The sequence below is a fragment of the Brachybacterium sp. J153 genome (assembly GCF_036311905.1).
Classification (GTDB): Bacteria; Actinomycetota; Actinomycetes; order Actinomycetales; family Dermabacteraceae; genus Brachybacterium.
The window spans coordinates 57,672-112,723 of record NZ_JAZDCH010000001.1 but is presented as its reverse complement, the minus strand read 5'-3'; the positions used below and the strand labels follow the sequence as shown (position 1 = coordinate 112,723).

General features: G+C 73.1%; 46 protein-coding genes (1 of these 46 only partly in view). 21 read left to right on the top strand and 25 right to left on the bottom strand.

Annotated features, from left to right (window positions below; all coding sequences use genetic code 11):
- Positions 1-1,039, top strand: a 1,039-nt coding sequence (cofE, locus tag V1258_RS00455; RefSeq protein ID WP_329747850.1) for a coenzyme F420-0:L-glutamate ligase, incomplete at its 5' end; no start/stop codon positions are given.
- On the top strand, positions 1,036-1,716 hold the full coding sequence (locus V1258_RS00450) for a TIGR03089 family protein (RefSeq protein ID WP_329747849.1): 681 nt from the start codon (positions 1,036-1,038) through the stop codon (positions 1,714-1,716). The genes cofE and V1258_RS00450, both read left to right, overlap by 4 nt.
- 32 nt (positions 1,717-1,748) lie before the next feature.
- Here the strand turns inward: V1258_RS00450 and V1258_RS00445 are convergent, their stop codons facing one another.
- The 6 genes from V1258_RS00445 to V1258_RS00420 form a co-directional block, all read right to left on the bottom strand.
- Positions 1,749-2,519, bottom strand: a complete 771-nt coding sequence (locus V1258_RS00445; RefSeq protein WP_329745154.1) for an ABC transporter ATP-binding protein — start codon at positions 2,517-2,519, stop codon at positions 1,749-1,751.
- A 13-nt stretch (positions 2,520-2,532) separates the two neighbouring features.
- Positions 2,533-3,459 carry an ABC transporter permease gene (locus V1258_RS00440; protein WP_329747848.1) on the bottom strand — a complete coding sequence of 309 codons (927 nt, stop codon included), beginning with the start codon at positions 3,457-3,459 and terminating at the stop codon, positions 2,533-2,535.
- Positions 3,456-5,567, bottom strand: a complete 2,112-nt coding sequence (locus tag V1258_RS00435; protein ID WP_329747847.1) for a glycosyltransferase — start codon at positions 5,565-5,567, stop codon at positions 3,456-3,458. Before V1258_RS00435 ends, V1258_RS00440 begins: the two co-directional genes overlap by 4 nt.
- Positions 5,568-5,620: 53 nt before the next feature.
- Positions 5,621-6,778: a UDP-galactopyranose mutase gene (gene glf / locus V1258_RS00430; protein WP_329747846.1), complete on the bottom strand. Its 1,158-nt coding sequence runs from the start codon at positions 6,776-6,778 to the stop codon at positions 5,621-5,623.
- Positions 6,779-6,897: 119 nt separating this feature from the next.
- Positions 6,898-7,734 (bottom strand): glycosyltransferase, encoded by an 837-nt coding sequence (locus tag V1258_RS00425; protein WP_329747845.1) that lies wholly within the window; start codon positions 7,732-7,734, stop codon positions 6,898-6,900.
- Positions 7,734-8,798 carry a glycosyltransferase gene (locus V1258_RS00420; RefSeq protein WP_329747844.1) on the bottom strand — a complete coding sequence of 355 codons (1,065 nt, stop codon included), beginning with the start codon at positions 8,796-8,798 and terminating at the stop codon, positions 7,734-7,736. The genes V1258_RS00425 and V1258_RS00420 overlap by 1 nt, the downstream gene beginning before the upstream one ends.
- Positions 8,799-9,046: 248 nt before the next feature.
- On the opposite strand from V1258_RS00420, the gene V1258_RS00415 reads away from it, so the two are divergent.
- Together V1258_RS00415 and V1258_RS00410 are read left to right on the top strand one after the other, a co-directional pair.
- Positions 9,047-10,288, top strand: a complete 1,242-nt coding sequence (locus V1258_RS00415) for an LCP family protein (protein ID WP_329747843.1) — start codon at positions 9,047-9,049, stop codon at positions 10,286-10,288.
- A 176-nt stretch (positions 10,289-10,464) separates the two neighbouring features.
- Positions 10,465-11,961: an ankyrin repeat domain-containing protein gene (locus tag V1258_RS00410; protein ID WP_329747842.1), complete on the top strand. Its 1,497-nt coding sequence runs from the start codon at positions 10,465-10,467 to the stop codon at positions 11,959-11,961.
- 22 nt (positions 11,962-11,983) lie between these two features.
- Here the strand turns inward: V1258_RS00410 and V1258_RS00405 are convergent, their stop codons facing one another.
- A complete protein-coding gene (locus V1258_RS00405) occupies positions 11,984-12,622 on the bottom strand; it encodes a glycosyltransferase family 2 protein (RefSeq protein WP_329747852.1) in 639 nt (212 codons plus the stop codon).
- A 246-nt stretch (positions 12,623-12,868) separates the two neighbouring features.
- On the opposite strand from V1258_RS00405, the gene V1258_RS00400 reads away from it, so the two are divergent.
- From V1258_RS00400 to V1258_RS00385, 4 genes are read left to right on the top strand one after another with little or no spacing between them, the layout of a single operon-like run.
- Positions 12,869-14,194 carry a nucleotide sugar dehydrogenase gene (locus tag V1258_RS00400; protein ID WP_329747841.1) on the top strand — a complete coding sequence of 442 codons (1,326 nt, stop codon included), beginning with the start codon at positions 12,869-12,871 and terminating at the stop codon, positions 14,192-14,194.
- 4 nt (positions 14,195-14,198) lie between these two features.
- On the top strand, positions 14,199-14,627 hold the full coding sequence (locus V1258_RS00395; protein WP_329747840.1) for a DUF2304 domain-containing protein: 429 nt from the start codon (positions 14,199-14,201) through the stop codon (positions 14,625-14,627).
- Positions 14,624-16,582, top strand: a complete 1,959-nt coding sequence (locus V1258_RS00390; protein ID WP_329747839.1) for a DUF6541 family protein — start codon at positions 14,624-14,626, stop codon at positions 16,580-16,582. The genes V1258_RS00395 and V1258_RS00390 overlap by 4 nt, the downstream gene beginning before the upstream one ends.
- Complete coding sequence (locus V1258_RS00385; RefSeq protein ID WP_329747837.1) at positions 16,579-17,703, top strand: acyltransferase; 1,125 nt, start codon at positions 16,579-16,581, stop codon at positions 17,701-17,703. The genes V1258_RS00390 and V1258_RS00385 overlap by 4 nt, the downstream gene beginning before the upstream one ends.
- Before the next feature lie 46 nt (positions 17,704-17,749).
- Here the strand turns inward: V1258_RS00385 and V1258_RS00380 are convergent, their stop codons facing one another.
- Positions 17,750-18,922 (bottom strand): glycosyltransferase family 4 protein, encoded by a 1,173-nt coding sequence (locus V1258_RS00380; protein WP_329747836.1) that lies wholly within the window; start codon positions 18,920-18,922, stop codon positions 17,750-17,752.
- A complete protein-coding gene (wecB, locus tag V1258_RS00375) occupies positions 18,922-19,986 on the bottom strand; it encodes a non-hydrolyzing UDP-N-acetylglucosamine 2-epimerase (protein ID WP_329747835.1) in 1,065 nt (354 codons plus the stop codon). Before wecB ends, V1258_RS00380 begins: the two co-directional genes overlap by 1 nt.
- Positions 19,987-20,115: 129 nt before the next feature.
- Here wecB and V1258_RS00370 point away from each other — a divergent pair, with 129 nt between their 5' ends.
- From V1258_RS00370 to V1258_RS00360, 3 genes are read left to right on the top strand one after another with little or no spacing between them, the layout of a single operon-like run.
- On the top strand, positions 20,116-21,492 hold the full coding sequence (locus V1258_RS00370; protein WP_329747834.1) for a glycosyltransferase: 1,377 nt from the start codon (positions 20,116-20,118) through the stop codon (positions 21,490-21,492).
- Positions 21,489-22,589, top strand: coding sequence for a glycosyltransferase (locus V1258_RS00365; protein ID WP_329747833.1), 1,101 nt, complete (start codon positions 21,489-21,491; stop codon positions 22,587-22,589). The genes V1258_RS00370 and V1258_RS00365 overlap by 4 nt, the downstream gene beginning before the upstream one ends.
- The gene (locus V1258_RS00360) at positions 22,586-23,677 is read left to right on the top strand and encodes a glycosyltransferase family 2 protein (protein ID WP_329747832.1); all 1,092 of its coding nucleotides are present in this window, start codon (positions 22,586-22,588) and stop codon (positions 23,675-23,677) included. Before V1258_RS00365 ends, V1258_RS00360 begins: the two co-directional genes overlap by 4 nt.
- 123 nt (positions 23,678-23,800) lie before the next feature.
- Here V1258_RS00360 and V1258_RS00355 read toward each other — a convergent pair whose 3' ends face one another.
- The 13 genes from V1258_RS00355 to V1258_RS00295 all read right to left on the bottom strand — a co-directional run bounded on the left by V1258_RS00355 (position 23,801) and on the right by V1258_RS00295 (position 39,363).
- Positions 23,801-24,928, bottom strand: a complete 1,128-nt coding sequence (locus V1258_RS00355) for a glycosyltransferase family 1 protein (RefSeq protein ID WP_329747831.1) — start codon at positions 24,926-24,928, stop codon at positions 23,801-23,803.
- Positions 24,925-26,808 (bottom strand): ABC transporter ATP-binding protein, encoded by a 1,884-nt coding sequence (locus tag V1258_RS00350; RefSeq protein WP_329747830.1) that lies wholly within the window; start codon positions 26,806-26,808, stop codon positions 24,925-24,927. The genes V1258_RS00355 and V1258_RS00350 overlap by 4 nt, the downstream gene beginning before the upstream one ends.
- A gap of 79 nt (positions 26,809-26,887) precedes the next feature.
- Positions 26,888-28,891, bottom strand: a complete 2,004-nt coding sequence (locus V1258_RS00345; protein WP_329747829.1) for a DUF6541 family protein — start codon at positions 28,889-28,891, stop codon at positions 26,888-26,890.
- Positions 28,888-30,381: a glycosyltransferase family 4 protein gene (locus V1258_RS00340; protein ID WP_329747828.1), complete on the bottom strand. Its 1,494-nt coding sequence runs from the start codon at positions 30,379-30,381 to the stop codon at positions 28,888-28,890. Before V1258_RS00340 ends, V1258_RS00345 begins: the two co-directional genes overlap by 4 nt.
- A complete protein-coding gene (locus V1258_RS00335; protein WP_329747827.1) occupies positions 30,378-31,394 on the bottom strand; it encodes a Gfo/Idh/MocA family protein in 1,017 nt (338 codons plus the stop codon). The genes V1258_RS00340 and V1258_RS00335 overlap by 4 nt, the downstream gene beginning before the upstream one ends.
- 2 nt (positions 31,395-31,396) lie before the next feature.
- Entirely contained in the window at positions 31,397-32,506 is a 1,110-nt protein-coding gene (locus V1258_RS00330; RefSeq protein WP_329747826.1) for a DegT/DnrJ/EryC1/StrS family aminotransferase, read from the bottom strand.
- The gene (locus V1258_RS00325; RefSeq protein ID WP_329747825.1) at positions 32,503-33,210 is read right to left on the bottom strand and encodes an acyltransferase; all 708 of its coding nucleotides are present in this window, start codon (positions 33,208-33,210) and stop codon (positions 32,503-32,505) included. Before V1258_RS00325 ends, V1258_RS00330 begins: the two co-directional genes overlap by 4 nt.
- A 151-nt stretch (positions 33,211-33,361) precedes the next feature.
- Entirely contained in the window at positions 33,362-33,883 is a 522-nt protein-coding gene (gene purE, locus V1258_RS00320) for a 5-(carboxyamino)imidazole ribonucleotide mutase (protein ID WP_329747824.1), read from the bottom strand.
- Positions 33,880-34,974 (bottom strand): 5-(carboxyamino)imidazole ribonucleotide synthase, encoded by a 1,095-nt coding sequence (locus V1258_RS00315; protein WP_329747851.1) that lies wholly within the window; start codon positions 34,972-34,974, stop codon positions 33,880-33,882. The genes purE and V1258_RS00315 overlap by 4 nt, the downstream gene beginning before the upstream one ends.
- 82 nt (positions 34,975-35,056) lie before the next feature.
- Entirely contained in the window at positions 35,057-36,436 is a 1,380-nt protein-coding gene (locus V1258_RS00310) for an ATP-binding protein (protein WP_329747823.1), read from the bottom strand.
- Positions 36,437-36,439: 3 nt separating this feature from the next.
- The gene (locus V1258_RS00305) at positions 36,440-37,135 is read right to left on the bottom strand and encodes a response regulator transcription factor (protein WP_329745123.1); all 696 of its coding nucleotides are present in this window, start codon (positions 37,133-37,135) and stop codon (positions 36,440-36,442) included.
- Positions 37,136-37,183: 48 nt separating this feature from the next.
- On the bottom strand, positions 37,184-38,350 hold the full coding sequence (locus tag V1258_RS00300; protein WP_329747822.1) for an adenylate/guanylate cyclase domain-containing protein: 1,167 nt from the start codon (positions 38,348-38,350) through the stop codon (positions 37,184-37,186).
- Positions 38,347-39,363, bottom strand: coding sequence for a biotin--[acetyl-CoA-carboxylase] ligase (locus V1258_RS00295; RefSeq protein ID WP_329747821.1), 1,017 nt, complete (start codon positions 39,361-39,363; stop codon positions 38,347-38,349). The genes V1258_RS00300 and V1258_RS00295 overlap by 4 nt, the downstream gene beginning before the upstream one ends.
- A 148-nt stretch (positions 39,364-39,511) precedes the next feature.
- Here V1258_RS00295 and V1258_RS00290 point away from each other — a divergent pair, with 148 nt between their 5' ends.
- Genes V1258_RS00290 through V1258_RS00270 form a run of 5 tightly spaced genes read left to right on the top strand, consistent with a single transcriptional unit; the run spans position 39,512 to position 45,758 of the window.
- Complete coding sequence (locus tag V1258_RS00290; RefSeq protein WP_329747820.1) at positions 39,512-41,101, top strand: acyl-CoA carboxylase subunit beta; 1,590 nt, start codon at positions 39,512-39,514, stop codon at positions 41,099-41,101.
- A complete protein-coding gene (locus V1258_RS00285; protein ID WP_329747819.1) occupies positions 41,098-41,409 on the top strand; it encodes an acyl-CoA carboxylase epsilon subunit in 312 nt (103 codons plus the stop codon). Before V1258_RS00290 ends, V1258_RS00285 begins: the two co-directional genes overlap by 4 nt.
- A 53-nt stretch (positions 41,410-41,462) precedes the next feature.
- A complete protein-coding gene (locus tag V1258_RS00280) occupies positions 41,463-43,163 on the top strand; it encodes a DUF885 domain-containing protein (protein ID WP_329747818.1) in 1,701 nt (566 codons plus the stop codon).
- A complete protein-coding gene (locus V1258_RS00275; RefSeq protein ID WP_329747817.1) occupies positions 43,160-43,924 on the top strand; it encodes a Maf family protein in 765 nt (254 codons plus the stop codon). Before V1258_RS00280 ends, V1258_RS00275 begins: the two co-directional genes overlap by 4 nt.
- A gap of 55 nt (positions 43,925-43,979) precedes the next feature.
- Positions 43,980-45,758, top strand: coding sequence for an acetyl/propionyl/methylcrotonyl-CoA carboxylase subunit alpha (locus tag V1258_RS00270; RefSeq protein ID WP_329747816.1), 1,779 nt, complete (start codon positions 43,980-43,982; stop codon positions 45,756-45,758).
- A 73-nt stretch (positions 45,759-45,831) separates the two neighbouring features.
- Here V1258_RS00270 and V1258_RS00265 read toward each other — a convergent pair whose 3' ends face one another.
- The gene (locus tag V1258_RS00265) at positions 45,832-47,310 is read right to left on the bottom strand and encodes an NAD(P)H-quinone dehydrogenase (RefSeq protein WP_329747815.1); all 1,479 of its coding nucleotides are present in this window, start codon (positions 47,308-47,310) and stop codon (positions 45,832-45,834) included.
- A gap of 67 nt (positions 47,311-47,377) precedes the next feature.
- Between V1258_RS00265 and V1258_RS00260 the strand changes: the two genes are divergently transcribed.
- Positions 47,378-48,217 carry a purine-nucleoside phosphorylase gene (locus tag V1258_RS00260; protein WP_329747814.1) on the top strand — a complete coding sequence of 280 codons (840 nt, stop codon included), beginning with the start codon at positions 47,378-47,380 and terminating at the stop codon, positions 48,215-48,217.
- A gap of 5 nt (positions 48,218-48,222) precedes the next feature.
- Positions 48,223-49,974 carry a phospho-sugar mutase gene (locus tag V1258_RS00255; protein WP_442878547.1) on the top strand — a complete coding sequence of 584 codons (1,752 nt, stop codon included), beginning with the start codon at positions 48,223-48,225 and terminating at the stop codon, positions 49,972-49,974.
- Here V1258_RS00255 and V1258_RS00250 read toward each other — a convergent pair.
- Together V1258_RS00250 and deoC are read right to left on the bottom strand one after the other, a co-directional pair.
- Positions 49,961-51,130: a DUF2330 domain-containing protein gene (locus V1258_RS00250; protein WP_329747812.1), complete on the bottom strand. Its 1,170-nt coding sequence runs from the start codon at positions 51,128-51,130 to the stop codon at positions 49,961-49,963. The genes V1258_RS00255 and V1258_RS00250 overlap by 14 nt on opposite strands.
- 100 nt (positions 51,131-51,230) lie before the next feature.
- Positions 51,231-51,896 carry a deoxyribose-phosphate aldolase gene (gene deoC / locus V1258_RS00245; protein ID WP_329747811.1) on the bottom strand — a complete coding sequence of 222 codons (666 nt, stop codon included), beginning with the start codon at positions 51,894-51,896 and terminating at the stop codon, positions 51,231-51,233.
- Between the two features lie 131 nt (positions 51,897-52,027).
- On the opposite strand from deoC, the gene V1258_RS00240 reads away from it, so the two are divergent.
- The 3 genes in view from V1258_RS00240 to V1258_RS00230 are tightly spaced (at most 52 nt apart) and all read left to right on the top strand, a layout consistent with a single transcriptional unit that may run on beyond the window.
- Complete coding sequence (locus tag V1258_RS00240; protein WP_329747810.1) at positions 52,028-53,473, top strand: Nramp family divalent metal transporter; 1,446 nt, start codon at positions 52,028-52,030, stop codon at positions 53,471-53,473.
- Between the two features lie 52 nt (positions 53,474-53,525).
- Positions 53,526-54,341: a FadR/GntR family transcriptional regulator gene (locus V1258_RS00235; protein ID WP_329747809.1), complete on the top strand. Its 816-nt coding sequence runs from the start codon at positions 53,526-53,528 to the stop codon at positions 54,339-54,341.
- Positions 54,342-54,352: 11 nt separating this feature from the next.
- A protein-coding gene (locus V1258_RS00230; protein WP_329747808.1) for an L-idonate 5-dehydrogenase crosses the window boundary here: on the top strand, positions 54,353-55,052 show its 5' portion. 308 nt of this gene lie beyond the right edge of the window; the window shows 700 of its 1,008 coding nt (coding positions 1-700); it begins with the start codon at positions 54,353-54,355; its stop codon lies beyond the right edge, outside the window.

Genomic DNA, 55,052 nt, shown 5'->3' with positions numbered 1-55,052 from the left:
AGTAAAGGTGATCCCGGTGACCGGGGTAGGAGAGGTCCAAGAGGGCGAGAACCTCGCCGCCCTCCTCGCCGCCGCCCTCGAGCCCCTCGCGCCCCGCGAGGGGGACGTGCTGTGCGTCTCGACCAAGATCGTCTCGAAGGCGCGCGGGCTGCGGATCGATCCCGCCCGGCGCGACGAGGCGATCCGCGCGGCCGCCGTCCGCACCGTCGCCCGCCGTCGCCACACCCGCGTGGTCACCTCGGTGGTGCAGATCCCCTCCGGTCCGGTGATGGCCGCCGCCGGCGTCGACGGCTCCAACGCCCCCGACGGCCCGCTGCTGCTGCCGGAGGATCCCGATGCGGAGGCGCGCGCACTCCACGAGGGCCTGCGCGCGCGGCTGGGGCTCCGCCTCGGGGTGGTGCTCACGGACACCTCCTCCCGGGTGTGGCGGGTGGGCGTCACCGACATCGCGCTCGGCGCCGCCGGGATCAGCGCCCTGCAGGACCTCCGCGGCGGGACCGACGCCGACGGCCGCCCCCTCACCGTCACCGTGCGGAACCTCGCCGATGAGCTCGCGGCCGCCGCGGACCTCGTCAAGGGCAAGGCGAGCGGAGTGCCCGCCGCCCTGGTGCGTGGCGTCGCCGGGGCCGACGCGTCCGACGTCCCCGCCCGGGAGCTGTCCCGCACCGGCGCGGACGACTGGTTCCGTCGGCCCAGCCTGGAGTCGGTGTGGGTCGCCCTCGGGCTCACCGAGGAGCAGGAGCCGATCGCGCGGATGTCGCCCGAGCCGGACGAGGAGCGGATCGAGAGGGCGCTCCACGTGGCCCGGATCCCCCGCCGTGGGGACGAGGGGGCGGCCGACGCCGCGCACCCGTCCGTGCGGCGGGAGCCCGGAGCGCTGCACGTCGTCCCCGCGGGCGATGATCCGGCATCCTGGATCGCGGCGGGAGGACTCGCTGAACGGATCCGCACCGCGCTCGGCGCCGAGTCCCTCGCCGCCCCGCTGCCCCCGCTCGCCGTCCTGATCGACCGCCCCGCCCCCGAGGAGCCCCGCCGATGACCCCGACCACCGCCGCCTCCGGACGCGCCCTGCTCGAGGCCCTCGAGCGCAGCGGCCCGCGCCCCGCCCTCGCCTGGTACGGCGAGGCCGCGCGCATCGAGCTGTCCGGGCACGTGCTCGCGAACTGGGTGATCAAGGCGATCGGGCACCTGCACGACGAGGTCGGGCTCGAGGAGGGCGACCTCGTGGTCCTGGACCTCCCCCCGCACTGGAAGCGCCTGGTGCTCGCGCTGGCCGCCTGGTCCCTGGGCGCCGAGGTGGTCGTGCCGCCCCGGGGTCCCGCGGAGGCCGAGGACCCGCGGGTGGTGGTCACCGACCGTCCCGACAGCGACCTCGCCGCCCGGGCCGACGAAGTGCTCGCCCTCCGGCCCGTCTCCCTCGCGCCCCGCTTCGATGGGGAGCTGCCGGCCCTGGTGCGGGACTGGGTGCTCGAGGTGCGCGGGAGCTCCGATCGGCTTGCCGTGACGCTGCCCGCCTGGAGCGGCCCGGCACCCGCGGCGAGCACGGCGAACACTGAGGACTTTGCGGAGACGCCGCGACTGCTGGTCGAAGGGGACGGGCTCGAGGCCGTGCCGGCCCTGCTCCATGCCTGGTCGGCCGGGGGCGGGATCGTCGCCCCCGCCGCCTCCGTGTCGGACCGTCAGGCCGCCGACGAGAGCGTCACCGGCCGCGGCTGACCCTCACATCTCCCGCCGGTCACGTCACGGGATCAGCCCTCGCGGAGGGTGCGCACCGCCTCGACGGGGTCGCCGTCGAAGACGATCTTTCCCGAGCGCAGCACCACGATGCGGGTGCAGAGCCGCTCGAGCATCTCCAGCTCGTGGGAGACGACGACCATGGTGCGCCCCGCCTCCTGCAGCTCGCGGATGCGGGCCAGGCACTTGCGCTGGAAGGGCTCGTCGCCGACGGAGAGGATCTCGTCGACGAGGAAGATGTCCGGTTCGGTGTGCACGGCGACGGAGAAGGCCAGCCGCAGGAACATGCCCGAGCTGTAGTACTTCACGTCCGTGTCGATGAAGTCTTCGATCTCGCTGAACGCGACGATCTCGTCGAACTTGGCGTCGATCTGCTCGCGGCTCATCCCCAGGATCGCGCCGTTGAGGTAGACGTTCTCGCGGCCCGAGAGATCCGGGTGGAAGCCCGCGCCGACCTCGATCAGTCCCGCGACCCGGCCGCGCAGCAGCACTCGGCCCTCGTCGGGGAAGAGCACCCCCGAGATGGTCTTGAGCAGCGTCGACTTGCCGGAGCCGTTGAAGCCGATCAGGCCCACGGTCTCCCCCGCGTGCACGGTGAGGTCCACGTCGTCCAGGGCGCGGAAGGTGTCGGCGAGCTTCTTCCGCTGCAGCGCCGAGAACACCAGTTCCTTCAGGGAGTGGTCGTGGCGTCGCGAGAACTGCTTGGTCACGTGCTCGACGCGGACCATCTCGCGCTCCGTGGGCACGGCGGCGGAGGCGGGGACGTCCTGCAGGTTCGGGCTCATCGCGGGACTCCTCTCACAGTTCCTGGGCGAAGCGCCGCTTCGAGCGTTCGAAGACGACGGTTCCGATCACGAAGGTCACGACCGCGATGAGCAGGCCGGCCCACCACAGGCCGAAGGGCTCCCCCGGGCTGGAGAGCGTCGGATCGCCGGGCACCGCCTCGGCGACCGGCCCCGCATACCGCCAGAACGCGGTGTGGAAGAGCTGCACCACGATCGTCAGCGGGTTCAGCTGGTAGAGCCACCACAGGATGGTTCCGCCGATCGCCTCCTCCACCATGGTGATCCGGTAGAGCACCGGCGAGAGCCAGGTCGCGACCATCACGATGAGGTCCACGAAGTTCTCGACGTCGCGGAAGGCCGCGTTGAGGGCGGCGGTCAGCATGCCGAGGCCCATGGTGAAGACGAGCAGGATCACCATCCCCAGGAGGAAGGCGACGAGCGAGGTCAGGGAGGGCAGCCAGCCGAAGAGCAGTGCGCCCACGACCAGCACCAGCAGCTGCGGCACGAAGTGGACCAGGGCCACGATCATGCTCGACCAGGGGAACAGCTGGCTGGGCAGGTAGATCTTCGAGACCAGCGGGGCGTTGCCCGAGATCGACCGGGTCGCGTTGCCGAACACCTCGCCGAAGAGGTTCACCACCACGATGCCGCTGAAGAGGTACACCGCGTAGGCGGGGGTGCCCTTCGAGAGCTGCAGGAAGACGCCGAGCGCGATGTAGAAGACGATGAACTGCACCGCGGGCTTGACGTAGCTCCACAGCATCCCCAGCGCGCTGCCGCGGTAGCGCACCCGCAGCTCCTTGCGCACCAGCAGCGCGAGCAGGAAGCGCTCGCGGATCGGGTTCAGCCATCCGGCGTCCTGCCCCGGGGCGCGCCAGCCCTCCTGCTGCTCGGCGCGGCTCGGGGCGAAGGCGGCACGCCGGGATCCGGGCTCGCTCACGCGGCCGGGCTCCCGCCCGTCGTCGCGCCGTCCGCGGCAGCGTCGGCAGAGGCGGCCGACGGCGCCCCGGAGGGCTTGTCGGCCTCGCGCACCGGCGCCGGGTTCGCGGCGAAGGTCCGCTCCCAGGCCTCGAAGGAGGTGATCCGACCCGCCGCCTCCCGGTACTGCGCCTGCAGCTCGGGCCAGCGACGGTGCAGGTCGAGGTGGGCGCGGATCGCGGAGGCGAGCATCTCCCGCACCTGCTGGGGGTCCCGCTTGTACCAGGCGATCTGGGTGCCCTCCGCATTGGAGACCAGTGCGCTGTCATAGGCGGAGAGCCGCCACCACTTCGCGTCCAGGTGCGGGATCGTCGCCTGCGGGTTCTCCTCGGCGCGGGGCTTCGGAGGCAACGCGACCTGCTTGACCAGGGTCTTCGCGGTCCACAGGGGGAGCATCAGGCGGTGCGGCTGGGTGAAGGGGCGCCCCTTGCGCGGGGGCTTGTCGACGTGGACCGCCGGGAAGTGGTCCTGGTCCTTCTTCGTGACCGCGTCGGCGAAGGCCTTCGCCATGCCGCGGATCTCGGGGAGCTTGGTCCCGATCGAGGGGTGGAGCGCCTCGGGGCCCTCGAGCACGTCCTTCTGCGCCATGAGGCGCCCGGCCTCGGTGTAGTACTGCATGGAGATCAGGTGCTTGACATCCATGAACTGCGACTCCTTGACGACGCGGCCGCCGCGCGCGTACGGGGAGTGCAGGAGCGCGGTGATGATGCGGTTGCGCTCGTGGAAGTAGGCCTGCCAGCCGACGAGGTCGTCCTTGTCCACCCAGCTCATGTGCCACACGCCCGCACCGGGCAGGGAGACGGTCGGGTAGCCGGCCTTCTTCGCGCGCAGGCCGTACTCGGCGTCGTCCCACTTGATGAACACGGGGAGGCTGAGGCCGATCGCGCGCACCGTCTCGGTGGGGATCAGGCAGCCCCACCAGCCGTTGTAGTCGACGTCGGCGCGGCGGTGCAGCCACGGGGTCGAGCGCAGCGGGTCCTGGGCGAAGTCGTGGCCCATCTCGGCCTCGGCGTTCGCGAGCGCGGGCTGGATCCGCCACGGGTCGACGACCTCGCCGAAGGTGTGCAGCACCGAGCGGTTGTTGAGGTCGAACATGTGGGCGCCGACGATGGTGGGCCGGGTGGCGAAGTCCGCGAAGGTCACCATGCGCAGCAGCGACTCGGTCTCCATCACGATGTCGTCGTCGCAGTTGATGACGTAGGTGGAAGCTCCTGCCGTCGCGGCCTCGTACATGCCGCGGGAGAACCCGCCGGAGCCGCCGATGTTGCCCTGCTCGATGATGCGCAGCTGCTCGCCGAGCTCCGCCTGCAGCGGGGCGAGCTCCTCGGGGTGGTCGCTCAGGCGGTCCGAGCCCTGGTCGACGATGTACATCACGTCCAGCAGCTCGCGCAGCACGGGCTCGGCGGCGAGGGTGCGGATGTTGTCGAGCACGTACTCGACCTTGTTCATCGTGGTCATCGCGATGGAGAAGGTGCCCTCGGTGCGGGCCGCGGAGGCGTCGGCCGTCCACTCGGCGCCCAGGATCGCGAGGTCCTCGTCGCCCGCGTAGGCGTCGAACCAGTACCAGCCGCCGTCGCCGAAGGCGGTCAGCGGCAGCTCGAAGACCTGCTCGCCGGCCCCGGAGACGGTCCGCGACTCGTGGCGCTGCAGGGTGCCGCGGGCCGTGGAGCGCATGACCACGAGGTGGCCGCTGCCGGCCGTGCGGATCGTGAGGCGGATCGCCCGCACCGGGGTCCAGCGGCGCCAGTAGCTCGCGGGGAAGGCGTTGAAGTAGGTGCCGAAGGAGCGCATCTGATGCGCGGGGATGCGGGCGGCGTGCCGCTCGCTGATCTCGCTGATGTCGACCTGGGCGAGGGCGGCGTGAGACGACTGCGCCTGGTCCTTGGCCTGCTTATCCGAGGCGCTGCCGAGCCCGAAGGAGCCGCCGGTCGCGCCCGAGCGGGCGTCACCCGCCTCGATGTAGAGCGGGACCACATCGGGGCTGGCCTCTCCGGGCAGTACCAGGCGCTGCAGGAGGCGCTGCGGGGCCGCCCCGGCGGAGGTGGGGGCGGAGGTGGGGGTGACGTTCATGGTGCTCCTCGTCGACTCTCGGCTGGCCCGCCGATCGCGGCGGGTCGGGCGGGTCAGGCCCGCAGCAGCTCGGGCAGCTTGTTGTCGGCCATGGACAGGGCGGCGCCGATGGCCATGTGCATGTCCAGGTACTGGTAGGTGCCGAGGCGCCCGCCGAACAGGGTGCGCGGCTCGGCGTCGGCGAGCCCGCGGTAGGCGAGCAGGGTCTCGCGGTCGCCCCCGGAGTTGATCGGGTAGTACGGCTCGTCCCCGGACTCGGCGAAGCGCGAGTACTCGCGCTGGATCACGGTGCGGTCGGTCGGGTAGTCGCGCTCGGGGTGGAAGTGACGGGGCTCGATGATGCGGGTGTAGGGGACCTCGGCGTCGGCGTAGTTCATCACCGAGGTGCCCTGGAAGTCACCGACCTCGAGGTGCTCCGTCTCCAGGTCGATGGTCCGCCATCCGAGCGAGCCCTCGGAGTAGTCGAAGTAGCGATCGATGGGTCCGGTGTAGATCACGGGCAGCTGCCCGCGGACGGCGTCCTTGTTCAGCGGCTGGTCGGTGTCGAAGTAGTCCGTGTCGAGGCGCACCTCGATGTTCGGATGATCCGCCATCCGCTCGAGCCACGCGGTGTAGCCCTGGGCGGGCAGACCCTCGTAGGTGTCGTTGAAGTAGCGGTTGTCGTAGGTGTAGCGCACCGGGAGGCGGGAGATAATCCCCGCGGGCAGGTCCTGGGGGTCGGTCTGCCACTGCTTGCCCGTGTAGTTCTTGATGAACGCCTCGTAGAGCGGGCGGCCGATGAGGGAGATGCCCTTCTCGTCGAGGTTCTCGGGGTCGGTGCCGGCCAGCTCCCCCGCCTGCTCGGCAATCAGCGCACGGGCCTCGTCGGGCGTGTAGGCGGCCCCGAAGAACTGATTGATGGTGCCGAGGTTGATCGGCATCGGGTACACCACGCCGCGGTGCGTCGTATACACCTTGTGCTGGTAGCCGGTGAACGAGGTGAAGCCGTTGACGTACTCCCACACCTTCTTGTTGGAGGTGTGGAAGAGGTGGGCGCCGTACTTGTGGACCTCGATCCCGGTGTGCTCGTCCGCCTCGGAGTAGGCGTTCCCGCCCAGATGCGACCGGCGGTCGATGATGGTCACCTTCGCGCCGTGCTGGGCGACGGCCCGTTCGGCGATGGTCAGGCCGAAGAGGCCGGAGCCGACGATGAGGAGATCAGGAGTCGACACGGGGGGTCCTTTCGAAGCGTGCGGAGGGTCCGCCGGGGACCCGCTCACAGTAGCGGAGGGCATGGGGCGCGATGGCGCGTCCGCCCGGCGCGCCGACGGGTGTGGTCGTGCTCATGCACTCACCCGCGGGACTCGACGAAGCGGCGGTAGGCCAGGCGCCGCGCCCAGCCGGGGGCGAAGCGGTACACCAGGCGCATCCCGAGGTTGCGCAGCAGCTGACCGGGGCCGATGACGCGGTCCAGCAGCATCCGGCGCTGCAGCACCAGGTCGGAGGAGAAGAGGGTCCAGCCTCCGCGGCGGACGAAGAGCTGCTCGTCGACCCGGTAGTCGACGAGCACCTCGGCCAGATTCGCGGTGCGCGCGCCGCCGAGCACCATGCGCTCCCACAGGTAGTAGTCCTCCAGCAACGGGAGGTGCCGATAGCCGCCGACGGCGAGGGCCGTGGAGCGGCGCAGCACCACCGTCGGGTGGTGGAAAGGCGAGTGGGTGCGCAGGTAGTCGACGATCTCGTCGTGCGCGAGGGGGCGGCTGCGCAGCGGCCCCGTGCCCGCGGGGATCCGATCGCTGAACTCCCGCATCGCCCCGCCCACGAGGTCCAGCGGCGCAGGGACCTGCCCCGGCGCCGCGGGGGCGAGGCCCGCGGCGACCGGGATCTGTCGGGCGAAGCGGTCCGGACGGCAGAGGTCGTCGGCATCGGCCCGCGCGACGAGCTCGTACGGAGAGGCCAGCAGACCGTCCTGCAGGGCCGCGGCGACACCGCGGTGCGCCGGGTGCCGCAGCACCCGGGCGGGACCGAACTCGCCGGCCTCGACCCGGGCGACGAGAGCCTCGAGCGCGGGCGGGAGGGGGCCGTCGACCGTGAGGATCAGCAGGGTCGGCGTGAGCTCCTGCTCCCGGGTCGCCGAGGCGAGCGCGAGCTCGACCCGTTCGGGCAGGTCACGGCCCCACAGGGGCATCAGGAGGGCGAAGTCGGGCGGGCCGCCCCGGGCCGACCCGGCAGAGGGATCGGCGGTCGTTGACCGGCCGCCCGTTCCACCGCGCGCCCCTCGGCCGCGGCCTCGCCGTCGACGGCGAGGACCTGGGCCGAGGGCCGCGGACCGCGGGCCAGGGCGGCGAGGAGCCCGCGCAGGCCGCTGCCGAGCAGGTCCCCGCGGTGGCGGAGCAGCTGCCCGGCCCAACCGAGGGCCGTGCGGCCGCCGTAGAGGGCCCGCTCCAGCGGGGTGAAGGAGTCGGTGCGCAGCAGGGCCCAGAGGCGGTTGCGCACGTCGTAGTAGAAGCGGCCGCCGGGGTTCGCCTGGGCGTTGTCGAAGCGGACGGTGCGATGCTCGACCACCGACCCGGGGACCGCGATCCCGCGGCCGCGGCGCAGCAGGCGCCCCGTGTGCTCGAAGTCGTCGGACCAGATGAAGTAGTCGGCGATCGGCAGACCCAGTCGGCGCACGTCCTCCGCGTTCAGCAGAGCGGAAACGTAACTCGCGGTGCGTATCGGCCGGCCATGGGCGCGGGCGGCGTCCTGCTTCTCGCGGGTGCTCGCCCCGAGGCGGGTCCGCTGGCTGTTCATCGGGTGGGGGCGACCATCGGTCCAGACGGCGCGCGAGCTCAGCACCGAGAGCCGCGCGGGCGAAGCCTCGAGGGAGCGCAGCAGCTCGGCGAGGGCGGCGGGCCGCGGAACGGTGTCATCGTCCATCACCCACACCCAGTCGGCGCCGTGCCGCTGGAGGGCGCGGGCGATCCCCGCGGCGAAGCCGCCGGCCCCGCCGACGTTGCGGCGCAGATGGAGGACGTCGGCTCCCAGCGGATGCTCGTCGGCGACGCGCCCGCTCGCATCACTCGAGGCGTTGTCGATGACCACGACCGCGTCGGGCCGACGGGCCTGGGCGGCGAGCGCATCGAGGCAGTCGCGCAGCAGCTGCTCGCGGTTGTAGGTGACCACCACCGCGACGATCCGCTGGGAGGCGGCTCCCGCGTGGGCGGTGCGATCACTCGCCCGGGCCTCGCCCGAGGGTGCGGATTGGGTCACGGATCCTCCTGCGCAGTCGATGCCGCCGCGGCGACGGGCCCAGTCTACGGAGGCGCACGACGGGGAGGGGACGGGGAGGGGCGGGCCGTGTGAAGGTTCGCGGGAGGTTCGGGGGCCGGGCGGGCGAGGCGTGCGTGGCTGCGGCGCGCGGCACCGGCGGTGCCGCTACCCTGTCGGACGCCGAGCTTCCCCTCAGGGCCCCTGCACCTCCTGCCGCAGGGCCCCTCTCGGCGGCAAAGGAGATGCCTGTGACCGAGCAGCCCCCGCGCTCGCGGCGCCCCGGCGGACCGCGACGACCCGCGGGCCATCGCGCCCGCGCCGGCGGCAGCGCGCGCCCGATGCGGCCCGCAGCGCAGGACCTCCCGCCGTCGGTCGCGCCGGGCCCGGCGACCCGCCCCCTCCCCCGCTCCGAGCAGTGGAGCCAGGCACCGGGTGATGCCGCCGGTCCGCCCCCGGGCGTCGGCATCGCGCAGGGCGGCGACGGACCTCGCGGCCCCGAGTCCCCCCGGAGCCCGAGCCGCGGAGGCGGCCCCGACGGTCGGCACCCCCGCCGCCGGCACCGCACCCCCCGCGCCGTGCGCCTCGGCGCGACCCTCCTGGTGCTCGTGCTCGTCGTGGTGCTCGGTTGGGGGCTGGGCCTGACCGCCTGGGCCGGCAGCCGCATCGAGCACATCGACGCTCTCTCCGGGGCCGCGGACACGCCCGGAACGACCTATCTCATCGCGGGCTCCGACGGCCGCGGCGGGGAGAAGGTGTCCGACGACGGCACCGAGGGCGCCCGCACGGACACGATCATGCTCCTGCACCGCGCCCCGAACGGGAACAGCTACCTCGTCTCGCTCCCCCGCGACACGCTCGTCGACATCCCCGGGTACGGCGGCTACAAGCTCAACGCCGCCTTCGCCTTCGGCGGGCCGAAGCTGCTGGTCGAGACCGTCGAGGAGTTCACCGGGCTGACGATCGACCACTACGTCGAGGTCGGCTTCGACGGGGTCGCCGACATGGTCGACGCCGTCGGCCACGTGAACCTCTGCATCGACCAGGACGTGGATGACCCGAGGTCGGGGCTGCAGATGACCGAGGGCTGCCACGACGTCGGCGGGGACCAGGCGCTCGCCTTCGTGCGCGCGCGCTACTTCGACCCGACCGCGGATCTCGGCCGCCAGCAGCGCCAGCAGCAGTTCGTCGGCGCCCTGATGGACCGGGTGACCTCCCCCGCCGTGCTGCTGAACCCCGTGGCGCAGGCCCTTCTCGCCGGCGCGGGCTCGAACGCGCTGATCACCTCCGAGGGGACCGGCATCCCCGCCATCGGCCGGATGGCCCTCACGGCGCGCTCAGCGATGAACAGCGGACGCACCCTGGCGATCCCGATCGAGGATCCCGAGTACCAGACCAAGCACTCGGGGGTCGCGATCCTCACCGACGAGGACGACGTCGCCGCATTCTTCTACGGCATCGCCGACGGCTCCGCGGAGCCCGCGGCGGGATAGCCGCTCCCCTCCCCGGAGCCCCGCCGCATCGAGAGGCCGCGATAGACTGCGGACGGCGCACCGAGGGCGCCGCCTGTCCGCGGGAAGGGCTCAGCCCGCCTCGGCGCCGTGCACGAGGATGCCCGTCTCCCCTCCTGCCCGATCCAGCGGACGCCGGGCTCGGAGCGGAGGCCACCATGTCCCTGCAGCACCTTCCCGACCATCCCGATCTCTCCGCGCTGCGGCGCCGGGCCAAGCGACTGCGCGACGGAGCGCGGACCGGGGATCCCGAGGCCCTCGCGCTCCTGCTCGAGCACCACCCCGACGCCGACTCCCTGCTCGGCGCGGAGCAGGACCACGGGGCCGCCCTGCCCCTCGCCGCCGCGCAGCTGGCCCTCGCGAGGTCCTACGGCTTCGCGTCCTGGCCCACGCTGCGCCGGCACGTCGACGAGGTCCGCGCCCGGACCCGCCGCCCCGATCAGGCGAGCACCGCCGGTCCCCGGGAGCAGCTGCTGCGGGCGATGACCGTGGATCACAGCCGCCGCGGCGCCCCCGACCTCGCAGCAGCCGCGGCGCTGCTCGCCGCCGAGCCGCACCTGGCCCGCTCGGACCTCGCCGTCGCCGCCGCGCTGGGTGATCCGGACGCGGTCCGGGATCTGCTCCGCGCCGACCCTGCCGCGGTGCAGCGGGAGAGCGCCCCCTATGGTTGGCCGCCGCTGCTGCACCTGTGCTACTCCCGCTGGTCCGGGCCGCTGCCGGACGGGAAGGCGCCCGACCATCCCGCGGTGCTGAGGCTGCTGCTCGAGGCCGGAGCCGATCCGAACATGGGCTTCCTCTGGGACTCGCTGCCGTCCCCGTTCACGGCGCTCACCGGGGTGTTCGGGGGCGGGGAACAGGGCGCTCCCCCGCACCCCTCGGAGACCGCCCTCGCCGAGCTGCTGCTGGCCGCCGGAGCGGATCCGAACGACAGCCAGACGATCTACGACCGCGGCGCGGGCGACACCGTGGTGCGGGACGACACCGCGTGGCTCGCGCTCCTGCTGCGGGCGGGTCTCGGCCGCGGCGACGGCGGGCCCTGGCACCGGCTCCTCGCGCCGCGCCACCAGTCCCCCGCCCAGCAGCTCTCCGAGGCGCTGCTGCACGCGGCCCGCCACGACCTCACCGGGCGCGCGAGGCTGCTCCTGGAGTCCGGCGCCGATCCGGAGCGGCCCAGCACCCATCCCCTCCACGGCGGCCGGTCGCCGCTGCGGGAAGCCGTGCGGCACGGCGCCGTGGGCGTCGCCCGCCTGCTGCGGGAGCACGGGGCGCGCGGGGCGGACCTCACGGAGGAGGACGAGGCGTTCGGGGCGCTGCTCGGCCCGGCCGACGCCCTCGCGGACCGAACCGTCGCGCGGGAGATGCAACGGAGCCATCCGGATCTCGTGGCGCAGGCCGCCGCTCTCGGCCGGCCCGAGGCCGTCGCGCAGCTCCTGGACCTAGGCTTCGCGGCCGACGCGCGGACGGCGGAGGGAGCCACGGCGCTGCACGAGGCAGCGGTGCGCGGGGACCACGCGACGGTCGAGCTGCTGCTCGCCCGCGGCGCGGACCCGACCCTGCGCGATCCGACCTACGGGGCGACCCCGGCCGGATGGGCACGACACACGGGGCGCGAGGAGCTCGCCGGGCTGCTCGAGGCGGCGGAGCAGGAGCGCTGAGGGCCGCCGCTCCGGGGACGGGTCAGCGGAAGAGCATGTCGATGACGATGTTCACCGAGTTCAGCACCGACTGCCCCTTCGCCCGGGAGTAATCGGTGTAGAGGATGTGCACCGGGTGCTCGCGCACCGTCAGCTCATGGCGACCGATCTCCTCGACCAGCTCCGAGGCGTGCGCCATCCGGTTCTGCTCGATGGTGATCTTCTCGCAGGCGTCCCGGCCCAGCACCCGCAGGCCGTTGTGGGCGTCGGTCAGCTTCACCCCGGAGGTGAGGTTCGAGTACCAGACTGCGCCGCGCAGCACGAGGCGCTTGATCAGGCCCGGCTTCGTACGGGAGTCGAGGAAGCGGGATCCGAGCACGACGTCGACCCCTTCCGCCTCCCGCATCGCGATCATCGAGGCGGCGTCGTCGACCTGGTGCTGGCCGTCCGAGTCGAAGGTCACGATCTGCCGCATCCGCGGATCGCGGAGCGCGTAGTCGATGCCGGTCTTGAGCGCGGCGCCCTGCCCCATGTTGTAGGGATGGCGGACCACGACGGCACCGGCCTCGGCGGCGATCCTGCCGCAGTCGTCCTCGCTGCCGTCGTCGACGCACACCACGAGCGGGTACCGGGTGCGCAGGGCGCGGATGACGTCGCCCACGACCTCGCCCTCGTTGAACATCGGCACCACGAACCAGGTGCTGTCGGCGCCGGGCGAGGCGGGGGGTGCGGAGGCGCCCGCGGGGCCCTGCTCGCCCGGGGGCTCGGTCTTGCTCACAGGCTCTCCTCCGGTGCTGGCGACGTGTCGACGGGCGGCGCGCCTCATCGAGGTCGGCGACGGCCGATGAGGATACCCTGTCACGGTGGGCCGCCCCCGAGCGGTCATCCCCGCACGTGCGGCGCGCCACGGCGCCGAGAAGGAGTACCCATGAAGACCGCTGTCGTCGCCCTCGGGAAGATCGGCCTGCCGCTCGCGGTGCAGTTCGCGGACGCCGGCCACGAGGTGATCGGCGTGGACGTGAGCGCCCGCCAGGTCGAGCTGATCAACCAGGCGACCGAGCCCTTCCCCGGGGAGGCCCACCTCCAGGAGAAGCTCGCCGAGCTGGTCCCCGCCGGGAAGCTCCGCGCGACCACCGACTACGCCGAGGCGATCCCCGGCGCCGACGCCGTGGTGATCGTCGTCCCCCTCTTCGTGAACGACGCGACGTGGGAGCCGGACTTCGCGTGGATGGACGCGGCGACCCGTTCCCTGGCCGAGCACCTCACCCCCGGCACGCTCGTCTCCTACGAGACCACCCTCCCCGTCGGCACCCTGCGCACCCGCTTCGTGCCGATGATCGAGGAGATCTCCGGGTTGAAGGAGTCCCAGGACTTCTACGCCGTCTTCTCCCCCGAGCGGGTCCTGACCGGTCGCGTGTTCGCGGACCTGCGCAAGTACCCCAAGCTCATCGGCGCGATCTCCGAAGAGGGCACAGCCCGTGCCCGCGCCTTCTACGAGTCGGCGCTGACCTTCGACGAGCGCTCCGACCTCCCCCGCCCCAACGGGGTGTGGGACCTCGGCTCGCCCGAGGCCTCCGAGCTGGCGAAGCTCGCCGAGACCACCTACCGCGACGTGAACATCGCGCTGGCGAACGAGTTCGCCCTGTTCGCGCAGGACAACGGCATCGACGTGTACAAGGTCATCGAGGCCTCCAACTCGCAGCCGTACTCGCACATCCACCAGCCCGGCATCGCCGTCGGCGGCCACTGCATCCCCGTGTACCCGCGGCTGTACCTCTCCACCGACCCGAACGCGACCACCGTGCGCACCGCCCGCACCCTGAACGCCTCGGTCCCCGCGCACCTCGTCGAGCGGGCCGCGAACCTGCTCGGCTCCCTCGAGGGGCTGAAGGCCGTGGTGCTCGGCGCGTCCTACCGCACCGGGGTCAAGGAGACCGCGTTCTCCGGCGTCTTCCCCGTGGTCGAGGAGCTACGCGCACGGGGCGCCGAGGTCGCGGTCCACGACACCTTCTACGACGCCGAGGAGCTCCGCGGCTTCGGCTGGGATCCCTACACGATCGGCGACGCCGCGGACCTCGTGATCGTGCAGACCAACCACCCCGAGTACGCGGAGATCGGCTCCGCCGACGTGCCCGGCGTGAAGCTCATCGTAGACGGACGCAACATCACCACCGCCGAGAACTGGGCAGGCACCCCCCGCCTCGTCCTCGGCGACGGCTCCGCCTCCACCCACCAGCAGGCCGAGGAGGCCTGAGACGGTGGAGGGCCTGGACCAGCTGATCGCCCTCGGCCCCGCGCTCGGGGTGAGCAGCCGCACCTTCATCATCCAGCTCGTGCTCGTGCTGGGCATCGTGGTGATCGTCGGCTGGCTGTTCGTGAAGCGCGGGGCGAAGCAGCTCGCGGTGCGCCGTCTGCTGATCATCGCCTTCGCGGTGTTCGCGGTCGCGACCGTGCTGTTCCCCGGGATGCTCAGCCGAGTCGCGAACCTCGTGGGCGTGGGCCGCGGCGCGGACCTGCTGCTGTACGCGACGGTGCTCGTGCTGCTCGGCTTCCTCGCCCTCCAGGAGGCGCGCACCAAGGCCGCGGAGAAGCGCACCACCTATCTCGCGCGCCGGCTCGCCCTCGACGAGGCCGAGCAGCCCGGTGACTACCGCGCCCGCGCCCTCGGGACCCCCCAGGACGGATGAGCGACCTCGCCCAGCTGCTGATCGCGGTCGCGGTCGTCCTCGCGGCCGCCTATCTTCCCGGCTACGCGATCCCCCGAGCCCTCGGCGGCTCGCGCCTGCTGTCCCTCGCCGTAGCGCCGGCCGTCGGCGCCGCGACGGCGGGGCTCGCGGCCCTGATCTCCCCCTTCCTCGGGATCCCCTGGTCGCTGCTGCCGCTGCTGGGGTGCGGCGCGCTGCTCACCGCGGCGGCGCTGCTGCTGCGCCGGCTCGGCGTGCGCCTGCCGTCGACCGGTCTCGACGGACCGCTCATGCCCCCACACACAGTGCCCCTCGCCCCCCTGTGGATGCTCGTGGCCCTGGTGGTCTCCCTGGGACCGATCCTGCTGCAGGGCCGTCGTCCCGATGCCGTCCTCGAGCGCTGGGACACGCTGTACCACCTCTCGGCGCTGCAGCGGATCCGGGAGACCGGCACCGCCTCGAGCCTGGATCTCGGCTCCGTCTCCAACACCGCCGGGACCCCCACGGCCTATCCCGCGGGCTTCCACGCGCTGGCCTCCTCCGTGCCCGGCGTGGAGGTGCCGATCCTGCTGAACGGAGCGGTGCTGGCCCTCGCCGTGCTCCCCTGGATCCTGGGGACGGCGCTCCTGGCCCGTACGGTGTTCCCCGCCGTGCCGTGGGCCCCCTTCGCCGCCGGGATCGGGGCGGCGATCGTGCCGGCCGCCCCCGTGGACGAGTGGATCCATCTCTCGGCGATCCCGAACCTCACGGGGTTCGCGGCCCTCCCCGGGGCGCTCGCGGCGGTCCTCGCCCTATGGCAGGTGCTCTCCCCCGCCCTCCTGCTCTCCTCCGACGACGCGCCGCGCGGGGACCGTGCACGGCTCCGCCCCGCCCTCGCCGCCCTGGCCCTCGCCGCATTCGCGTTGCTCGGCCTCGGCCAGCTGCACCCCAACGTCGCGCTCCTGGCCCTGGTGCTGGTCGCCGTGCTCACCGCCTGCACCATGGCGCCCGCCCTGCGCCGCCGTCCCCTGCTCGCCCTCGTGCCGCTGGTCGTGATCGCCCCGGTGATCGTCGCCGGCACCACTCCGCTGGGCTCCTCGGTCACCGACTTCACCGGTGGCCTGCAGGTGCCCTGGTGGTCGGCGCTCGGGGAGATCCTGCTGGGCCTGCTGACGGTGTGGCCGATGGCGCTCGGCGTGGTCCTCGCCGCGGTGTGGTGGCCCGGACTCGTCACCTCGCTGCGCAGCGGGGCACGCTGGGTCGCGGTGGCCTGGATCGTGGTGGCGGTGCTCTATCTCGACGCCGCCCTCGACTCGTCCCTCAACCTCTCCGCCCTCTGGTACCGCGGGCAGGACCGGCTCTCGATGCCGCTCGCCATGTTGTCCGTGCTGCTGCTGGTCCCCGGGCTGCGCGCGTGGCACTCCCTGCTCGAACGGGCAGGCAGCACGGGCCACGCCTCCCTGCCGCGCCGGGCGATCGGCCTGGTGCTGGTCCTCGTCGCCGTCGTCGCGGTCGGCGCCTCGATCCCGACCCGCGCCGACAACGCCGCGAAGAACCTCGCAGCGGAGTACTCGGGGCGCGGTCGCTTCCTGCAGCAGGACGAGCTCGAGGCCTGGGCCGCCGCGGATCCCTCCATGGACCATTCCCTCAAGGTGCTCGCGAGCCCCTTCTCCGGCGCCGCGCACATGTACGCGATCCACGGGCAGCAGGTGTACTTCCCGGTCGCGGGCATGGCGCTCGAGAACGCGGACCGGGCGCTGCTGTACGCCCTCTCCGGCTCGAACGGCGAGGTGCCCGCAACCGAGGTGTGCGATCTGCTGCACGAAGCGGGCGTGGGCTACATCTACCAGGAGCAAATCACCTACCAGTGGTCCACGACCTTCGACCTCGTCAACCGGGCCGATCCTGCTATCGGCACCGTGGTGTTCGAGACCGACCATTCCCGCCTCATCGCCGTCGACTGCGAAGGGAGCACGTGACCCCTCCCGCCAAGGACCTCGCTCATCCCGCCGCGAAGCCGCCGGCGTCTCCCGCGCCCCGGCGCCGGGAGTACGTGCCGGCGCTCGACGTGATCCGGATCGTCGCAATCCTCGGCGTCGTCAGTGTTCACGTCGTGGGCGGCGGAGTCGCCGACGGTACGACGCCGCTCGGCATCACGGCGGTGGACATGGCGGCTTCCGCGGCCGTGCCGGTGTTCCTCATGATGGCGGGGGCTCTGAACCTCCACCCCTCGGCGCTGCGCCGCGGCCCCGGCGCCTTCTGGCGGCAGCGGGCGGTGCGGATCCTGCCCGCGCTCGTGGTGTGGTCAGCGTTTTACATGCTCGTCATCGGTCACCTCGCGGGGGCGGAGATGAGCGTCGGCACGGCGATCGACCAGGTCATCACCGGCAAGACCTTCACCCATCTGTACTTCCTGTGGGCGATCGCCGGGCTCTACGTGATCGCGCCCGTGATCGCCTCCTTCCTGCACGCGGTGCCGGAGCAGGAGAGCTATCGTGCGTGGGGTCTGGGACTGCTCGCCTGCGCGTGGACGGCTCTCGCCTTCGCGGTGCCGTACCTGACCCGACAGCCGAGCATCGAGGGGCTGGACTCCCATCGACCGATCGAGCCCGGTTCGCTCACCTACTGGATGGCTTTCGCGGGATACTTCGTGATTGGCCGGGCGGCGATCGTGGCGCCCGTCCCGCGCCGCTGGGCGCTCGCGGCCCTGTCGACGACGCCCTTCGCGATCGCCGCGCTGACCTGGCTGTACGAGGCGGGACGGGACGACGGCGGTTCCCTGCTGGTGCGCACGCTCCGGCCGGACTACACCTCGCCGAGTGTCATGGTCTACGCGCTGCTGCTCTTCGTTGCTCTCGCCTCGCTCACCGGGTCGTGGAGGGTAGGAGAGCGGGCCCAAGCCTGGCTGCGGGCGCTCGGCAACGCGACCTTCGGGGTGTTCCTCGTGCACTTCGCGGTGCTCGTGCTGCTGCGGCAGATTCCCGCTCTCGAGGGCTACGACCTGTGGCAGATGGCGACGGTGTGGCTCACCACCGTGCCGGTGTCCTTCGCCGTCGCGCTGGTCGCGCAGCGGGTGCCGGGGCTGCGGCTCATCTTCTGAACCCGGCCCCGTCCTGGGCGCCGCACTGGCCCCGCCGCGGGCGTGCTCAGCAGCCCGCGGCCTCCATCACGGCGGCGGCGGCGCGGGCGGCGGCCCCCTGCAGCGAGGCGTGCTCGAGGGTCCACTCCCGCAGGTGCTCCGTCGGGGGACGGTCCTCCCCGTCGAGTGCGGCGCGCATCGCGTCCGCGACCTGCTCGGGGTCATACTCGCTCGCCCACCCGAGCCCGCCGTCGCGGATCCGCTCAAAGGCCGCGCCCTCGCCCGCGTGCACGACGGGGGTGCCGGAGGCGGTGGCCGCGTAGATCTTCGTGGGCAACGCGAACTCGTAGCCCAGGCCCGGGGTGATCGAACTGAGTCCGGCGACGGCGCCGCGAAGCATGCGGGACATCTCCGCAGGGGCGAGCCGGCCGCGGAACTCGATGCCCTCGATCCCCTGCCGCTCGACCATCGCGGCGAGATCCTCCTTGCCGCTGCCCTCGGAGAAAAACAGCAGCCGCGCTTCGGGGCGCTCGGCGCGGAGCCTGGCGAAGGCCTCGACGAAGATGTCCGCTCCCTGCCACTCCGAGACGGTGCCGCCGTAGACGAAATAGGGTCCGGCCTCCTCAGGGGCGGGGCCGTCGACCGTGAAGGTGTCCGTGTCGATGCCGTTGCCGACCATGGTCAGCGAGGAGCGCCGGCCGATCAGCGCCGCGACGCGGTCGTCGACGCCAGTCGAGATCGTAAGGACCTTCGCGGCGCGACGCCAGGTGGTGGTCTCCATCAGCCGCACGCCCGCGACGACTGCGCGGGGCACGCTGTCGACGCTCTCGGAGGCGTCGGACCAGATATCCGCCGCGTAGAAGACGGTAGGCACGCGCCGCAGCACGCCGAGCACGGTCGCGACGATACCGGTGGTGGGCGGCGGCTCCGCCACGATGACGTCGGGCCGGCGCCGCAGCAGCAGGCGCAGCGCGAGGGGCACGTCGAAGCTCATGTAGGAGACGTAGCCGCGCACCTGCTGCTGGTGGTCTCGCTTGACGGGAAAGCGGGAGACACCGTGCACACGGTCCTTTCCGACGGTGCCGCGCGGCGGGCGGGTCGTGAGCACGGACACCTCGCAGCCGGCCTTCTCGAGGGCCCGCACAAGTGCCTCCTGGCGGAACGCGGCGGCGACCGGCTCGGGCGTGAACACGCGGGTCGCGACGACGACGCGCGGCGGGTCGGTGGGGCGGCGGCTCATCAGGCGCGCTCCTGCAGCAGCGCGACGACGCGCTGGGCGGCACGCCCGTCGCCGTAGTGGTCCGGGCGGTCCGCGGTGGGGCGGGGACGGCCGACGGCCGCGGGGAGGCCGGCGGGATCTGCGACCAGCTGGTTCCACCCGTTCTCGAGGGTCTCGACCCATTCGGTCTCGGTGCGGACGGTCGTGCAGGGCGCACCCAGCAGATACGCCTCCTTCTGCAGACCACCGGAGTCGGTGACGACGGCGCGGGCGCGCTGCACGGCGGCCACGAGGTCCGGGTAGGCGAGCGGTTCACCCACGCGGACGGCGCCGCCGGCGAGCTCGATGCCCGCTTCCGCGGCCTTCGCCACGAGCCGCGGGTGCGCGAAGAGCGCGAGCGGCATGTCGAGGGACTGGAGGCCGCGGACGATCTCGCGCAGCCGTTCGGGGTCGTCGGTGTTGTCGGCGCGGTGGATCGTCGCCACGGCGAACTCCTCCGCGGGGTCGATCCCCTCGAGGAGCCTCAGCGGCTGGTCCCGGACGGCGGCGGCGACGCGCAGGCAGACGTCGGTCATGACATCGCCGACGACGACCGTGCGCTCCGCGAGGCCCTCGGCGGTGAGGTGCTCGCGGGCGACCTCCGTCGGGGCGAGAAGGAGGTCGGCGGCGTGGTCGGTGAGGACCCGGTTGTGCTCCTCGGGCATGCGGCGGTTGAAGGAGCGCAGGCCTGCCTCGAGGTGGGCGACCTTGAGGTGCATCTTCACCGCGGAGAGGGTGCCCGCGAGGGTCGAGTTGGTGTCGCCGTAGACGAGCACCCAGTCCGGGCGGTGCTCCTCGAGCACCTCATCCATCGCGGCGAGCATGGAACCGGTCTGGCGGCCGTGCGTGCCGGAGCCGCTGCCGAGGTTGACGTCGGGGGCGGGGATCCGGAGGTCCGCGAAGAAGACGTCGCTCATCGCGGCGTCATAGTGCTGGCCGGTGTGGACGATGACGTGCTCGACGCCCTCCGCCTCCGCGGCAGCGTCCGCCACGGCGGCGAGCTTCACGAACTGGGGCCGGGCTCCCACCACGGACAAGATCTTCATCGGGAGGGTCCTCCTGGACGGCTCGGGTTCTTGACGGCTCGTTCTCTGCTCGGCACGGTTCCTGCACGGCTGTGGTCCGGTGCGCGCGTTACAGTGTGCCGGACCCACAATATTCGTCCCAGGAGCAATATGCCCTCGTCAGGGAACGCCCCGCGCGTCGCCGTCCTCGTGCACAACGACGCGACGAACGACTCCCGGGTGCTGAAGGAGTCCGCCTCCCTGCACGAGCAGGGTGCCAGAGTGAGGATCATCGCCGTCGAGCGGCGGCTCAAGGGCCGCGCCGCCGGGACCACCGAGCTCGCTCCCGGCCTCGACCTGCATCGGGTCCCCGAGTTCGCGCTCGAGCGGATCGCGCCCGCGCTGACCCGCCTCACCCGTCGGCCCGCCGCGACGGGCCCGGCGGACTCTCCCGCACCGTCGGCCGCTCCGGTTCCGCCGAGCGCGACGCCGTCGCAGGCCGGCCGCCCGTCGCCCCTCGCCGCGGCACGACGGCTCGGCATCCGCGCCGCCGGAGACCTGGGCCGCCGCGCGTACCGGACCATCGAGTTGGGCACCTGGTGGTGGCGCTCCGCGCGTGCCGCGCACGCCTTCGCCCCCGAGATCGTCCACGCGAACGACACCAACGCCCTGGTCCCCGCGCTCGCGATCCAGGCGCTCGGCCGCCGCGAGGGCCGCCGGGTGCGGCTGGTCTACGACTCCCACGAGCTGTGGCGCCACCGCAACGTCGAGGGTCGCCGCCTGCTCGCGCCGCTGCTGGACGCCGCGATCGAGCACGTGGCGATCCCCCGGGCCGACGTCGTGCTCACCGTCTCTCCCTCGATCGCCGACTGGCTGCGCCGCACCTACCGCCTGGACCGCCTCCCGCTCGTGGTGCGCAACGTGCCCGTCGCCGGCCCCCTGCCCGATCGCGGGACCGGGGTGCTGCGCGAACGGGCCGGGCTCTCCGCGAGCGACCGGGTCATCGCCTACGGCGGGCGGATCACGACCGCCCGCGGCATTGAGGAGACCCTCGCCGCGCTCCCCCACCTGCCCGCCGACATCCATCTCGTGCTGCTCGGCTACGGCGAGGAGGACTACCTCGACCACGTGCGAGCCCGCGCCGCCGCGCTCGGCGTCGCCGACCGTGTGCACCTCGTCGGCGCAGTCGCCCCCGCGGAGGTCTCCTCCGCACTCGCCGACGGCGACGTCGCCGTGGTCCACGTGCGGCCCGTCTGCCTCTCCTACCGCTACGCGCTGCCCAACAAGCTCTTCGAGTCGATCCGTGCGGGGCTCCCGATCGCCGCCGCGGGCCTCCCGGACATGCGCGCCGTCGTCGAGGAGCTCGGCGTGGGCGAGGTGTTCTCCGGCGAAGAGCCCGCGGACCTCGCCGCGGCGCTGCTGCAGATCCTCGAGGACCCCGGCGCGTACCGCGAGCGCGCCCGCGCCGTCGCCCCGTACCTGACCTGGGAGGCGGAGGCCGCTCCCCTGCTCGAGGCCTACGCCCGACTCTCCGAGGAGGCCCGGTGACCACGACCCTCGTCACCACTTGGTTCCCGACCGCGACCGCGCCGTCGCGCGGTGCCTTCGTGGTCCGCGACGCGATCTCGATCGCGGAGCACCTGCCGATCCGGCTCGTGCACCTCGTCCCGCCCGCGGACGACGACGGCACCCGCCGCCTCGTGCACAAGGGCATCGACGTGGCGCGGATCCCCATGGACCCCCGCAGCCCGCTATCGGTGCTTCGGGCCGCCCGTGCTCTGGGTCCCGCGCTCGAGGGGTCCGAGGCCGTGCACACGATGGCCTTCTCCACGTTGCTGCCCTTCGCACTGCGACGGCCGCGCGCGCCGTGGCTGCACACCGAGCACTGGTCCGCGCTGACCACCCCCTCGACACTCCCCGCCGCGGCGCGCGCAGCGCTGCCCATGCTCTCCCGTCTGCTGGCCCTCCCGGACCGCGCGACCGCCGTGTGCGAGTACCTCGCCGCGCCGCTGCGCACCGTGCGCGGCACCCGGCCGACGGACGTCGTGCCCTGCATCGTGGACCCGGGGCCGCTGGTCCCCCGCCGGGACCGGGCCGACGGCGCCCTGCGCCTCGTCTCCACCGGCGGTCTCATCGACCGCAAGGACCCGCTCGTCGCCGTGCGCGCCCTCGCGGCGCTCGAGCGGCGCGGCGTCGACGCGCACCTCACGTGGCTCGGCGAGGGACCCCTGCGCGCGGAGACCACGGCGCTCGCCCGGGAGCTCGGCGTCGAGGACCGTCTGGATCTCGCCGGCACCGCGGACGCTCCCGGGGTGCGGGAGGCGCTCGGCGGGGCGGATCTCTTCTTCGGCCCCACGAAGGCGGACAACTTCTTTGTCTCCGCGGCGGAGGCGATCGTCGCCGGCCGGCCCGTCGTGCTCGGCGCGACCGGCGGCCAGGGCGAGTACACGCGCCCCGAGGTCGGGGCGCTCGTGGCCGAGCAGGACCCGGAAGCCTACGCCGAGGCGATCCTCGACGTCGACGCCCGCACGCGCGATCTCGGCAGCGAGGAGATCGCCGCGACCATCGGCGACCGCTTCTCGACGCCCGTGGTGGGCGCCGCCTACGCGGAGCTGCTCACCTCTCTGGCCGGGAGCGCGCGATGAAGCCCGTCACGATCGTCATCGCGTGCCACACGCGCGAGCGGCCCGTCGGCCGGGCGGTCGCGTCCGTGGTCGAGGGCAACGGCGAGCACGCCGAGGTGCTCGTCGTCGCCCACAACCGTCCCGCGGAGGAGATCCTCGGCGCGTTGCGCCCCGATCACCGGCAGGCTGTGCGGATCATCGAGCACCACGACGAGCACCGTTCCGCCTCCGGCCCGTTCAATGCCGGCTTGCGCGCGGCGACCACGCCGTTCGTGGGGATCATGGGATCAGACGACACCCTCGCTCCGGGCGCCGTCGCCTCCTGGCTCACCGTGCGGGAGCGCACGGGCGCCGAGTTCGTGATCACCCGCCTCGCGCTGGGCACGGCCGGCCACGGCGTGCCGACGCCCGCCGCGCGCATGCACCGCGCGGGCCTCGCAGACCTCGTCCGGGACCGCCTCTCCTACCGCTCCGCGCCGCTGGGCCTCATGAGCCGCGACATGCTCGCACGCACCGGCGCCGCCCTCGTGGAGGGCGCGACCGTGGGAGGCGACGTCGGCATGGTCACGCAGCTCATGGCGACAGTCCCGACGGCCTACGACCGTCTGGGCCCGCCCTACGTGATCGGCGAGGACGCGGGCGACCGCGTCACCTACGTCGTCCGGCCGATGTCGGAACAGCTGGGGTTCTTCCCGGACCTCCTGCAGGCGGCCTGGTACTCCCGGCTATCCCGTGCGGCGCGCGCCGCGATCGGAACGAAGATCCTGCGCATCCACGTGTTCGGCGCGGTCTTCTACCGCCAGGAAGAGGGGATCTGGACGGCGCAGGAGCGCGCGTCCCTCGCCACGATCACCAGGGACCTGCTCGAGCGGGCCCCTGACTGCGAGCGGCCCCTGTCGCGAGCGGACCGGCGTCTGCTCGACGCCTGCCTGGACCCTGCGGTCCCCGCGGCGGAGCTCATGGCCGCGGCACGGGACCGGCGCCGCCACGGCCGCCCGGACACGCTGCTGCCGCGCGAGCTCGGCGCTGCCCTGCACCGCGAGGCGCCGCTGCGCTTCATGGCCGCCTCGCTCGCGGTCCAGCAGCTCCCCCGCCTGCGCCGCGGCTGAAATCCGCCCTGGCCGCATGACCTCGGCGCGGTCACCGTCGACAGCGGGCATCGCGCCGTGGTCGCCGAGCGCGTTCGAGGAGACTTGCTAGGGCCTCACGGCCGGTCCCTCACGCCCCGGTTCTCATGCCCGCCCGAGGATCCGCTCGAGAGCCGCCTGCCAGGTGAGCACCTGGCGCTCCGCGGAGAGCGCCTGCGCCGAAGAGTCCGCGGCGCGCTTCCAGACGTCGACCCTCGACGGGGTGAGTGCGGCGAGCTCGGTGTGCATGGCCTCCGCGGTCGCCGCGGGCAGCACCGCGCCGAGAGAGTGCTCGCGCACGAGGTCCGCCATATCCGGGGAGGGGCCGACGATCACGCCGGTGCGGCCCTGGACTGCCTCGTAGAGCTTGTTGGGCAGGGAGTGCTCGAGGTTGAAGGTCGAGTTCGGGAAGACGACGAGGGAGACGTCGTACTCGGCGACGGTGTCCACGAGCCGCGCATAGGGCACCGGGTCGCGCAGTGCGGCGCCCGGCGCCTCGGCCGCGAGCTCCCGCAGGTGCTCGATGTACCCCGGCTCGCTCGGCATGAGCATGAGGTCCAGGGTGACGGCGCCCTCGAGGCCGCGCACCGCCTCGACCATCGCCTCGAGGTGGCGGTTCGCGCGCGCCACGCCCGTATGCAGCAGCCGGATCGGGGTGGCGGTGGGGCGCACGGGCAGCTCGCGGTGCGCGGAGGCGTTGGTGACCACCTCGACGTCCACACCGAAACGGGTCGCGTACTCGCGCGCGAGGCCCGGGGAGACGGTCGTGACGGAGGCGACCTCGGGCAGGCACGTGCGGCACAGCCACCGCTGGTAAGGGGCGACGAAGGTGCGCCAGGCGAGCTGGTGCTCCTTCTCTCGCGGGGCGTACTCGTGGAGGTCGGCGTGCACGCCGCGGCGAGGGGAGAGCCACAGGGCTAGCGGGAGGGTGTTGACGTCGTTGGCGAGCACTGCGTCCATCGTGCCCACGAGCGGCGCGAGCAACTCGTGGGCGGCGGCGACGGCGCTCATCGACCAGTAGGCGCCCCGGTAGCGGCCGGTGAGCAGGTGCTGCTTGGAGCTGGGCCAGGCGCGCGTGCCCTGCGGGATCTCCACGTGCTCGACGCCCGGGTGGGGGCGGGGTCCGAAGCCCACGGTCGTCACGTCGTACCGCTCGGCGAACAGTGCGATCTGGCGCTGCACGCGGGGGTCGCTCTCGAGGGTCGAGAACGAGAGGATCATCAGCGAGGTCATGCCGGGGTCTCCTTCTGCGCGGTCCTGTCGCCCGTCGTGTCCGAGGCAGGCTCGTCGTCGGCCGCCGGGCCGTCGATCATCGCGGCGCCGCCGCCGAGCCCGGCCAGCGCGGCCTGCTCGGCGAAGGCCGGCACCGCGGCGACGACCTCGTCGAAGCTGCCCTGGGCGAGGACCTCGCCCTCCTGCATGTAGAAGACGACGTCGCAGTGCTGGATCGTCGCGAGCCGGTGGGCGATCGTGATCGTGGTGACGCCCTCGCCGAGGTCGCGGATCGCGGAGGTCACGGCCGCCTCGGTCTTCGTGTCCAGGGCGCTCGTGGCCTCGTCGAGGACGAGCACCTGGGGATCGGCGTACAGGCCGCGGGCGATGCCGAGACGCTGGCGCTGACCACCGGAGAGCGTCGTGCCGCGTTCCCCGACCTTGCCGTGGATCCCGCCGGGGCGGGCCTCGATGACGTCGAGCAGCTGGGCCCGTCCGAGGGCTGACCGCACCCGCTCCTCGTCAACCCCCGCGGGGTCCCAGGTGAGCGCGATGTTCTCCCCGACGGAGACGTCGAACAGGGCGACCTCCTGGGGGACGTAGCCCACCGAGGACCGCCACTGCCGCAGGACGGTCGTCACGTCCTCGCCCCCCACGCGGATCTGCCCGTCCGTGGGGGTGAGCAGGCCCAGCAGGAGGTCCACCATCGTGGACTTGCCGGCACCGGAGGTGCCCACGAACGCGACCGACGAGCCGGCGGGGATCCGCAGCGACACGTGGCGCACCGCCGGCTCGTCGCGGCTGGGGTAAACGTAGCTGACGTCGTCGAGCTCGATATCGCGCGGGCCCGCGGGCAGCACGCGGCTGTCCGGGCGCTCCGTGCGGGAGACCGCCTCCCGGGCGTGCTCGATGTCGTCGATGATGTAGTCGGAGAAGGCGGCGTTCGTGAGGATTCGGTTCTGGGTGGACTGGAAGCGCGTGAGCGAGGGCAGCAGGCGGAAGCCCGCGACAGCGAACAGCGCGACGGAGGCGAGCGCGCCCGAGGGGCCGGAGCCGAGGTATCCGACGCCGCCGACGACGACGAAGCCACCCACGAGCCCCGCCTCGAGCACGAAGCGCGGCATCTGGTTGTAGTACTGCGCGAAGGCGCGGGTCTCCGAAGCGGTGCCACGGCGCTGCTCGACGATCGCCTCGACCTCCTTCTCGTTGCCCTTGAGGGTGATCTCCTTGAGAGAGGAGAGCACCTCGCCGAGCAGCTGCACGACCTGGATGGAGTTGTCTCGGTTCACGGCTCCGTTGCGCACGGCGAGCGGCGAGATGACCCGTGAGAGGACGACCGCGACGAGCCCGAGGTAGATCATCGTGGCGAGCGCCATCTTCCAGTCGACGATGAACAAGCCCACGGTGATCACCGTGATCGTCGCGAATTCGCTGATCACGGTCATCGAGGGCATGAGGACGTTCGCGACGACCGCGGCGACGCCGGAGTCGACCATGCGGATGATCTCCTGGCTCGAGCGTGAGGTGCGTTCCACCCACGGGGCGGACATGTAGGAGCGGAAGAGCATCTGACCGATCGCGACCTCGTGCTTCGCGAAGCGACGGGTCGCGACGCGGATCGTGATGAGGTTCAGCACGGACTTGATGATCGTGAGGACGACGAACACGCCGACGAGACTCGCCACCTGGCCGAAGCCAACGAGCTTCCAGCCGACGACCGGGACGGTCACCTCGGGGGAGCCGCCCGTGAGCCCAGGCAGGGCGATCGCGACGGCGCCGAGCGCGATGACGTCCAGCAGCGCGAGCAGACTCATGACGATCGCGAAGGTCCACAGGAACTTCTTGGCGTCGCGGGGCAGCACGGACATCGTGCGCAGCACGGTCTGGACGGTCTGTTTCACGGGTGGGCTTCCTCTCGGCGGGAACGGGATATTCCCGCGCTCGGTGGGTGCACGCTATCGCGGGGCGAGCCGGAGGGGCTCAGCACAGCGGCTCGATGCGGTAGAGGACATACGGACCGTCGCGGTCCACGAGCACCAGGCGGTCCTGCGGGATCTCCTGCAGGCCCTCCCACAGCTCGGAGGGGCCGGGGGCGATCGCCTCGCCGGACTCCGCGGAGGTGTCGACGTAGAGATGGTCCGCGCCCACCTTCTTCCAGGAGGTGCACACGTCCGGGTTGGTCGGCGCCTCCTCGAGGTAGCGAGCCACGCGGCGGGAGTCCAGCGTCTGCGGCTCGGCAAGGGTGGGGAAGACCGTCTCGACGCCGCCGAGCGACCAGTACAGGGCCGCGCCGTCGCGCGGGTTCCCGATGACCACGGCATCCTCAGGCAGCTCCGCTGCCGAGCGCTCGATGAAGGCGCGCTCACGGGGCGTGACATAGGGCGCGAGCTGCACGCCGTACGCGGTGTAGGCGAGGGAGCCGACGAAAGGCAACCGGTCCGGGACGCCGACGGCGCCGACGGCCGTCGCGCCGAGCAGCGCCACGGCGGCCGGGGCACGCCAGCGCCGGCCCTCGCCATTGCGGTCCTGGCGTAGCAGTGCGCGCAGCCCGAGCATCGCGAGCAGGGTGACGCCGCACAGCAGTAGCGGGGCGATCCGCTCACGGGCGCCGTACCAGGGATTCACCCAGGCGCGGGCGAGCGGGGAGGGAACGTTGGTGAGGATGCTGAGGGCGAGCACCACGCCGAGCAGTGCTGTCGCACTCGCCGCGAGGGCTACGACGGCGGGATCCGTGCGCCGTGCGCGGAGGCTGGCGAACAGCCCAAGGGCCGCCAGCAGCCAGGGCACGAGCACCGGCCACAGCTGCACCGGGAGCACCGTGAGCCTCGGACGGTCGATGAGCACGGAGACGATCAGCGCGGTCCAGCCCCAGGGGGAGGTCGTGGTGAGGTCCATCGAGGCCAGCAGCACCGCGGAGCCCGTCGCGTAGAGCACCGCGAGCACCGCCAGGGCGACGAGGAGACGCAGCCCGCGCCGGCGATAGGCGGTGCCGATGACGTCCATGAGTGCGCGCGCGAGCAGCGCGGCGAGCACCGCCGCCCCGAGCGAGAACACGTTAGAGGGGTGGGCGAGCACTGCGCCCAGCAGCAGCACGGCGCCGAGCAGCAGCGTCCCGGCACTCTGCGGCATCTCCGACCGCAGCCTGCCCGGCGCGGGCAGGACCGCCGCACTCCGCCAGAGCGCGCCGAGCGCGACCGGCAGGCACAGAGCGCCGAGCACGAAGGGCCACAGGCCCATGACGAGGGTGATCACCGGGAGCGAGAGGAACAGTGGAGTGCACAGGGCGGAGGCGGCGGTGAGCACGCGCCGTTCGAGCAGGGGGGTCGCCGGTCCCAGGAGCAGCCCCGTCATCGCGGCGAGCGCGGCGGGGAGCAGGGCGAGCATCGCCAGGGCCATCGCGTTCGCCGCGGTCACCGGGCCGAAGGGCAGGAGCGCCGTAAGCACGTCCCAGGCGGCCGGGTAGAAGGTCGGCTCGTGGTAGATGCCCTGCAGCGCGGTGAGCAGGAAGGCGTCGCGATCCTCGCGCACGAACTCGATCGCGGCGAGGTGGAAGAAGGAGTCGTAGCTGCCGTTGAGCGTGTCGATCGTGCCCATGCCGGCTCGCGCCCCGGCCGCTGTCGCGAGACCCGCTCCCGCAGCGATAAGCACCGGGAGGCCGTCGAGGACCCGCTCCCGCAGCGGACGACGCTCGCGCTCCTCCGTCCCGTCCGGGGACGGCGTCGCACGGCGGCGGCGCAGGAGAGCACGGACGAGCAGCACCGCGAGCACTGCGAGCGCGAGGGCACCGGCCGCAGTCGTCGGGACCCACGGGAGTCCCACGATCTTCAGGACGGCCCCGGCGAGGACCGTCAGCAGCACCGTCACAGGTGGTGCCGCTCCGAGGCTCACAGCGAGCCGTGCCCCTCCGACGCGCAGCAGGAGCAGGCCGGGGACGCTCAGCAGCGCCGCGGCCAGAAGAGTCGGCAGGATCCAGTCGGCGTTCATGGACGGCGGCCGGGGACGATCGCGTCCTCGTACCGCTGCACAACGACTTCCGGGGATCGGCGGGCCACGACCCAGCGCCGTGCGTCCTGGGTCAGCGCGGAGAGGTCCCCCTCCTCGAGCACGGTGCGCACGCGCTCCGCGGCGGCGTCGACGTCCTCCACGACCCAGTCCTCGCGATAGATCGTGCGGGCGCCACCGTAGGCGCGGGCGGCGGGCCAGTCCCGCACGAGCGGCAGGCAGCCCGCGGCGAGACCCTCCATGACGGCCTCGTGCACCCCCTCCACGAGGGAGGAGGAGACGATCCATCCGGCTCCGGCGAGCAGTTCGGGGACATCGTCCCGGGGGCCGAGGATCTGCACGGAACCGGCGGGGAGAGCGGCGAGGCGAGCGCGGACCTTCCGCTCGTGGGCAGTGTCATCCGCGGAAGAGTCCGGCAGGCTCTGTCCCACGAGAAGCAGGCGGAACCGCGGATCCGTCTGCCGGAGTCGCTCGAGCAGGTCGAGCGTGAAGATCACGTCCTTGACCGGTCGTACCCATCCCACCTGCGCGAGAAGGTGCGAGTCGTGCCCGGCACCCGGCTCGGGCCCCAGCCCGTGCGCCAGGAAGTTCTCCACCTCGAGCACCGATCCGGCGCGAGAGAGGTGCGGAGTGAGGTGGTCCAGCAGGATGCGCACGTGCCGGGAGACGAAGAGCACCCGGTCGATCTCCGGGTACACCGTCAGCAGCGGGAACGGCGTGTAGACCTCGAAGCGGTGGAAGCGCGCCACGGTGCGGCGGGGCATCAGCTCGAGCAGTGACATCCAGGTGAGGACGTGGTGGCCCCATTCGACGAAGACGACGTCGGCCCATTCGATCTGCTCGGCGAGCGGGGCGGGGGTGGGCAGGCGTCGCCCGTGCAAGGCGAGGTCGAGCCGAGACCGGAGCACCAGATCCCGGGACGGACGTTCGGCGACGGGCAGCGAGTCCACTTCGAAGCGGCGGATCTCCACGCCGCGAGCGCCGAGCGACTCGATGACCGGGTCGACGAAGGTCCAATTGCGCTGGGCGACGACGAGCAGCCGCACAGGTGCACCCTCCTCCGCAGAGCGGGGCTCGGGGCGCCGGGGGCCCGGGTCGTGCGCCGGCAGGTCCAGCAGCAGCGGACCCAGTCTCGCTGCCCGGAAAGGAGCGAGGAAGGCGGCTGGGTCCGTGGCGAGCGGCGACGGTGTCGCGTCGTAGTGACGCGCGGGGTGGTAGGCGAGGCGCAGCGCTTTGTCGAACCAGCCGAGGGCCTCCTCGGGCTTCCCGGCGGCGACGAGCGCGTCCGAGCGAGCGAGCAGAGCGTCCCGCACACTGCCGCCGGCGACGGGGAGCTCACTGCGGTCCATCCGGTCGACGGTGTCCATGAAACGGGCGCGGTCCCCGGGCGCGCCGGGGAGCAAGCGCCCGCCGCGCGCCGCCCAGCGCAGGGCATGGGTGCGGACGGCACTGACAGCGGACTGCTTGCTCATGCGCCTGGCCCGGCGTCGAGCTCCACGACGCTGCCCTCGCGGGCGCTCTCGAGGACCGCCTCGACGGCGCGCACCGTGTGCAGGCCCTCGCGCATGGTGACGATGTTCGCGCTGTCGCCGAGGATCGCGTCGCGGAAGGCCTCGTGCTCGGTCGCGAGCGGCTCCTTGCGCTGCAGGGCGTAGGTGATCGAGTCTCCCTCGCTGACCCCGCGGAACGAGGCCATCGACTCCCACAGGTTCGTGGCGTTCTCCCCGTTCGCGTGGAAGGTGAGGTCGGCGTTGACGGTGTCCGCGACCAGGGCACCCTTCTCCCCCGTGACCACGGTGACCCGCTCCTTGAAGGGGGTCAGCCAGTTGACGAGGTGGTTGGTGATGGTGCCGTCGCGGAGCCGTCCCGCGACCGAGACCATGTCCTCGTCCTTGCGACCCGAGCGGCGCGTGGACGTCGCGGCGACCTGGGCGTAGGGCGACTGGGCGACCCAGGCGGTGAGATCCAGGTCGTGGGTCGCGAGGTCCTTGACCACGCCCACGTCGGCGATCCGGGCGGGGAAGCCGCCCTGACGGCGGGTGACGATCTGGTAGATCTCCCCGAGCTGACCGTCGGCGATCCGGCGCCGCATCTCCTGCAGCGCGGGGTTGAAGCGCTCGATGTAGCCGACCGCTCCGACCAGGCCCGCCGACTCGAAGGCGGCGGTGATCTCCTCCGCCTCCCCGATGTCGAAGGCCAGGGGCTTCTCCACCAGGGTGTGCACCCCGGCCGCCGCGAGGGAGAGGGCGACGTCCTTGTGGAACTGGGTGGGCACGGCTACGACCGCGTAGTCGATGCCCGCGGCGATCAGCGCGTCCACGTCGGGCAACACCTCGAGGCCGGGGGCGGCGCCGTGCGGGTCGCCGTAGGCGTCGGCGACCGCGACCAGCTCGACGCCCTCGAGGGCGCGGAGGTTGCGGGCGTGGTGGCGTCCCATCATGCCCAGGCCGATCAGTCCGGCCCGCAGGGTCCTCTTCTCGCTCATGCTCACGCTCCTGCGGCGGCGACGGTGTTGACGGTGGCGACGATCCGGTCGCGGTCCGCATCGGACACGCTCGGGTGCACCGGGAGGGACAGCACCTCGCGGGCCAGCATCTCGGTGACAGGAAGCTCCAGGTCCACGGCGAAGGTGGCCAGGCGATGCACCGGCGTCGGGTAGTACACGCCGCAGCCCACCTTGTGCTCCTCCCGCAGCGCGGTCGCGAAGGCATCGCGCTCCGCGGCGGTCGCGCCCTCGATGCGGATCGTGTACTGGTGGTAGACGTGCGTCGCCTCGGGCCGGACCACGGGGGTGACCACCCCGGTCAGGTGCGCGTCGAAGAAGGCGGCGAGCTCCTGACGGCGCGCGGTCCACGCGCCGAGCTTGGTGAGCTGGACGCGGCCGATCGCCGCGTGGATGTCGGTCATGCGATTGTTGAAGCCGACGACCTCGTTCGCGTACTGCGCCTCCATGCCCTGGTTCCGCAGCAGTCGGATCTGCCGGGCGTACTCCGGGGAGTCCGTGGAGACCATGCCGCCCTCGCCCGAGGTCATGTTCTTGGTCGGGTAGAGGGAGAACATGCCGCCGCGCCCGAAGGTGCCGACCTGCGCGCCCTGCCAGGTGGCGCCGTGCGCCTGGGCGGCGTCCTCGAAGATCCACAGGCCGTGGCGCTCGGCGATCTCGACGAGGCGGTCCATCGGTGCGGGATGCCCGTACAGGTGCACCGGCTGGATGCCGACGGTCCGCTCCGTGATCGCGGCCTCGACCGCGGCGGGGTCCAGGGTGAAGGTCTCGGGATCCACGTCCACGAACACCGGCGTCGCACCGCAGGCGGCGACGGAGTTGCCGGTCGCCGCGAAGGTGAACGAGGGCACGATCACCTCGTCGCCCGCCCCGAGACCGAGGGCGAGCATGCCCAGGTGCTGCCCGGAGGTGCCCGAGTTGACGGCCACGCACTCCCGGCCGCCGGCGAGCTGCGCCCCGAACTCCTGCTCGAAGGCCTTCACCTCGGGGCCCTGCGCGACCATCCCGGAGGCCAGCACGCGGTCGACCGCGTCCCTCTCGTCCTGCCCGATGATCGGCTTCGCCGCGGGGATCATGGCGGGTTCGGTGTTCATGCGGTGGGACCGTCCTGTTCGTCGGCGTGGGAATCTGCGGAGTCGTCGGGCTCGAGGGGAGCGGGGCGCGGGGCGCCCTCGACCGGGGCGGAGGCGAGCTGCAGCCCGCCGCTGGTCTCGTCGGGGATGTACCACTCCCCCGTCACCGGGCACACCCAGGCGTCGGTGCCGTCGGAGGCGGGCAGGAGCTTCTCCCCCGCGCGGCCCACCCAGCCGAGGCGGCGGGCCGGGACCCCGGCGACGAGGGCGTGCGGCGGGACGTCCTTGACCACGGTGGCGCCCGCGGCGACCATCGCCCAGGCACCGATCGTGACCGGCGCGACGCACACGGCGCGCGCCCCGATCGAGGCGCCCTGCTCGCAGGTCACGCCCACCGGCTCCCAGTCGGAGGCGGACTTGGGGCTCAGGTCCGGGTTGACCGCGCGCGGGAAGTGGTCGTTGGTGAACACCACCGCCGGGCCGACGAAGACGCCATCCGCGAGGACGGCGGGCTCGTAGACGAGCGCGTAGTTCTGGACCTTGCAGCCGTCGCCGAGGGTCACGCCGGTGCCGATGTAGGCACCGCGGCCGACGACGCAGTCGGCGCCGAGCTGCGCCCGCTCCCGCACCTGGGCCAGATGCCAGATCGAGCTGCCGGCGCCGATGGTCGCCTCGGGCGAGATGTCGGCTCCCGGGGCGACCCGGTAGTCGGGGGTGTCAGTCATGGGGACGACGATACCGTCCGGTCGGGCCCGCTCCCGGGATCGACGGCCCCGGGGCGCGCGCTGTCGCACATCTCGCCCCGCACCTCCGCGAAACGTTCACAGATCGTGGCCGCGACCTGCCTCCGTCTTGCCTGTCCGTCGTGCCTCTCCGTCACCGGGACGCGCGCAGCGCCTCCCCCTTGGCGAGCGCGACCTCGCGCAGCTCGCCCTGGAAGGCGACCATCCGTGCGCGCAGGTCCGCGGCGCGCTCGTCGCCGCCCGCCGCGAGGATGCGGGCGGCGAGCAGGCCCGCGTTGCGCGCCCCGCCGATGGACACGGTGGCGACGGGGACACCGGCGGGCATCTGCACGATGGAGAGCAGGGAGTCCATGCCGTCGAGGTGCTTCAGCGGCACGGGCACCCCGATGACGGGCAGCGGGGTGAGGGAGGCGAGCATGCCGGGCAGGTGCGCGGCGCCGCCGGCCCCGGCGATGAGCACGCGCAGTCCGCGCTCGGCGGCGGAACGGCCGTAGGCGACCATGTCCTCCGGCATCCGGTGCGCGGAGACGACGTCGACCTCGACGGGCACGTCGAACTCGGCGAGCGCCTCCTCGGCGGCGCGCATCACCGGGTAGTCGGAATCCGAACCCATCACGATGCCGACCAGGGGGCGGTGGTTCTCGTTCTCGCTCATCGCTGCTCCTTCACTCCGTGGATGATCAGGGTCTCGGCGCGGTGGGCGCGCGCGAGCAGGTCCTCGGCGTCCTCGCCCAGCAGGGTCACGTGGCCGATCTTGCGGCCCGGGCGCACGCCCTTGCCGTAGAGGTGGACCTTCAGCGCGGGCTCGAGGGCGAGGGCGGCGCGCATGCCGGGCACGAGGTCCGTCGCCTCCCCGCCGAGGAGGTTGACCATCACCGCCACCGGGGCGAGCGGGGTCGTAGCGCCGAGGGGGAGATCGGCGACGGCGCGCAGGTGCTGCTCGAACTGGCCGGTGACGGCGCCGTCCATGGACCAGTGGCCGGTGTTGTGGGGCCGCATGGCGAGCTCGTTGACGCTCACCGTCCCGTCGGCGGTCTCGAACAGCTCGACGGCGAGCATGCCGACGACGCCGAGGTCCTCGGCGATCGCGAGGGCGAGCGACTGGATGCGCTCCTGCGCGGCCTCATCGAGGCCCGGCGCGGGCGCGACCACCTCGTAGCAGACCCCGTCCTTCTGGAGCGACTGCACGACGGGATAGGCGACGGCCTCCCCGTCGGGCCGCCGCGCGACCTGCGCGGAGAGTTCGCGCACGAAGGGCACCAGTTCCTCGGCGAGAAGCTCGTCGTGCTCCGCGGCCCAATCGGCGACCTCCGCCGGATCGCTGATCACGCGCACGCCGTGGCCGTCGTAACCGCCGCGCGGGGTCTTCACCACGAGCCGCCCGCCGGCCTGCGCGAGCGCGTCGACGAGCTCTTCCGCCGAGGTGATCCGCCACCAGCGCGGGCAGGGGTGCCCGAGCGCGCTCAGCCGCTCGCGCATGACCAGCTTGTCCTGGGCGTGGACGAGAGCGGCGGGCCCGGGGCGCACGGCGACCCCCTCGGCCTCGAGGGCCTCGAGGATCGCGGCCGGGACGTGCTCGTGGTCGAAGGTGACGGCGTCGACGGCCTCGGCGAGGCCGCGCACCGCCTGCTCGTCGTCGTGCCGGCCGATCCGGACCTCGCCCGCGACCGCCGCGGCGCTCTCGGCAGGATCGGTCGCGAGCACCGTCGCGGGAAGTCCCAGCTCGATCGCGGGACCGAGCATCATGCGGGCCAGCTGGCCGCCGCCGACGATGCCGAGGGAGCGGGCGGGGGGACGGGGCGCGGGATCGGGAAGCACGCGGGACAGTCTAGGTCGCGGGCGGGTCCTGGCCCGCGGGCGTCCGCACGGTCCGACCGCGGGAGCGGCGCCGCACCACGGAGCCCTGCGGGAGCCGTCCCAGCTCGCCGCCGTCCTCCTCCCCGCCGAGGTCGGACTCCTCGCCCGGGGCGGAGATGAGGAAGACGCCGAAGGTCGCGGGACTCTCGGTGAGCAGCTCGAGGCGCCCTCCGTCGTCCTCCACCAGGGTGCGGGCCAGGGCGAGCCCCACGCCGGTGCCGGTCGAAGAGCGCCCGGACACAGAACGCTCGAAGATGCGCGAACCGAGCTCGGGGTCGATCCCGCGCCCCTCGTCGGAGACCTCGATGACGGTCGAGTGGTCGTTGCGCCGCACCTTGACCAGGGTGCGGCCGCCGCCGTGGGCGAGGGCGTTCTCGATGAGGGTCGCGATGACCTGGGTGAGGGGACCCTGCGATCCCCACACCGCGGCGGTGCGCGGCACCTGGATGCGGAGCTCGCGGCCGGCCCGACGGTAGGCCGGAGACCACTCCTCGGACTGCTGGGTGAGCACCGTGCGCAGCTCGACCACGCCCGGGGTGCGGCGCTGGGAGGAGCGGGGCGCGTTGATCAGGTCGTGGACGACCTCGGTGAGGCGGTCGATCTGCTCGAGGGAGATGCGCGCCTCCTCCCGCACCCACTCCTCGGAACTGGTCGCCAGGATCTCGTCGAGGCGCATGGACAGCGCCGTGAGCGGGGTGCGCAGCTGGTGCGAGGCGTCGGAGGCGAGGCGGCTCTCGGCCTCGAGCCGCTCGGCGAGCATGGCGCCCGAGCGGGCGAGCTCCTCGGCGACGTCGTCGATCTCGGAGATCCCGGACGGCTTCCACGGTCCGCGGGCGCGGCCGCCGCCCATCTCCTCAGCGCGGCGGCTGAGACGGGCGAGCGGCATCGAGATCCGCTGCGCCTGCCACAGCGCGACGGAGACGCCGATCGACAGCGCCGAGAGCGCGGCCACGGCGATCAGCACCCAGGCGCTCGCGGTATGGGCGCGCACATCGGACTGCGGAATGAAGACGGTGATCTCCTGGCCGTTCGTGCCGAGGGTGCGCACCTCGATCGCGCCCGCGCCCGGCGGGTCGCCGGCCCGGACGGTGAGGTCGTCGACCTTCACCTCGATCGCGATGTTCAGGTCGACCTGCTCGTCGACCCGCTGCTGCAGCATCGCCTCATCGATGGGCCGGTCCTCGCTGAGCCGCTCCTCGGTGTCGATGCGGACGGTGTCGAGGATCCGGTTCGCCTCGCTGTACAGCTCCTGCCGATTGAGGTTCAGCCACGACCATCCCAGCGGGATGCCGAGCAGGAGCACGGACAGGACCACGGTGATCAGCGTGGCCTGCAGCACACGCTGCCACACGCGTCAGGCCTCCGTGCCGGTCTCGAAGCGGAAGCCGACTCCCCTCACCGTGGTGATCCGGCGCGGGTTGGTGGCGTCGTCGCCGAGCTTGCGGCGCAGCCAGGAGATGTGCATGTCGAGGGTCTTGGTGGAGCCCCACCACTCGGCGCCCCACACCTCCCGCATCAGGTCGTCGCGGGTGACGACGCTGCCGGCCTCGCGCACCAGCACGGTGAGCAGGTCGTACTCCTTCGCCGAGAGCGCGAGCTCCTCGCCGTCGACGTGGGCGCGGCGCGCGGCGACGTCGAGGTTCACGCCGTTGACGTCGAAGGCGTCGCCGCTCTCCTCCATCGCCTGCGAGCGCCGCATGAGGGCGCGGATGCGCGCCTGCAGCTCGCCGAGGCGGAAGGGCTTGGTCACGTAGTCGTCGGCGCCCGCGTCGAGGCCCACCACGGCGTCGACCTCGTCGGCCCGCGCGGTGAGGATCAGGATCGGCGACTCGAGCCCGCCCTTGCGCAGGCGGCGGGCGACCTCGAGTCCGTCCAGGTCGGGCAGGCCGAGATCGAGGATCACCACGTCGATCGGGTCGCTGCCCGCGGCGATCGCGAGGGCGTCCATGCCGCGCGAGGCGCGCGTGACGGTGTAGCCCTCGCGGTCCAGGGCGCGGGAGAGGGGTTCGGCGATGGCCGAGTCGTCCTCGACGAGAAGCAGTCGTGTCACGCGTTCCATCCTAAGTCCGTGCCGTCGGCGGGGCGGGCCGCCAGGGTCTCACAGGCCCAGATCGAGCGGCTCAGAGCGGTCCCGGCGCATCTCCATCACCCGCACGGTGCCGATGCCGTGCAGCTCGACCTCCTGCCCCTCGTCGACCGCGAAGCCGCCGGGCAGGGCCCGCTCGATCGCGGCGGCGGTCTCCGCGTCGACCATCACCCCGCCGGGCCGGGCGACGGCCTCGAGCCGGGCGGCGAGGTTCACCTTCGGGCCGAAGACGTCCCCGTAGCGGGAGAACATCGAGCCCCAGGCCATGCCCACCCGCACGGGCGGCAGGCCCACCTCCGCGGAGAGCACCTCGGCGAGGCTCATGGCGATCTGGGCGCCGTCCTCGGGCGTGTCGGCGAGGAACATGATCTCGTCGCCGACGGTCTTGACCACCCGGCCGCCGCCGACGGAGATGATGTCCCGTCCCAGTGCCTCGAAGCGGCCCACCACGTCGGCCAGCTCCGCACCCGAGAGGTCCTGGGCGAGCCGGGTGAACTGGACCAGGTCCGCGAAGCCGACGGCGCGCTGGAGAGGGAAGAGCTCGTCGGTGTCGCGGTGGAGGACCTCGGAGCCGGCACGGGCCGCGAAGGCCGCGAGCTGCCGGCGGAAGGCGAAGACCACCTGCGACTCGAAAGTCTCCAGGAGCTCGGGGAGCACCTCGAGCATCCGCTGGCGGGCCTCGGCGTCGTCCAGGCCGTCCTCGTTCTTGCCCTCGTCCACGAGCGCCTCGGTGATCCACATGGCCAGGCGGCCCATGTGGAAGCCGAGCCCGCGGGTGATGGAGGCGAAGGCACGCTCGGACAGGGCGCCGTCCTCGACGATCGCGGCGAGGTCGCCGATCGAGTAAGCATCCTCCTCCGTGAACACGACGGTGTCCTCGTCCACGGGGGTGAAGCCGAGGGAGCGCCAGTAGACCGCCGTGAGCCGCTCCGGGATGTCCTGCTGCTCGGCGAGGTCCCGCCGGGAGTATTCGCGCGGGCCCTGCAGGAGCACCTTCTCGAGCGTGCCGACGCTGCGGCGCACGGCCGCGAAGCGCCGGTTCAGGTCCAGGATCTCCTGGGTCTCGAGCGGCGTCTGGTCGAGGTCGGGGGACGCCCCCACCGGCAGCGGCAGCTCACCCGTCGGGAGCCTCCCGCCGAGTGCGTCGCCGCGCTCCCTGTCGTCCATGCCACCGGTCACCGCGTCCGGTCCTCCTCGTGCTCGTCCTCCGGGCCACTCTGGTCCTGCGGGTCCTGCAATACCTGCGCGGCGGCGAGCGCCGTCCGCGGTCCCGGGCCGACGCGCTCGTCGGCCCGCAGGTGCCGCACATCGCCGACGCCCACGACGGTCATCCCGCCTCCCGCGAGGTCGACGAGCAGCCCGCCGTGAGCGTCGATCGCTCGGGCCGTGCCGTGCAACGTCACCGAGGTCTCCCCCGACGACCGGTCGGCCCCCAGGGGGTCGACCCTCACTGCGCGCCCCAGTGTGAGGCACGTCATACTGTAGCGGTCCGCGAGGCCGCACGCGTCCGCGTCCCCCTGGGCGGACTCGAGGGCGCAGAGCTCGTCGTGCAGGGCGGCGGCGAGGGCTCGCCCCAGCTCGTCGACCAGGGCCTCCGTCGCGATCGGATCCGCCTCCGGGTCCGCGGCGGATCCGCCTCCTGCGCCGTCGGGCGCCGCGCGGTGCAGGCCGCCGGGGCCGCGCAGCCAAGCGGTGCCGGGCACTTCGGCGCCGTCGGCGTCCCGCACCGGACCCCGCACGTTGATCCCGATGCCGATCAGCACATGGTCGGTGCCGTGCCCCTCGACGAGGATCCCGCCGAGCTTGCGCCCGTCGGCCGTGTGCAGGTCGTTGGGCCACTTGAGGCCCAGCGCCGCGGGCGCCGCCGCCCCGTCGTCGGCCCCCGCTCCGCCTCCGGACCCGGCCCCCGCGCCGCCGACGCGCTCCACGGCGGTCAGCGCGGCGAGCCCCGCCAGGTGCGGGATCCAGCTGCGTCGCGCGAACGGCAGGGCGGTGCGATGGGCGTATGTGAGATAGAGCCCCGCCGCGGGGCTCACGAAGCGGCGACCGAGCCGGCCCCTCCCCGCCGTCTGCGCCGTGGCCGTCAGCGCGAAGGGCGCCCGCTCCCCCGCGCGCAACCGGCGCAGGGCCTCGTCCTGCGTGGAGGAGACCTCGCCCAGGCGCAGCGGGACGGGAACGGCGGATCGGGACAACGGGGCGGACCTCCGGGTCTGGTGCGGCAGGACGGTCGACGCGGCTCGCCGCCAGCGGCGCGGGGGCCGTCGGCGGCGAGGGGTAGCGTAGTATCCCCGTGTTCTTCACCCCGATCTCGCGGCCCCTGCGGCCGTGGCAGGAGGCCCCGTGACCGACGCCCCGCGGCCGCTCACCACCGCTCAGCGACTCGCGGATCTCCGCGACCGGGATGCCGCGGCCGTCGCCGCGGCCGACGAGCTGGCGATCCAGAAGCAGCACGCGCGCGGCAAGAAGACGGCGCGCGAGCGGATCGCCGATCTGCTGGACGACGGCTCGTTCGTGGAGACCGATCGATTCGTCCGCCACCAGGCCCATGCGTTCGGCATCGACGCCAAGCGGCCCGACGGCGACGGCATCGTCACCGGCTACGGCACCATCGACGGCCGCCAGGTGTGCGTCTACTCGCAGGACTTCACCGTCTTCGGCGGCTCGCTCGGCGAGGCCCACGGCCGCAAGATCCAGAAGATCCAGGACCTCGCGCTGCGCACGGGCGTGCCGATCATCGGGATCCTCGACGGCGGCGGCGCCCGCATCCAGGAGGGCGTCGCCTCGCTCGCGATGTTCGCCGGGATCTTCAAGCGCAACACCCGCGCCTCGGGCGTCATCCCCCAGATCTCGCTGATCATGGGTCCGGCCGCGGGCGGCGCCGTCTACTCCCCCGCGCTGACCGACATCATCGTGATGGTCGAGAAGACCTCGCACATGTTCATCACCGGCCCGGACGTGATCCGTACCGTGACCGGCGAGGACGTCGGCTTCGAGGAGCTCGGTGGGGCGTGCACCCACTCGACCCGCTCCGGCGTCGCCCACTACATGGCGCCCGACGAGGCGGAGGCGATCGAGTACGTCAAGGACCTGCTGAGCTACCTGCCGGCGAACACGCTGAGCCCCGCGCCGTCCTTCCCGGTGCGCTTCGACGAGGCCCCCACCGCGGCGGACACCGCGCTGAACACCCTCGTCCCGGACTCCCCGAACCAGCCCTACGACATGCTGACCGTGCTCCGCGCGGTGCTCGACGACGAGGAGTTCCTCGAGGTCCAGCCCCTGTTCGCGCGGAACCTGCTGGTGGGTTTCGGCCGCGTCGAGGGGCACAGCGTCGGCATCATCGCCAACCAGCCGAACCACCTCGCGGGCACCCTCGACATCGACGCCTCCGAGAAGGCGGCCCGCTTCGTGCGGCTCTGCGACGCCAACAACATCCCCGTGCTCACCTTCGTGGACGTCCCGGGATTCCTGCCCGGCACGGACCAGGAGTACGGCGGCATCATCCGCCGCGGTGCCAAGCTGCTCTACGCGTACGCCGAGGCCACCGTCCCGCTGATCACGGTGATCACCCGGAAGGCCTACGGCGGCGCGTACATCGTGATGGGCTCCAAGGAGCTCGGCGCGGACGTCAACCTCGCCTGGCCCACCGCGCAGATCGCGGTGATGGGCTCTCAGGGCGCCGTGAACATCCTCCACCGCCAGTCGCTCAAGCGCACCGGCGAGGAGGGCGGGGACGTCGCCGCCGAGCGCGCCCGCCTCGAGGCCGAGTACGAGGAGCAGTTCGCGACGCCGTACACCGCCGCCGAGCGCGGTTGGATCGACGGGGTCATCGAGCCCTCGCAGACCCGCCTCGAGGTCGCGCGCGCCCTGCGCGCCCTGCGCACCAAGCGCGATGCGCTGCCCACCAAGAAGCACGGGAACATCCCGCTGTGACCGCTGCGGGACCAGCCATCGCACTGGAGGCGTCAGGGGCATCGGAGGCGTCGGAGGCGTCGTCGGTCGATGCGCCCCGCGCGGACGTGCGGCTCGTCGCCGGGCGGCTCGAGCCGGCCGAGCTCGCGGCGATCGCCGTGGTGGTCTCCGCGATGAGCGTGACCAGCCGCCTCGAGGCGGAGGAGCGCTCGCTCGCCGTCGGCGGCGGCGCCGAGAGCGGCTGGGCCGCCCCCGTCCACACCCATGCCGGCGGCCATCGCGAGCGCCTGCACCCCTCGGCCTCCGCCTGGATGCTCGCGGACCGCTGAGCCGCCGCTGCGACGACCGGTGCGCGGCGCGTCCGGCCCCTAGACTCGCCACCATGTCGCACCTCACGCCGGCCGCCGGCCGCACGCCCACCGCCCTGGACGCCCTCGCCGACGCGTACGTCGACCGCAGCGCCCGGCTCGATCCCTTCCTCGCCACGCAGATCGGCGTGAGCGGCCACGACCACGAGGTCACCGACTTCTCCCCCGCCGCCTTCGCCGAGCGATCCGAGGCCGCCCGCACCCTGCTCGCCGCGATCGCCGAGGTCCCCGACGCGGATGCGACCGACGCGGTCACCCGGGCGGCCCTCACCGAGCGGCTCGGCCTCGAGCTCGAGCTGTCCTCCCGCCGCCTCGACGCCGCGACCGTCAACAACCTCGCTTCCCCGCTGCAGTCGCGGGACGTGCTGGACCTGATGCCGACCGAGACCGCCGAGGATTGGGAGGTGCTCGCCGAGCGCCTCGCCGGGATGCCCCGCTCGATGGCCTCCTGGGCCGAGTCGCTGCGGGAGGCTGCGGACCACGGCGTGCTCTCGGCGCGGCGGCAGCTGCTGCTCGGCGCCGAGCAGGCCCGCGGCTTCGCGGCCGACGGCGGGTTCTTCGACTCCTTCGCCGACCAGGCGGTCGGCGAGCAGCCGCTGAGGGACCGCGTGCGCGAGGCGGCGGACGCCGCGCGCGCCGGCTACCGCGAGCTCGCCGCGGCCCTCGAGGAGCTCGCCCCGCGCGCCCCCGAGGCGGACGCCGTCGGCCGCGAGGCCTACCAGCTCGGCAGCCGGGTGTTCCTCGGCACCGAGATCGATCTCGAGGAGACCTACGCCTGGGGCGTCGAGCAGCTGCGCGCGATCGTCGCCGAGCAGGAGGAGGTCGCTGCGCGGCTGAACGCGCGCTACGGCACCGGCGGCGGCGACTCGGTCGAGGCCGCGAAGGAGGCCCTGAACGCCGATCCGGAGCGGATCCTGCACGGCACCGAGGCACTGCAGCAGTGGATGCAGGAGCTCTCGGATCGCGCGATCGCCGACCTCGCCGGGACCCGCTTCGACATCCCCGAGCCGCTGCACCGGCTCGAGTGCCGCATCGCGACCACCGGATCGGGCGGCATCTACTACACCGGCCCCAGTGAGGACCTCACCCGGCCCGGTCGGATGTGGTGGGACGTCCCCGCGGGCACGACCGAGTTCCGCACCTGGCAGGAGACCACCACCGTCTACCACGAGGGCGTGCCCGGCCATCACCTGCAGGTCGGCGTCCAGACCCTCCAAGCGCAGCAGCTGAACCGCTGGCGCGCGCTGATGTGCTGGGTCTCAGGGCACGGAGAGGGCTGGGCCCTGTACTCCGAGCGCCTCATGGAGCAGCTCGGATACCTCGAGGACGACGGCGACCGCCTCGGCATGCTCGACGCCCAGCGTCTGCGCGCGGGCCGTGTGGTCCTCGACATCGGGCTGCACAACGGCCTGGCGATGCCCGAGGGCGTGCAGGGATCCGCCGGCGGGGACTGGACCTACGAGAAGGCCTGGGACTTCATGAGCGCCCACTGGGGCATCGGCGAGGCGGAGCAGCGCTTCGAGCTGCACCGCTATCTCGGCTGGCCCGGTCAGGCGCCGTCCTACAAGATCGGGCAGCGCGTCTGGGAGGAGCTGCGGGACCACGCCCTCGCGGGGTCGCCGGCGGATCCCGAGCAGACGCTGCGCGACTTCCACCGTCGGGCGCTCGAGCTCGGCAGCCTGCCCCTGTCCGTCCTCCAGGAGGCCCTGCGATGACCCACGTCGGAGCCCCGCTCGACCACGATCCGCTGCTGCTGCTCGCCTCCGCCTCGGCGGGACGGCGGGCGACCCTCGCCGCCGCCCGTATCGAGCACGGCACCCTCCCGGTCGATCTCGCTGAGGACGCGCTGCTGGATTCCGCGCGGACGGCGGCCGCGCTGACCGGCGACGCGCTGAGCCCCGCCGAGCAGGTCCTGCTGCTCGCTCGTGCGAAGGCCGAGGAGGCGACCCGTCGCAGCGAGGGCGGCTATGTGGTGCTCGGCTGCGACTCGATGCTCGAGCTCGACGGCGAGGTGATCGGCAAGCCTCACACCGCCGAGCGGGCGCGCGAGCGCTGGCGGGCCATGCGAGGCCGCACCGGCGTGCTCCACTCCGGTCACTGGCTCGTGGACGACCGCGACGAAGAGGACGGCGGGACCGGTGCGACCTTCGGCGCGACCGCGAGCTGCTCGGTCTCCTTCGCGCAGCTCACCGAGGAGGAGATCGACGCGTACGTCGCGACCGGGGAGCCGCTCGGCGTCGCGGGCGGTTTCACGATCGATGGCCTGGCCGGTCCGTTCATCGAGCGCGTCGACGGGGACCCGCACGCTGTCGTGGGCCTGTCCCTGCCGCTGCTGCGCCGGCTGCTCGCCGAGATCGGCCTGGGGGTCCACGAGCTGTGGGAGGACGGAGCGCTGACGGCCGACGGAGCGGGTGCGGTGGACGTCGAGGACACCGCGGCCCCGGAGTACCCGGCGGCGGAGCCGTCCGCGCCCTGAGCACCCTCGGTACTACACTCGATCACTGCTGACTCCCGGAAGGATCCCTCTCCCCATGGCCCCACGCTCCGCCAAGCCCCGCCCGCTGTCCACGGTGCTCATCGCCAATCGTGGGGAGATCGCGGTGCGCGTCGCGCGGGCCTGCCGAGACGCCGGACTCCGCTCCGTGGCGGTCTACGCCGAGCCGGACCGTGACGCGCTGCACACCGTCATCGCCGACGAGGCGTATGCGCTCGGCGGCACCACCGCCGCGAGCTCCTACCTGGTGATCGACAAGATCCTCGACATCGCGCACCGCTCGGGCGCCGATGCGATCCACCCCGGCTACGGCTTCCTCTCCGAGCGCGCCGACTTCGCGCAGGCCGTGATCGACGCGGGACTGACCTGGATCGGTCCCAGCCCGGAGGCGATCGAGAAGCTCGGGGACAAGGTCTCCGCCCGCCACATCGCGCAGAAGGCGGGGGCCCCGCTCGTCGCCGGCACCAAGGATCCGGTGCAGTCCTCCGACGAGGTCGTCGACTTCGCCCGCGAGCACGGGCTGCCCATCGCGATCAAGGCGGCCTTCGGCGGCGGCGGCCGCGGTCTGAAGGTCGCCCGCGAGGAATCCGAGGTGCGCGAGCTGTTCGACTCGGCCGTGCGCGAGGCCGTCGCCGCCTTCGGCCGCGGCGAGTGCTTCGTCGAGCGGTACCTCGACTCCCCCCGTCACGTCGAGACCCAGTGCCTCGCGGACATGCACGGCAACGTGCAGGTGGTCTCCACCCGTGACTGCTCCCTCCAGCGCCGTCACCAGAAGCTGGTCGAGGAGGCGCCCGCGCCCTTCCTCACCCCGCAGCAGAACGCCCAGCTGATCTCCTCCTCGAAGGCGATCCTGCGCGAGGCGGGCTACGTGGGCGCCGGCACCTGCGAGTTCCTCGTCGGCGCCGACGGCACCATCTCCTTCCTCGAGGTGAACACCCGCCTTCAGGTCGAGCATCCCGTGACCGAAGAGGTCGCCGGAGTCGACCTGGTGCGCGAGCAGCTGCGGATCGCCGCCGGCGAGCGCATCGCGGACACCGACCCGGCGGTGCGCGGCCACTCCTTCGAGTTCCGCATCAACGGCGAGGACCCGGGCCGCGGCTTCATGCCCGCGCCCGGTCGCATCCAGCGCTTCGACGCTCCCTCCGGCCCTGGCGTCCGCGTCGAGACCGGCGTGCGCGCGGGCGACGAGGTCTCCGGCGCCTTCGACTCGATGCTCGCCAAGCTCGTGATCACGGGGGCGACCCGCCAGGAGGCGCTCGAGCGCTCGCGGCGCGCGCTGGCCGAGTTCCGCATCGACGGCATCCCCACGGTGCTCCCCTTCCACCGCGCGGTGGTCGAGGATCCCGCCTTCGCCCCGGAGGATCCGACCGAGCCCTTCTCCGTTCACACCCGCTGGATCGAGACCGAGTTCGCGGGCGACCTGCCGGCCGCCCCGCTGCCGGCCCAGCCCGAAGAGGCCGAGGACCGGGAGTCCGTGGTGGTCGAGGTCGACGGCCGACGCGTCGAGATCTCCCTGCCCGCCTCGCTCCGCGCCCCGCAGGCCGCGGTCCGCTCGCGCCGCAAGCCCGCCCGCCGCGGCGGCACGGAGGCGGTCGCAAGCGGCAACAGCGTCGCCGCCCCGATGCAGGGCACGATCGTCAAGATCGTCGCCGAGGAAGGTCAGCACGTCGCCGACGGCGACCTGCTCGTCGTGCTCGAGGCGATGAAGATGGAGCAGCCGCTGACCGCGCACCGCTCGGGCGTCGTGACCGGGCTGTCCGCGGAGATCGGGGCGACCGTCTCCGCCGGCGCCGTGCTCTGCACCATCGAGGACTGATCCGCCCCGCCCCTCGGGGTGACGGCGCCCCGCCCCAGGTGGCTGCGCCCCGCCCCCGGCTCCGCCTCTGCGCTCAGCCCTCGGCCTCCACGCGGCGGGCGACCTCGGCCAGGGATCCGGTGAGCGAGGGGTACACCGTGAAGGTCCCCGCCACCTGTTCGGCGGTGAGCCGGTGCGCGACCGCGAGGGTGAAGGGCATGATCAGCTCGCTCGCGCGCGGAGCGACCACCACCGCCCCGAGCACGGTGTGCGATCCGGGACGCACCACGAGCTTCACGAAGCCCTCCGCCACGCCCTGCATCTTCGCGCGGGGGTTCGTCTCGAGGCCCAGCACGAGCACCTCGCCCGCGACCTCCCCGGACGCCACCTCGGCCTCGCTCACCCCCACCACGGCGATCTCGGGGCTGGTGAAGATCGCGGAGGAGACCTGCGCGGCGACGAGCGGGCTGACCGCGTCGCCGAGGGCGTGGTGCATCGCGATCCGCCCCTGCATCGCCGCGACCGAGGCGAGCGGGTACACGCCCGTGCAGTCCCCGGCGGCGTAGATCCCGCGGACCGAGGTGCGGGAGACCCGGTCCGTCTCGACGTGGCCGCTCGACCGGAGCCGCACCCCGGCGGTCTCGAGGCCGAGCCCCTCCGTGCGCGGCACGCCGCCGAGGGCCATGAGGGCGTGGCTGCCGCGGATCTCCTCCCCCGAGGTGAGGGTGACCACGACCTCCTCCCCCTCGCGGCGGGCGGCCGCGGCGCGAGAGCGGGAGCGCAGCTCGACCCCGCGGCGGGCGAAGGCATCCTCGAGCACGTCCGCGGCGTCGGCGTCCGTGCCGGGCAGCACCTGATCGCGGGAGGAGACGAGGGTGACCCGGCTGCCGAGCGCCCGGTAGGCGCTCGCGAACTCGGCACCGGTCACCCCGGAGCCGACCACGATCAGATGCTCGGGCAGGGCTCCGAGCTCGTAGAGCTGGGTCCAGTTGAGGATCCGCTCCCCGTCGCAGGGTGCCTCGCCGAGCTCCCGCGGGCGGGCGCCGACGGCGAGGAGCACGACATCGGCCCCGATCTCCTCGACGACCGCGCCATCACCGGCGCCATCGCCAGGGCCTTCGAGGGCCTGCACCCGATCGGGTGCCACGAGGCGCCCGCGCCGCGGCAGGATCCGCACCCCGGCGGCGCGCAGGCTCGCGGTGATGTCCGCGGACTGGGAGGCGGCGAGGCGGCGCACCCGCTCGTTGACGGCGCCCAGGTCGACGGTCAGCGTCTCGGCGGTCGGCGCGGAGCCGTCGTCGGCGTCGCGGATCCCGAGCCGCGCCGAGTCGGCGACCTGGTCGAGTACCTCGGCCGTCGCGATGAGGGTCTTCGACGGCACGACATCGGTGAGGACCGCGGCGCCGCCGATGCCCCGCTCCTCGAGCAGGGTCACCTCCGCTCCGGCACGGGCCGCGACGAGCGCCGCCTCATACCCTCCGGGACCTCCGCCGAGGATCACCACCCGGCTGCGATCGCCCTGCACGGGCACGCGGTGCGGATCGGACGGGAGGGCGGTTCCGGGGTCGCTCACCCTCGACATTGTGGTTCATGCGCGCCGCTCAGGGGGCCGTTCGGGGGACCTGCGCTAGTTTGTGCCCATGACTGCTGCCACTGCCACCACCGACCCGTATCAGCTCGCCCGGGACGCGGCCGTCGCGATCGCCGACGCCTCCGGCGTCCCGGCCCATGACGTCGCCCTCGTGCTCGGTTCCGGCTGGGCGGGCGCGGCCGATCTCCTGGGCGAGACCGTCTGGCAGGCCGACGCCACCTCGATCCCCGGCTTCCGCGCCCCGGCCGTCGCGGGCCACGTGGGCACCCTCCGCTCCGTCCGGGTCGAGGGTAACGGCACCCGCGCCCTGGTGCTCGGAGCCCGCACCCACTACTACGAGGGCGCCGGTGTCGAGGCGACCGTGCACGGCGTCCGCACCGCGGCCGCGGCAGGGGCGCGCACGATGGTGCTGACCAACGGCTGCGGCGGCATCGACCCGTCCTGGGCCCCGGGCACCCCGGTGCTGATCGCCGACCAGATCAACTTCACGGGCGACTCCCCGCTGCGGGGCGCGAACTTCGTGGACGTCACGGACCTCTACACCCCGGCTCTGCGCGATCTCGCCCGGGAGGTCGATCCGAGCCTCGACGAGGGCGTGTACATGCAGTTCCGCGGCCCGTCCTACGAGACCCCGGCCGAGGTGCGGATGGCGCGCACGATGGGGGCGACGCTCGTGGGCATGTCCACGGCGCTCGAGGCGATCGCCGCCCGCGAGGCCGGCATGGACGTGCTCGGCATCTCGCTGGTCACGAACCTCGCCGCAGGCATCAGCGCCCAGGCGCTCAGCCACGAGGAGGTGCTCGAGGCCGGTCGCGACGCGGGCCCGCGCATCTCCCGTCTGCTCGCCGAGACGGTGCGCCGCCTGCCCGTCGAGGGGCCGAGCGCATGAACCAGATGCCCGGCGCGGCCCCCGGCGACGCGGACGCCCCGGCCGTGCTCGACGCGGAGCTGCGCCGCCGCGCCGAGGAGTGGCTCGAGGACGATCCGGATCCCGGCACCCGCGCGGCGCTCGCCTCCCTGCTCGAGCAGGCCCTCGGCGGGCGCGCGGAGGCGATCGACGAGCTCGAGGACGCCTTCTCCGGGGACCTCGAGTTCGGCACCGCCGGGCTCCGCGGCCGCATGGGCCCGGGCCCGCTGCGGATGAACCACTCCGTGGTCGCCCGCGCGGCGCGGGGCCTCGCCGACCATCTCCTCGGCGATCTCGGTCTCGAGGATCCGCTCGTGGTGATCGGCTTCGACGCCCGTCACGGGTCGGAGGCCTTCGCCCGCCGCTCGGCGGCGATCCTCGTCGCGGCGGGCTGCCGGGTGCGCCTGCTCGAGCGGTACGGCCCCACCCCGCTGATCGCCTTCGCGGTGCGCCATCTCGCGGCCGACGCGGGCATCGTCGTGACCGCCTCGCACAATCCCCCCGCGGACAACGGCTACAAGGTGTACCTCGGAGGCCGGGCCGCCGAGAGCGACGGCCGCGGCGTGCAGATCGTGCCGCCCTCGGACGGCCAGATCGCCGCGCGGATCCGCGCCGTCGGCCCCGTCGGCGGAATCCCCCATGCAGAGGAGGGCTGGGAGGTGCTCGGCGAGGAGCTGCGCGAGGACTATCTCGCCGCGATCTGCGCGCTCCCGGATCCCGAGAGCCCGCGCGAAGTGCGGATCGTGCACACCGCGATGCACGGGGTCGGCACCGAGACGGCGCTCGCGGCGCTGCACCGCACCGGGTTCACCGAGGTGCATCCGGTCGCGAAGCAGGCCGATCCGGACCCGGACTTCCCCACCGTCGCCTTCCCGAACCCGGAGGAGCCCGGGGCGATCGACCTCGCCCTCGAACTCGCCCGCACCCTCGAGGCGGACGTCGTGATCGCCAACGACCCCGATGCGGACCGCTGCGCCGCCGCGGTCTTCGATCCGCACCGGGGCGACTGGCGGATGCTCACGGGCGACGAGCTCGGCGTGCTGCTCGGCGATCACCTGATCCGCCGCCACGGCTACGCGGGGTCGATCGCGAACTCGGTCGTCTCCAGCCGCTGGCTCGGACGGATCGCCACAGCCTCCGACCTGGACGCCGCGACCACGCTCACCGGTTTCAAGTGGATCGCCCGCGCCCCGGGGATCGTCTTCGGCTACGAGGAGGCGATCGGCTACTGCGTGCTGCCGGAGGTGGTGCGCGACAAGGACGGACTCTCCGCGGCGCTGATGGTCGCCGAGATGGCGGCGCTCGCCCGCGCCGAGGGCACCACGCTGATCGGCCGCCTCGACGACCTCGCCGGCGAGCACGGCCTGTTCGCGACCGCGCAGCTGTCCCTGCGGGTCACCGAGCTGTCCGAGCGGGACGTGATGATGGCGCGACTGCGCGCGGAGCCGCCCACGACCCTGGCGGGCAGCGGGGTCACCGCGGTCCAGGACCTCGCGGAGGGCTCGGTCGCGACGACGGGCCTCCCCCCGACGGACGGGGTGCTCCTGGCGACGGCCGACGATGCCCGGGTGATCGTGCGGCCCTCCGGCACCGAGCCGAAGCTCAAGTGCTATCTCGAGGTGCGCGAGGAGGTCCCCGCGGGGGCCGACGAGGCAGCGCTCGGTGAGGTGCGCCGCGAGTCCGCCGAGCATCTCGAGCGGATCCGGGAGGACATGCGCCGGGTGCTCACCGGCGCCTGATCCCCGGGTCCGCGCGCGCCCGGCGGGCGGAGCGCAGGGCCAGGGCGGCGAGGACGAGCGCGAGGGCGGTGATGACCGCGGCGGCCACCAGCAGCCAGCCGACGGGCACGCCCCCGACGGTGACGGTCTCAGTGACCGTGACCGTGGGCACGACGTACTCGGCCTCGGGGTCCGGGACGAGCACGATGTCGGTCGTGAACGTCTCCGGATCGCCGGAGATCGCGAACTCGGTGACGATGTGGTTCCGGGTCTCCTCGGCCGGGCCGTCGCTCGCCTCCGCCGCCGCGGTGCCGGTCAGCTCCCGCAGCGTCTCGTCGCTCCAGACCCAGTCCTCCCAGGTGGGGTCGGCGATCCAGGGCCGCTCGACGTGCTGGTGCGCGGCGGAGCCGTCGGCGCGCCGCACCGGCTGATCGGAGAGGACGAAGAGCGAGAGCTCCTGACGATCCGAGGCGGCTCGGGAGAGGCGCATCGGGTAGATCAGCTCATCGCTCGGGAAGTCGACCCGGAGCGGCTCGATCTCGCCGCGCAGCTCGGCATCGGCCGCATAACGCACGGCGGTGAAGACCCATCCGTCCTCGGCATAGGGATCCAACAGCGCGGAGACAGCCGGGGCGAGCTCGTAGCCGTTCTCCGCGAGCCAGGTGCGCACCCCGTCGGCCCCGCCCTCGAGCACCGCGACCTGGTAGTCGCCGACGCGCGCCTGCTCGTGCACGGTGACGCCGCTGCCTCCCGGAGGCGCGCCGCCCTCGCCGCTGCCCGCCCCTGCGAGGAAGGGGTTCTCGCCCCACAAGTCGTACTCGACGTCCTCGCGCGGCGCGGTCGCGGCCTGCATCTCGCGCAGCGTGCCAGAGGAGGCGGTGCTCACCTCGGGCACGGCGGGCGTGGGCAGGAGGAGCGTCGAGCCGGTCCGGGTGCCGTCGAGGGCGAGCCCCATGATGATTGTCTCGACGCCGTCCTCGAGGGACAGGATCGCCGTCTCGCGCAGCACGTTCGCGCCGGTGCGCTGGTCCGCAGGATCGATGAACGCCCCGCATGCGCAGGCCCCGGCGGGGCTCACGGCGCCCAGCAGCAGCTGGGCGAGCACGAGCGCGCCGGTGATCACGGCGGCGAGGAGCCGCCTGCGCGCCTGCGCGGTCGGTCGGCGGTGGTCGGTCATCACGTTCCCCCTCGTGGTCCCCTGCCCCAGGCGTCCCCTCGACGCGCGGGTCCTGCTCGCGGACCGGCCGGCGGCCCCCGCCGACCGGCCCGCGCCCTGCTCAGTACCCGGTGCCGGTGCCGCCCTCGAGGATGGCCTTCGAGGACGACAGGCCGAGCCGGCTCGCGCCCGCGGCGACCATCGCCTCGGCCGCCTCGCGGGTGCGGATCCCGCCGGAGGCCTTGACGCCCAGGCGGTCGCCGACGGTCTCGCGCATGAGCCGCACCGCGTGCTCGCTCGCGCCGCCCGCGGGGTGGAAGCCGGTGGAGGTCTTCACGAAGTCGGCGCGGGCGGCCTCGGCGGCGCGGCACACGCCGACGATCTGCTCGTCGGAGAGCGCGGCGGACTCGATGATCACCTTGAGCACGACCGGCGCGGGCGCCGCCTCGCGCACGGCGCGGATCTCGGCCTCGACGGCGTCGAACGCGCCGGCCCGGGCGAGGCCGACGTTCAGGACCATGTCGATCTCGTCGGCGCCCTTCGCGGCGGAGTCCGCGGCCTCGGCGGCCTTGATCGCGGGGGCGTGCTGTCCGGACGGGAAACCGCACACGGTCGCGACCTTCACGGTGGTCTCGACCGGGAGCATCGAGGGCGAGACGCAGATCGAGTAGGTCCCGAGCTCCTCGGCCTCGCGGGCTAGCGCGTCGACGTCGGTGCGGGTCGCCTCGGGCTTGAGCAGGGTGTGGTCGATGAGCTGGGCCAGCTGGGCGTTCTCGAGAGCGGTCATGGAGGAATCCTGCCACGCGCCTCAGGTGACGCACACCGCTCCCGAACCTCTCTACCTATCTGATAGGTTCTGGGGCATCCGGCGCGATGCGGCCCTCGCTCGCGCTCCCCCGCGACAAGGAGAACGCGTCGATGACGACGTCCCCGCACCTGGCTCCCGCCTCCCCCGGCGGCACCCCGTCGGACACCCCCTCCGCCACCGTCCTCGCCCAGGGCGTGGACCCGTACGTGGTCGACGGAACGCAGATCGCCGAGCCGCCGACCACCCTGCGCGGCCGACTCCGCTTCCTCGGCCCCGGCATGATCACCTCCGCCGCCGTGGTCGGCTCCGGCGAGCTGCTGACCGCCACCGCGCTCGGCGCGACGGTCGGGTTCATGCTGCTGTGGCTCGTGCTCGTCTCCACCTTCCTCAAGGTGTGGGTGCAGATCGAGCTGGCTCGCTGGTCGATCTCCACCGGCCGCACCGCCGTCGACGGCTACGACGATGTGCCCCCGCGGATCGGACGCCGCGGCTGGATCTCCTGGCTGCAGCTGCTGATGTTCCTGCAGTTCTTCATCGGCCAGGCCGGCGTGATCAGCGCCTCGGCCTTCGCCTTCTCGACCCTGCTGCCGATCGGCGGCGAGCCCTACTCGCTGCTGTCCATCGGTGTCTGGGTGGCAGCGCTGGTGATCATCGCGATCGCCATCCACTCGCTGAACCGCTACGCCGTGGTCGAGCGGATCTCGACCGTGCTGGTCATGGCCGTGACCGTCTTCGCGATCGTCATGGTGTTCCTGATGCAGGCCACCGAGTTCGCCTGGACCGCCGGCGACATCGCGGGCGGCATGCGCTTCCAGGTCGCGGCCGGCGCGATCGGCGTGGCCATCGCGATGTTCGGCATGACCGGCGTCGGCGCCGGCGAGACCACCGCCTACACCTACTGGGTCGTCGAGAAGGGCTACGCCGCCTGGGCGGGCCCGAACGACGGCACCGACTCCTGGGTCTCCCGCGCCAAGGGCTGGATCTCCGTGATGAAGGTCGACGCCTGGGTCTCCTGGATCATCTACACCGCCTCCACCGCCGCCTTCTACATCCTCGGCGCCGCCGTGCTGCACCCGCAGGGTCTCGTCCCCGAGGGCACCGACGTGATGGTGACGATCTCCTCGATCTTCGACTCCGCGGTCGGCACCTGGGGCGGTGTGCTCTTCCTGATCGGCGCGGGCCTGGCCCTGTTCAAGACGATCCTCGCCAACGTACCGAGCCTCGGCCGGATCACCGGCCAGACCCTCGCCGTCTTCGGCGCCTACGACTGGAAGGACCAGATCGCGCGCGATCGCTGGCAGCGGATCATCATGATCGTGCTGCCGATCGGCTGGGGCCTGCTCGGCACGATCGCCTCCTCGCCGCTGCTGCTGGTGATCATCGCCGGCATCCTCAACGCCGTGTACCTCATCGGGGCGGCCATCGCGACCGTGTACCTCGCCCGCACCCAGACCGATCCGCGGATCCGCGACGGGCGCCCCACCGAGGTAATGCTGTGGATCTCCGCGGCGGCGATCATCGCGGTGGGTGTGATCGGATTGGTCAATGCCCTCTGATCACTCCGCCGCGCCGGCGGATCGTACCGCCGCGCCGGCAGGTCCCGCCGCCGTGCCCGAACCGGGGAGCGCCTCCCGTGGATCCGACCTCGGCCACTCCGCCCTGCGCTATCTCACCGCCCCCGCCGATCCGGACCCCGCGGCGCTCGGCCGCGAGACCCTCGTGGGCCGCGCCCGCCAGGCCGTCCTCGACCTGATCGACGAGGAGGGCCTCGGGACCGGGGACCCGCTCCCCTCCGTCGGCGCCCTCGCTGAGCGCTTCGCGGTCTCCCGGGCCGTGGTGCGCGAGGCGCTCAGCGCGCTCGACGCCCTCGGCATCGTGGAGATCTCCAACGGCCGCGCCGCCCGGGTGCGGCCCCCGGACGGCTCGCTGGTGCGCTTCTCCCTCTCGCGCACCCTCCGCACCGCCCCCGGGGAGGGCTTCGCCGCCCTCATGGACGTGCGCGCCCCCCTCGAAGTGCGCGCCGCCGCGCTGGCGGCCCGTCGCGTCGCCGCGAGAGCCGTCGACGCGAGCGAGCTCGACGCGCTGCAGACCCTGCTCGCGCAGATGGAGGGTGCCCTCGACGACTCCGCGGAGTATCCGCGCCTCGACCTGCGCCTGCACGCCCTGATCGCCGAGCTCGCCGCGAGCCCCGCCCTGCAGGGCGTGCTCGAGGCGGTCTCCACCCCGCTCTTCCGCGCCATGCGGGAGCTGCGCGTGACCCGCGAGGCGCGCGGCCTGGTCGGCGCCGAGCACGCCGAGCACGGCCGCATCGTCACCGCGATCCTCGCCGGCGACGCCGGGGCGGCGAGCGACGCCATGGCCGAGCACATGGCCGCCGTCGAAGCCTTCGACGACGACCCCCTCCGCACCTCCGCCACCCGCTGAAAGGACACCCCATGCGCGCCCTCGAGATCCGTTCCCCCGGCGAGCTCCGCCTGGTCGACCGCGAGGAGAGCGCCCCCGGCCCCGGCCAGGTGCGGCTCTCCGTCGAGTTCGGCGGCATCTGCGGCTCCGACCTCGCCTACTGGCGGAGCGGCGTCTCCGGCACCGCGGTCATGCAGCGCCCCTTCGTGCTCGGCCATGAGATCTCGGGCCGGATCACCGAACTCGGTGCGGGCGTCACGGGGCTCGAGGTCGGTCAGAGCGTCACCGTCCACCCGGCCCGCACCCACTCGCCGCTCCCGGCCGGTCTCGAGGGGCGCGAGAACCTCCACCCCGATCTCACCTACTTCGGCTCGGCCGCCCAGGACCCCCACACCGACGGCGGCTTCGCCCAGTCGCTCGTGGTCGACGCGGACCAGATCGTTCCACTCCCGGCCGGGCTGAGCATCCGCCGCGCCGTGCTCGCCGAGCCGCTCGGCGTCGCGATGCACGCCGTCCGCCGCGCGGGGGACGTGACCGGGAAGCACGTGCTCGTCTCCGGCTGCGGGCCCGTCGGCCTGCTCGTGATCCTCGCCGCCCGCGACGCCGGCGCCGCGCACATCACCGCCGTCGACCTCTCCGAGACCGCCCGGGAGCGGGCCCTCGCCCTCGGCGCGGACAGGGCCGGCGACACCTCCGACGGGATGGATCCCGCGATCTCCGTGGCCTTCGAGG

Coding starts and splice junctions, on each gene's coding strand:
- V1258_RS00450 (WP_329747849.1), top strand. CDS start 1,036: ATGACCCCGACCACCGCCGCCTCCGGACGCGCCCTGCTCGAGGCCCTC.
- V1258_RS00445 (WP_329745154.1), bottom strand. CDS start 2,519: ATGAGCCCGAACCTGCAGGACGTCCCCGCCTCCGCCGCCGTGCCCACG.
- V1258_RS00435 (WP_329747847.1), bottom strand. CDS start 5,567: ATGAACGTCACCCCCACCTCCGCCCCCACCTCCGCCGGGGCGGCCCCG.
- V1258_RS00425 (WP_329747845.1), bottom strand. CDS start 7,734: ATGCCCCTGTGGGGCCGTGACCTGCCCGAACGGGTCGAGCTCGCGCTC.
- V1258_RS00410 (WP_329747842.1), top strand. CDS start 10,465: ATGTCCCTGCAGCACCTTCCCGACCATCCCGATCTCTCCGCGCTGCGG.
- V1258_RS00405 (WP_329747852.1), bottom strand. CDS start 12,622: ATGTTCAACGAGGGCGAGGTCGTGGGCGACGTCATCCGCGCCCTGCGC.
- V1258_RS00400 (WP_329747841.1), top strand. CDS start 12,869: ATGAAGACCGCTGTCGTCGCCCTCGGGAAGATCGGCCTGCCGCTCGCG.
- V1258_RS00390 (WP_329747839.1), top strand. CDS start 14,624: ATGAGCGACCTCGCCCAGCTGCTGATCGCGGTCGCGGTCGTCCTCGCG.
- V1258_RS00380 (WP_329747836.1), bottom strand. CDS start 18,922: ATGAGCCGCCGCCCCACCGACCCGCCGCGCGTCGTCGTCGCGACCCGC.
- wecB (WP_329747835.1), bottom strand. CDS start 19,986: ATGAAGATCTTGTCCGTGGTGGGAGCCCGGCCCCAGTTCGTGAAGCTC.
- V1258_RS00370 (WP_329747834.1), top strand. CDS start 20,116: ATGCCCTCGTCAGGGAACGCCCCGCGCGTCGCCGTCCTCGTGCACAAC.
- V1258_RS00360 (WP_329747832.1), top strand. CDS start 22,586: ATGAAGCCCGTCACGATCGTCATCGCGTGCCACACGCGCGAGCGGCCC.
- V1258_RS00355 (WP_329747831.1), bottom strand. CDS start 24,928: ATGACCTCGCTGATGATCCTCTCGTTCTCGACCCTCGAGAGCGACCCC.
- V1258_RS00345 (WP_329747829.1), bottom strand. CDS start 28,891: ATGAACGCCGACTGGATCCTGCCGACTCTTCTGGCCGCGGCGCTGCTG.
- V1258_RS00340 (WP_329747828.1), bottom strand. CDS start 30,381: ATGAGCAAGCAGTCCGCTGTCAGTGCCGTCCGCACCCATGCCCTGCGC.
- V1258_RS00335 (WP_329747827.1), bottom strand. CDS start 31,394: ATGAGCGAGAAGAGGACCCTGCGGGCCGGACTGATCGGCCTGGGCATG.
- V1258_RS00330 (WP_329747826.1), bottom strand. CDS start 32,506: ATGAACACCGAACCCGCCATGATCCCCGCGGCGAAGCCGATCATCGGG.
- V1258_RS00325 (WP_329747825.1), bottom strand. CDS start 33,210: ATGACTGACACCCCCGACTACCGGGTCGCCCCGGGAGCCGACATCTCG.
- purE (WP_329747824.1), bottom strand. CDS start 33,883: ATGAGCGAGAACGAGAACCACCGCCCCCTGGTCGGCATCGTGATGGGT.
- V1258_RS00315 (WP_329747851.1), bottom strand. CDS start 34,974: ATGATGCTCGGTCCCGCGATCGAGCTGGGACTTCCCGCGACGGTGCTC.
- V1258_RS00280 (WP_329747818.1), top strand. CDS start 41,463: ATGTCGCACCTCACGCCGGCCGCCGGCCGCACGCCCACCGCCCTGGAC.
- V1258_RS00275 (WP_329747817.1), top strand. CDS start 43,160: ATGACCCACGTCGGAGCCCCGCTCGACCACGATCCGCTGCTGCTGCTC.
- V1258_RS00270 (WP_329747816.1), top strand. CDS start 43,980: ATGGCCCCACGCTCCGCCAAGCCCCGCCCGCTGTCCACGGTGCTCATC.
- V1258_RS00260 (WP_329747814.1), top strand. CDS start 47,378: ATGACTGCTGCCACTGCCACCACCGACCCGTATCAGCTCGCCCGGGAC.
- V1258_RS00255 (WP_442878547.1), top strand. CDS start 48,223: ATGCCCGGCGCGGCCCCCGGCGACGCGGACGCCCCGGCCGTGCTCGAC.
- V1258_RS00250 (WP_329747812.1), bottom strand. CDS start 51,130: ATGACCGACCACCGCCGACCGACCGCGCAGGCGCGCAGGCGGCTCCTC.
- deoC (WP_329747811.1), bottom strand. CDS start 51,896: ATGACCGCTCTCGAGAACGCCCAGCTGGCCCAGCTCATCGACCACACC.
- V1258_RS00240 (WP_329747810.1), top strand. CDS start 52,028: ATGACGACGTCCCCGCACCTGGCTCCCGCCTCCCCCGGCGGCACCCCG.